Raw genomic sequence first — 57671 nt, 5'->3', positions numbered from 1 at the left:
TTTGGCGGTGTCTCCGCCACTGCCACTGCCGACCATTTGACCATCGGGGGTAAAGACAACGGAATCCACCCACTCGGCGTCTCCTCCCAGGGTGCGGAGTTCTTCCCCGGTTTCTAAACTCCAGACTTTCAGGGTGCGATCGCCGCTGCCGCTGATTAACCGGCGTCCATCAGGCGCGATCGCCAGAGAACTGACCCACTCGCCATGTCCTCTAAGGGTTTTTAAAGCTGAATTTTCAGGGATTTTCCCCGTTTCTACATTCCACAGTTGCACCGTATCATCGGCACTGGCACTGATCAGCAACCGTCCTTCCAGACTGAAAGTGACCGCATTAACTCCCGCCGTATGGCCGGTGAGGGTTGCGATCGCCCTCGGGTCACTCACACTCCAGAGTTTAATCGTGCCATCTTCACTCCCACTGGCAATCTGTTGTCCATCAGGACTCAAAGCAACGGAATACACCCAGTCCCGATGTCCGGTAAAGGTTTGTAATTCTTCCCCGGTGTCAATATTCCATAATTTAACCGTGCTGTCTCCGCCACTAACCAACTGTTTACCATCGGAACTAAATGCGACAGAATATACCCAGTCGTAATGACCCTCTAGGGTTCTAACTTCTTCCCCCCTCTCCACATTCCACACTTTAATCGTATTATCTTTGGAACCCGAAACCAGCAGTTGGCTATCGGGACTAAAGGTGACTGAAGTGACCCACCGGGAATGGCCGGTGAGGGTCTGTTTGAGGGAGGCTATTTTGGGAGAGTTTTCCTCATGAATCGTCCAGAGTTTGAGGGTGGCATCCCCACTGCCACTGGCAAGCAAGCGACCATCGGGACTAAAAGCAACGGAATCCACCCAGTCGGAATGTCCACTGAGAATGCCGAGTTCTTCTCCGGTTTCCAGATTCCAGAGTTTAATAGTATTGTCATTGCTACCACTGGCTACTAAGCGGCCATTGGGACTAATTGCCACGGAATAAATCCGGCTAGAATGTCCCCCCATCGTGCGAATGCACTTAAAAAAGCGATAGGGGTTATAGTCTTGTAAGACTTTGCGAACCTCTAGTTCTGGCCGATTCCGCAGCAGCAAATACGCCGCACGCTGCACGGGTTCTGATTCGTCCTTTAATGCCTTGATGACCTGCTCTAATCCCGAGGGTCCCTGCGTTGCAGCCGTGGTGAGGGTATCGATTCTTGCTTCGATATCTGCGATCGCCGCCTGAGCATGGACTGGCTGAGTTGGATGATTTGCCATTGCTTTTTTTTACTCCGTGCCGCTCTATGAGCCGTTTCTCTGCATACAACAGACCCAGCGCCTGTCTCGCTATCGCGATTTTCCCCTACCCCTTGAAGGGACAAACGCTGTTACTTTTCTTTTACTCTACCCCTGGAGAGGACCCTTTTTCATCAGTCTAAACCGGAACAGATTGAGGCTATCTGTCCCAGGAAAGCACTCAAGGGGTCAGAACTTTACCCGATCGCCGAAATTCCCTTTCCTCACCGAAATGGGTATTCTTCAGCAGCAAAAGCGATGGGAGGGAGTGAAGTTTTCCTAGGGATTGAGGCATTTCGACCTCATCCCCAGATTTGATGGGGTCCGTGAAGTTTTCCCTCCTTCCCTGGATACCCCCTTTTCTCGCCCCTCTTCTGGGTTAGGTTTTATCAAGATTTTATCCGATTTCTCGAATCAGGGAAACCATTGTTTATAAAGTTTTAACGAATTTCCGGACCCCTAAAAACGAGTTTTTATAAAGTTTTAACAAATTTAAGGGATTAAAAAGAAAAATTGTCAATTTTTGCGGTTTGCGTAAATTTTTTATGACTTTGTAATAGTCTGGCTTTCTTTCCCTTGGTCTTCGGGGCTGAAGTCTTCTCTTTATATCCCAGAAAATTTAGCTTATTCTGGTATTATCCCTCCCCCAGTTTCGGTCAGTTTGTCCCGAATTCTCATGACGGTCTGGGAGAATTTAAGACGGGATAAATCGTCCCTGATTAACCTCATGAATGGGCAGCAGTCAAGGGGTTTCACCCCAACTTTAAGGCTTGACCCATCCTCGGGGAGCAAGTTCGAGACTGGATTTGAGCAGGCGATCGCCTGGGAATTTCCGAAAAATTCGGTAGTGGGCAATCTTATGGCGATCGCCCACTCAGAACCGATGTTTTTCCCACTGGGGGATTCGAGTTGCGAGGTTAGAAGATGTTCTCCATGCAACCGCTCGATGTCTTGGGTTGATCACCCGGGAGCGCAAAGTTGCCAGTCACCTCTAGGGTAACTGACTCTCCACTTCGACTCCCCTTTACTCTCCCAAATCTCTCAAAAATCCGTGATTCAACCGGACTTCCTTCTCTTGATTAACCCCACTTCATCGGGGGATAAACTCCCTCATGACTGAGGTTTAAATCCCAGAGAATTCCGTTAGTTTTCTTCCCCTTCTGTGTTTTCGCTGTTTTCGTCACGGTTGCCATTCATATTAGAATTACGGTTCTTGAAAAAGCGACCGGAATTAGTCGGTTTGCGGAATTGGCGAGCATAAGCTTTGTTCCGTTGTGCTTTTTCTTTTTTAGGATTGCGACGTTTTGCCATTATTATGGACCTCATGGATAAACAACAAAAATGACTTTTGGCTCTAGGGTAGCTCTCGGGTCCGATCGCCGCGAGGTACAGGGTGACCCCCCGGCGATCGCCCTAGGGATTGCACAGTTGTCAATTGCACAATCACGAGTTAGAACAAACAGGGCAAGGGGACTGAATTCCTGAAAGCAGGGGTCAGGGTTAGCACTCCCACCCGATATCCGAGCAGTTTCGTACCGAGGGTGAACCCCAGCTCACCCCTTTCGGATGGGAATAGGCTCAATCCCATCCATTCGGGTTGAGATGAGAACCTTTCTCCCGAAAGAAAACAAGCGATCGCCCATCATCCCGTAAGTCTCTTTTGGATGGGGCAGTGGACGCCCGCTACTGTAAGGATGAATCCGATCCACTATTCTATGCTAGGGAACGCACAATTTCTCGAATTGCTCTCGGCAAAGACTGCAAGCTGAGTTCTATGGAATCTCAATCTCAGGCATGACCGAAAAAAGCGTAGCACTGAATCCATGATAACAGTAAAGAGGTATCCCTTTCCGGGGGCCTGGGGGGGATGGGGGAGATGGGGGGGATGGGGGAGATGGGGAGGATGGGATGTGAAGTTGGGAAAGTTAGGATTTGTTGGGTGGAAATCTTGTAGACTCATCAACGGTGATGATTCTGACAGGTTGTAGGTTAAAATCAGGACGGGTTGGCAACCTGTTCATCTCGTGGCTCAAGTCACCGGGTTGTTTCTCGTTGATGTTTGCTCATGGAGCAGAGGGAAGGAGTCAGATCAAGCCTAAACAATCAGGCGATCGGGGTAGAAAGATGGAGTCTAGGTGGTGGTCGTTGAATCCAGGATGATTTGATTTATGAAGCGCTTATGGCATTTTACTCAAGCCGTACTCGGGATTGTGTTTCGACATCCCGTCCTCGGAATTAGCATTATCCCGCTGTTAGACAACGGTCAAATCGTGTTGGTGCGCCGTCGGGATAATGGCAAGTGGGGTCTACCCGGAGGCATGGTGGACTGGGGAGAAGATATTCCCAATACTTTAAAACGGGAACTCACGGAAGAAACGGGCTTAGAAGTAACGGAAGTCGGTCGTTTAGTCGGAATTTATTCCGCCCCCGATCGCGATCCCCGGATTCATTCGATCTGCGTGGTCGTTGCGGCACAGGTCCAAGGGGAAATGAAAATCTATGATACCGCCGAAATTCTGGAAGTCAAAGCATTTGACCGGGATTCTCTCCCTTTAGGGCAATTGTCCCATGACCACGATCGCCAATTACAGGACTTTCTCAATGGTGTGACTGCGGTCGCTTAATTGGGTCGGGGAGCATGGTACCCTGATTTGGGCGGGGAGGAGTGACCTCGGGTTTCCTTCTTGATAACTGCGCTCCTCAACTCCTCCATCTTCATAAACCCTTATCTCGATACGGATGCGTTTCAAGGACTCAGGATGACTCTACCGCTCCGCAATTCCCGAATCAAACTGTCCCAAGGGCAACTGTTCTGGCGCGAAGTCGGCCAGGAGGGACTCACTCTAGTATTTTTGCATGGTTCGTGGAGTGATAGCGCTCAATGGGTGTCGGTGATTGAGCGCCTGCGGGCCAATTATCACTGTTTTGCTTTAGATTTACTCGGGTTTGGTGAGTCGGAACAGCCGAATATTCACTACTCGATCGCCCTCCAGGTGGAGTGTCTACACGAATTTTTGGAAACCGTCAACCCTGGCCCTGTTTATTTGGTGGGGGATTCTCTCGGTGCTTGGGTGGCGGCAAGTTACGCCCTGAAATATCCCGAGGTTGTGCCAGGATTGGTGTTGCTGACTCCGGAAGGGGTCCAGGTGGAAGGCTTGAAAAACCGCTGGTTTAGGACTCGCCTTTGGATTCAGGCATTGCCTTTGATTCGTAAGTTACAATCGGTCCTCTTTCCCCTCGCCCGAATTTTGCGCTTGCACCAAGTGATGCATCAAGCGTTGTTAAATGCCGATCGCTTACAAAAATTTGGGGTAGCTTGTCAGATTTTGTTCCAACGTCGGCAGAGTGAAATTGAAGGGGAGTTGTTGCAGGACCGTTTGAGTTGGCTGAAAATTCCGGCTTTGATTTTAATCGGCGATCGCGATACTCCCACGGCAGTTGCCTTAGCGGAAACCTACCATCGGGCGATCGCTGATGCGGATTTACGCCGCATTCCCGAGGGTCACTCTAATTTACCCGAGGAACTCCCGGATCTCGTCGCCCAACAGATTCGAGATTTTATTTCTAATAGAGAGGCGCAAACCGAGGCTGAGGTGTAATTAATCCCCTCAACTTTACCGCGATCGCTGGTGTTTGATGCAGCAAATGCCGGAAAAAATTAGATCCGGCATGGCGATCGCCCGTTTTGCCAGGTCCGGTGCACGCTCTTGGAAATATCTCAGGAGGAGTTCCCCCCCTCCTCCGGTGATCACCACCGCAGAGGTGGGAAAGCGTTCTTTCCAGTCGCTTATAAAGTCTCGCACTCCGGATCCAATCCCATAGACTACCCCAGAGGCGATCGCCTCTACGGTGGTTAAGGCCCAGCGTGGGGGTAACGTCCCGGGAAAGGTGACCGCAGGTAATGCGGCGGTGTTTTCCGTTAACGATTGGAGTTGTAACCCAAACCCGGGGAGAATGGCCCCTCCGACTAATCGGCCTTCGGGATCCGCCCCGGTCAAGGTGAGGGCGGTTCCGGCATCCACGACCAAAACGGGCCAACCGCATTCGTTGGCGGCCCCCACTAAGGCCAAGGCGCGATCGATTCCCAGGGTGGGATACAGTCCTAACAGGGGCAATTCATCTAAAGTAATTCGGTTGAATCTCGGGTAAGACTGCCAAAGCGCTAACTGGTGCGGAACGACCGAGGCGATCCATAGCGACGGGTTCGGGGCGATCGCCTCACGCCCCAGGGGACCGGGATACTCCAGACCTTCATGCCACAACTCACCCCGATTCCAGGCATTGATGAGCTTTTCTGCCGCAGAGGCGTCTAAATGGGGGGTGTGCCACACCTGTTTGCACATTTCGCCCTGAAACCAGGCCCAGTGTAGTCTTGAATTGCCGATGCTTAAGGCCAGCCAGTTGCACTGCTCACTTCCCAATTCGGTTGCACTGTTGCTCATGTTAGGCTGGCCCTGCATTCCCGAACTTTTTACGCCCAATCAAAGTCGCTTATAATCAAATAGAGATAAATCGATTGAAGCTTTTAGAATTTTCTGACATATTATAGCAAAAATTTTTAATTTATTTCATCAACAATTATAAAAATACCTTAAATTTTTATAAAAATTTGTTAAGATAACAGGATAGCTGCATCTGCTTCCTCAATTTCTGTTGGCCCCTCCGATAAAAAATTATGTATATAAAACAACAAGCCCCCTACTGTAAATGGCCGAAGCCTGATTTATCCCTCTCTCCAGCCAGTCGGCCTGTCCATGAGGCAACTGAGACCTACAAAGAAAGTATGGAGGTACAAAATTTACATCCCCGGGAACTCCAGAGGGAAGTAGAGCGATCGCGATTGCTCAATGAGATTAATAATCAGGTTCGTAGTACCCTGGATTTAGATGAAGTGCTCCAAGCCGCCTGTAATTTGTTAGGGGAAACCTTCAAGTGTAGTCGCGTCAGCATTTTAGTCAACGAATCGGAAGCGGGAGAGTGGTTAATCACCCGGGGAGAGTATAAAACGGATGATTACACCAGCCAACTGGGGACCCGAGTACCCTTGGTGGATAATCCCCACTTGTATCAGTTGATGTCTCAGGAGGAACCTCTAGCAGTGACGCAGTTTTTAGAGTTTCCCGGTTTGGGGAAAGAAACGCTGCAACTGGTGCAGGAACTAAAAATTAAGTCCATGCTGGCGATCGCCACCTCCTACCAAGGGAAAGTCAATGGCATTATTGGATTGCATCAGTGCGATCGCGAACGGGAGTGGTCGCAATGGGAACAGGATTTGTTAGAAGGGGTTGCCTCTCAACTGGCGATCGCCATTAACCAAGCCCAATTGTACAGTGCCACCCGCGCTGCCGCACAACGGGAATCTTTACTGCGCCTGATTACGAACCAAATTCGCAGTACATTAGACCTGAATACCGTTTTAAAAACCGCAGTCCGGGGAGTCCGGGAACTTTTGAATACTGACCGGGTGGTGATTTATCGCTTCCTAGAAAACTGGGCTGGGGAAATCGTGGTTGAAGACCTTAAGGTGCCTTGGCCCTCGATTTTTGGCGGAATTGTGGCGGATAATTGTTTTAAAAGTGACCATGCCGAACTCTATAAACAAGGGCGAGTTCGGGCAATCAATGATATTCATAAGGCGGGATTAAATACCTGCCATGTGGACTTTTTGGCCCAATTGCAAGTCAAAGCCAATTTAATCGTTCCAATTGCCATGCCCGATCATCTCTGGGGGTTGTTGATTGCTCATGAATGTCATTCAACTCGCCTTTGGACCCAAGAAGAAATCGATCTCCTCGAACAATTGGGTCATCAGATGACCATTGCGATCTCACAAGCAGAATTATACCAAAAAGTTCAAGATTCAGCAGCGCAATATCAAGCGCAAGCGGAACAATTAGAACTAACCTTAAAAGAACTCAAAGCCACCCAACAACAACTGATTCAGAGCGAAAAATTGTCCAGTTTGGGACAGTTAGTGGCGGGAGTTGCCCACGAAATTAACAATGCCAATAATTTTGTTCATGCCAATTTATTTTATGTTCAGGAATATGTTGAAGCTTTGAAAAAAGCAATCGATATTTACGAAGCGGCGGCCTCCGAAATTCCTCCAGAAATTGAAGAATTGAATGAAGAGGTGGATTTGGACTATATCCGGTCTGATTCCCCAAACCTGATTGGTTCCATGCAGCAAGGAAGCGATCGCATTCGCAAAATTGTCCAAAACTTGCGGAATTTTTCCCGATTAGATGAAGCAGGGGCTAAACCTGTGAATCTCAGTGAAGGGCTGGAAAGCAGTTTATCGATGTTGCAACACCGATTTTCCCCGGAGTTGAAAATTCATAAACATTATCATGCTTCTGGGCGAGTAGAATGTCATCCAGCCCAGATTAATCAAGTGTTTTTTAACTTGATTGACAATGCTTTAGATGCGATCGCCTCCAATTCAGATACCGAGGGAGAACTGACCCTCACCATTTGCGAACCGTATCCCCATTGGGTGAGTATTTCCATTAAAGATAATGGTCCGGGAATTTCTCCAAAGATTCAAGACCAAATTTTTAATCCCTTTTTCACCACAAAACCTGTGGGAAAAGGCACTGGGTTAGGTCTATCTCTGTGTTATCAAATTATCGTAAAAGGTCATAACGGCAAGATTCGCTGCATCAGCGAAGGGCAAGGGACAGAGTTTATTATAGAACTCCCCCTCAAAATGGGGGAAGAGAAATAAAACTATTCCCCGCCTCTATCCCGCAAGTTGGCAATAGACTTGTTGCAAAATACTGGAGAGATCCCCCTTAACAACGCCCATCGGCTTTTTAAAATTTTGCAACAAGTGTAATTTTCCTAGAGCAAGGATTCCCTCGCCTTTGCGCTAGGACATTAATCCTTAATGATAACACAGAGATTCCCAGGAGGGAATCCTTGATTGGTAAGGCTTATGATTACCATATATTTTTCCATGAAAACTAATGGTTAAAATATGTAACAATATTAAGGAGCAAGTAAACCCTAACATCGACAAGAAAAGGAGGCAACTCAATGGTAGCCGTCACCGACAGAGTACAACCAAGACTGACGATCGCAACGGGGGAAATCGCCACCGAAACCACAGCAATTCGCTGTTTGGATTGGGACCGCGATCGCTTCGATATCGAATTTGGCCTGCAAAACGGGACCACTTATAATTCCTTCCTGATTCGAGGGAGTCAGACTGCCTTGGTGGATACCTCCCATGCCAAATTCCGCGAGTCCTATTTGCAGACCCTGTGCCAGGAAATCGACCCGACTCAAATCGATTATCTGATCATCAGTCATACCGAACCGGATCATAGCGGATTAGTTAAAGATGTTTTAGCACTCGCCCCAGAGATTACGATTGTTGGGGCCAAAGTTGCCATTCAGTTTTTAGAAAACTTAGTTCATCAACCCTTTAAACGTTTAATTGTCAAAAATGGGGATACCCTAGATTTAGGGAACGGTCACGTCCTAGAATTTGTAAATGCCCCGAATTTACACTGGCCGGATACCATCTTTACCTACGACGCTAAAACGCAGATTTTATTTACCTGCGATGCGTTTGGAATGCACTATTGTTCCGATAAAACCTTCGATGAAAACTTAAGCGAAATTGAAGCGGATTATCACTTTTATTATGAATGTTTGATGGCCCCGAATGCGCGATCGGTTCTAAGTGCGATGAAGCGGATGCCGGAAGTGGAAAAAATTAGCACGATCGCCACCGGCCACGGACCGTTACTGCGGTATAATGTGGGAGAACTCACGGGACGATACAAACAGTGGAGTCAGGAACAAGCCAAGGCGGAAACCACTGTTGCCGTGTTTTATTTTTCCGATTACGGCTATAGCGATCGCCTCTCCCAAGCCGTGGCCCACGGGATTACCAAAACCGGCGTCAACGTGGAAATGATGGATTTGCGATCGGCAGAACCGCAGGAAGTGCGAGAACTGGTGAGTATCGCCTCGGGAATCGCCCTCGGTGCACCGCCATTAACGGGACCCGGTGCAGAGAATGCAGAAGCCGCGATCGGGACCATTTTAGTGGCCGCCAATAACAAACAGGCGATCGGACTGTTTGAATCCGGTGGAGGTAATGACCAATCCATCTATCCCCTCGCCGTTAAATTCAAAGAACTCGGACTCAAACAAGCATTTCCCAATATTATCGTCAAGGAAAACCCCACAGAAGCTACCTATCAACTGTGCGATGAAGCCGGAACTGACATGGGACAATTACTGACCCTGAAACAGGCTATCAAACAGATGAAATCCTTAGATAGCGAACTCGATAAAGCCTTGGGACGGATTAGCGGTGGATTGTATATCATCACCGCCCAGAAAGGCGATGTGAGTAGTGCGATGTTAGCCTCCTGGGTCACGCAAGCCAGTTTTGAACCCCTGGGGATTACCATCGCCGTTGCTAAAGACCGGGCGATCGAAGCCCTGATGCACGTCGGCGATACCTTTGTGCTCAATGTCCTCGATGAAGACAACTATCAAGGACTGATGCGACACTTCCTCAAACGCTTCCCCCCGGGGGCCGATCGCTTTGCCGGAATCAAAACCCAAAGTGCAAATAACGGCAGTCCGATTCTGAGTGAAGCCCTTGCCTATTTGGAATGCCAAGTCATGAGTCGCATGGAATGCCCCGATCACTGGATCGTGTATAGCCAAGTAGACAATGGTCGAGTCTCCAATCCTGATGCCTTACCAGCGATCCACCATCGTAAAGTTGGCAATCATTATTAGACCGATGCCATTGCTCATTTTTCCTAGGGCATCGGTACAGTAAAGGTTAGAAACCAGGTTTCTTATCCTAATCTGTTGCTAATCACCAACATTTGGGTAGAGAAAGCTGGTTTTTTGTCCTAGCTTATCTCATACTGTATCGGCGTCCTAGAAAAAATGCGCAAGGAAAACAAATTGATTCCTCATATCTGCACAAGGGTTAGATAATGAGGAATGACTGTAATTGTTTTAAGTAAACTGTCTTAGCGCATTCCTCACTCATGATAGAAACAACGACTAAACAACGTGATGTACAGGTGGTCCTGATTGCAGAAGAGACCCGCGTTATGCGATCGCGCACTTGGGACCGCTTAAAATTTGAAGTGGAATATTCCCTTGCCAAAGGAACCACCGCCAACTCGTTTTTAATTCAAGGGGATAAAATTGCCCTGATTGACCCCCCCGGGGAATCCTTTACTAAAAATTATTTAGAGTCGCTACAGGCACGAATTGACCTTTCCCAGATTGATTATGTCATCCTGGGCCATTTTAATGCCAATCGCGGAGAGACGATTAAAACCCTGTGGAATCTTGCGCCACAACTGCAATTTGTTTGTACTAATCCGGGGGCGATCGCCTTACGCCAATTCTTAGAAACCGAAGACTTAAATATTTTGGTAGTCCGGGGCGAAGATACCTTGGATTTAGGTCAGGGACATCAGTTACAATTCATTGCTACTCCAACTCCTAAATGGCCCGATGAACTGTTAACCTACGACCCCAAAACCAAAATTCTATTTACCGATAAATTCTTTGGGGCTCATGTTTGTGGAGACCAAATTTTTGATGAAGGATGGGTAATTTATAGTGAAGACCGCCGGTTTTATTATGACTGCTTACACGCACCCCAGGCGAAACAGGTGCTGTCGGGGTTGGATAAAATCGCTGAATTACCCGAGGTGAAATTGTATGCCACAGGTCATGGACCGTTAGTTTTGTATGGCAAGAAAGAACTAACAGAATTATATCGGTCCTGGAGTAATATGCAGAAGTCTCAGGATTTGACTGTGGCTTTAGTTTATGCTTCAGCGTATGGGAATACAGCAATCGTGGGACAGGCGATCGCCAAAGGGTTGACGAAAGCAGGAATAGCCGTAGAATTTCTGAATTGTGAACAAGCTGAACCGTCGGAAATTCAGGCGGCTGTCGAAAAATGTGATGGATTTATTATTGGGTCTCCCACCCTGGGAGGTCATGCACCGACCCAAATTCAAACCGCTTTAGGAATTATTTTGAAAACAGCCTCTACCAGTAAATTGGCCGGTGTATTTGGGTCATTTGGATGGAGTGGAGAAGCGATCGACCTGTTAGAAAGTAAGTTAACCGATGCCGGATATCAGTTTGGCTTTGACCCGATTCGGGTGAAGTTTAAACCCACGGATGTGACTTTACAAGCTTGTGAAGAAGCCGCCATTGATTTTGCTCAAAATTTGAAGCGATCGCAGAAAAGACGGACTGCAAAATCTTCCTTGACCACAGGTACCGGCAGCGATCGCACCGCCCAAGCCGTCGGTCGAATTGTCGGGTCTTTGTGCGTCGTTTCTGCCAAACGAGGGGATGTAATTAGCGGGATGTTAGCCTCATGGGTTTCCCAAGGTTCCTTTAATCCCCCTGGTTTAACTGTTGCCGTTGCCAAAGACCGCGCCTTGGAATCTCTCACCCATACCGGGGATAAATTTGTGCTAAACATTTTAGCCGAAGGAAAACAATTACGCAAGCATTTTATGAAGCGATTTTCCCCGGGAGAAGACCGATTTGCGGGGTTAGAAACGGAAGAAACTGCGAACGGTTGTCCCATTTTAAAAGATGGGCTCGCTTATCTGGAATGTGTGGTACAAAACCGCATGGAATGTGGAGATCATTGGGTGGTTTATGCCACGGTGGAAAATGGAAAAGTGCTGGATACTGAAGGAGTAACAGCGGTTCATTATCGGAAAACCGGGAGTTTTTATTAAACTCCTCTCCCAGATACCGGGAAGGGCTTTCGGGATCCGAACTTGGACTTGAGGGAGTCCGCCTTACAAAAAAAGGTTTTTGACATTCAAGGGGATTGAACTCACCTCCGGTCCCCTCCCCTTGGCAAGGGGAGGGTTTAGGGTGGGGTCCTCTTGATGGGGCACAAGCCACGTCTGGAAGAATTAATTGGTGGAGGGTGTTGGCGGTGACGGGGCTTGTGCCACGTCACGAACAAAGAGGTTTCCCTAGCCTAAATACAGGGGCGATCGCCACCTCAGAAGAACCCCACCCTAACCCTCCCCTTGGCAAGGGGAGGGGACCGGAAATTCACTTAAGGGTAAAAAACCTCTGAAGACGCAGAATGGATCCAGCGTTCTCCCTCTTCTGGTAGATTTTTATCTCGGAGTTGGATCGGGTCCGACTTTTGATATAAAATCCTATCGTAATGTGGCGATCGCCTACCGGCGAACTTTCGCCTAAGCTGACCCACAGAGGCATCACCCCAGATACCGGAATTAGGTTGCTGGTGAAGTGCTGTTGACGCCTGCCGACAGAAAGCGCGCGATCGCGCAACCCATAAGAACACTTCGAGAGAGGATAACACCATGACTTACGAACTGCCCCCTTTGCCGTTTGACTACACCGCCCTTGAACCCCATGTGTCTAAGAGCACCCTGGAGTTCCATCACGACAAACACCATGCCGCCTACGTCAACAACTACAACAACATGGTGAAAGGCACCGACATGGAGAGCAAATCCATTGAAGAGGTGATCAAAGCCACCTACAATGACGCCTCTAAAGCTGGAATCTTCAATAATGCCGCCCAAGCATGGAACCACACCTTCTACTGGAACTGCATCAAACCCAGTGGCGGGGGTCAACCCAGTGGAGAACTCGCCGACAAGATTGCGGCTGACTTTGGCAGTTTCGATAAATTCAAAGAAGAATTCAAAGCAGCAGCCTCAACTCAGTTTGGTAGCGGTTGGGCTTGGTTAGTGTTGGATAAAGGCACCCTGAAAGTGACCAAAACCAGCAATGCTGAAAATCCCTTGGCAATGGGAATGACTCCCCTATTGACCATTGATGTTTGGGAACACGCCTATTACCTGGACTACCAAAACAAACGTCCTGATTACATTGAAACCTTCATCAGCAGCTTAATCAACTGGGATTTTGTCGCTGAACAAATGAAAAACGCTTAATCCCCGGTTTAATAAAATTGAGTCACTCCGTAAGGGCGATCGCCCTTACTCAGGGTTCATCCTAGGCAGTCACGAGGCGATCGTGACTGTTTTTTATCGTAGATTTCCCCATTCCGTGGCATCATGACCTCATCCTTGGCACAATATATCTACCCATCCAAACCACACTCGGTTTAAGCCGATCTTGAACACCCGCGATCGCCCGCCATTTTTCCAGGATTTTCAGACCCTCCCAATGCGGTCGAAGTCAGGGTCGGGATATAGAGTGTATTTACCGATGAACTCCCTTTATTGTTCCATCAGGTCAGAATTATGACAACGACGAAGAAACCCCAGGAAACGACACCGGAAATTAACTTAAAAGATCAACAATATTACTTCAACCGAGAATTAAGTTGGGTTGAATTTAATTACCGAGTTTTACAAGAAGCCTTTGACCCTCGGACTCCGTTGTTAGAACGGCTGAAATTTTTAGCAATTTTCAGTGCTAATTTAGATGAATATTTCATGGTGCGAATTGCGGGACTGAAACAGCAGGTGGAAGCCGGAGTTTCTTCGCGCACTCCCGATGGACGCACCCCCCAACAACAATTGGATGCAGTGGGCGATCGCCTCCATCCAATGGTTGCCGAACAACATCGGCATTTTGAAAAACTCCTGCGACCCCAACTGATTGCCTACGGTATCCAGATCCTTGATTATATGGATCTCAACCAAGAACAGCGGACCTACCTCCAACAATATTTTGAACAAGAAATTTTCCCGGTTCTCACCCCCTTAGCCGTTGATCCGGGCCATCCCTTTCCCTACATTTCTAACCGCAGTTTGAATCTAGCGGTTGTCATCAAAGATCCAGAAACCGATGAAGAATTTTTTGCCCGGGTGAAAGTCCCCAAAGTTTTACCCCGATTTGTGCCGATTCCAGAAGCACCCCGAGACTCTAGCAAAAGTCATGGAGAAGGGCCGGAAAAAACCTGGACATTCACCCCTTTAGAACAGGTGATTGCCCATAATTTAGAGTTTTTATTTCCGGGGATGAATATTTTAGAATATCATCCCTTTCGCGTGACGCGTAACGCCGATATTGCCCTAGAAGAAGATGAAGCGGATGATTTACTCTTGGCGATCGAGCAAGAAATTCGGAAGCGACGAGTCGGCGGTTCCGTAGTGCGAATGGAAGTGCAATCAGATATCCCCTCAGCCGTGCGTGAAATGCTGCGGGAGGAATTGGGTTTAGTTCATCGGGAAGTGTATGAAGTGGAGGGATTGCTGGGGTTAGTAGACTTAATGGGGTTAATGGATTTACCCCTTCCCGAACTTAAATATCCGGTGTGGAATCCAGTGACTCCCGCCTCCTTCCGTCGCCTCGGAGAACTGCCTTCAGAACCAAATCTGGAGGATATCGAAGAAACCGAAGATCTATTTGCATTGATTCGATCGCGGGATTTGCTCCTCCATCATCCCTATCATTCCTTTAGTGCAACAGTCCAGCGATTTATTACCCAAGCGGCATACGATCCAGCGGTATTAGCGATTAAAATGACCCTCTACCGCACCTCTGGAGATTCGCCCATTGTCAATGCCTTAATTGCAGCGGCAGAAAATGGTAAACAGGTGGCGGCATTGGTGGAACTAAAAGCGCGTTTTGATGAAGAAAATAATATTTCCTGGGCGAGGAAATTAGAAAAAGTAGGCGTTCATGTCGTCTATGGGTTAGTCGGACTCAAAACCCATACGAAAGTAGGGATGGTGGTGCGTCGGGAAGCCGATGGCATCCGCCGCTATGCTCATATTGGGACGGGGAATTACAATCCCAAAACGGCCCGAATTTATACGGATTTGGGGTTAATTACCTGCCGGGAAGATGTGGGGGCGGATTTAACGGATTTGTTTAATTATTTGACGGGCTATTCCCGCCAGCGGTCCTATCGCAGTCTGTTAGTTGCGCCGGTGAACATGAGGGAACGGATGACCGCTTTAGTGCAGCGGGAAATTGACAATGCCAAGCAGGGAAAAGCGGGGCGAATTGTGTTAAAAATGAATGCCTTGGTAGACCCGAAAATGATTATCAAGCTTTATGAAGCTTCAAGGGCGGGGGTGCAAATTGATTTAATTGTGCGGGGGATTTGCTGTTTGCGTCCAGGGGTCCCAAATGTCAGTGAAAATATCCGGGTGTTGAGTATTGTGGGGCGGTTTTTAGAGCATTCCCGGATTTTTTATTTCTATAACGATGGAGCTGAAGAGGTGTACATTGGGAGTGCAGATTGGATGCCTCGAAATCTGAATCGGCGGGTGGAGGCAACGACTCCAGTGCAAGACCCAGATTTGGCAAAAGACCTCCAAGAAATTCTGGGGATTATGTTAGCAGATAATCGCCAAGCGTGGGAGTTACAGCCGGATGGGAGTTATGTGCAACGGCGGGGAAAGAATGAGGCGATCGCCCAAAGTTCTCAGAATATTTTGATGGAAATGGCCCTGCAACAAGGGTGAAAAAATGGGGGGACGGGGCGCAAAAACTGCGCCCCTTGACCGCAGCGGTTAGGCCCAGTTTGGGGTTCAACCGGCTTTAGGTGATCGGACGATCGCTAAAGGTGCGGTTGAATTCATCCAGCAAATCGTCCAGTTCTTCGATCGCCTGATTCACATCAATTCTGAGGGTTCCTAAGTTGGGTTGTTCCAAGAGACGCACGAGGGTTTCCCGTTTGTCTGCGATCGCACTCACCCGTTCTCTGAGTTTCTGTTCGTCCATTCTGCCTTACCTTTGTTTTCGCTAATATAACTCTAAACAGTTTTGTTGATGCCGATCCCTTTGAGATGCAGCAGCTTTCCATATTATAAAATCAGCCATTTGTCAAGTTTCTATAGAGCCGCCGAGGACTGGCTACAATAGAGGGAAGATCAACTGGTTTTTTTTATCTCATTTGTAGCAATGAGCAACCCTTTTAGGGCAAAACCCGGGTAACAGCCGGACCGATTAAAGATCCTACCAATAGCCGAGATCAGCGATCGCATAGCTTCCAGACGCGATCGCAGTTTTTCCCAGTTTATCCCCGAATTCAGACGGGTCCGGAGTTCTGGAACCCGACCCATTTTAACAAAGATTCATCCCGGTTAACCACCATCACGCTGAAAACAACCAGCCCGATCGTTGTAGTGCGATCGCGAACAGGGGACAATAGAACTTTCCATTCCTGTGCGATCGTTCATTCACTCACTATCATGTTAGCTAAACTTTCTTTGGGAAACCTGGGTTTATCCCTAGGCGGTCTAATCACCCTGATTGGCTTCTACGCTTACTTTAACGACTACGCCACCTTAAATCTGGCTGGATTCTTTTATGGCATTCCCCTGTTACTCGGTGGATTGGCCCTGAAAGCAGCCGAACTCAAGCCGGTCCCCTTCACTCACCCCACCTCAGCCGATATCTTAGAATTGCGAGAAAAACAGGCCACTCAAATTCAAAATCAAATTCGCAAAGATGTCACTCGCTATCGCTATGGTCAAGATGCTCATTTGGATGATTCCCTAGAACGGTTTGGTCTGAATCCCTCCGATGAAGCCCGACCCGTTCTCGTAGGACTTCGAGAAGAGAATATCGAGGGGTGCTATGCTTTAATTTTAGAATTTGATTCCCCCCAATTTCCCTTGGAAATTTGGCAGCAAAAGCAAGAAAAAATTGAAAAGTTTTTTGGCCCCGGAATTTCCGTTCAATTCAAGAAAACGGAAAAAAATCGCCTGGATGTCGCTTTAATTGCTCAGAATTGAGCCTTAATTTAATACCTGACTCAATCCACCAGACAGACGGGGAAACCCCCGTCTTTTCTCCATGAAAATAAACTTTAAATTCTATAAAGTCTGTTAAACCCGGGTGATTTGATTTATTTTTCGAGTCGGACTACATACCATTGAAAATAGTTTCCCGGTCCTAAATCAAATTCACAGCTTGTTTCCAAAAGATGTTGAGCTTGAGTGTCGATAGTGGGAAATTTTTGCAAATCCCGAGGCAAATTATCCTGGCGATCGCCTAAAATTACTTTGAGCTTGGAGAGCAATTCATCAGCGGTCAGTAATTGTTCCGGTTGATTGCATTCGAGGACGACAAAATGAGTTTCGTCTTGATACATTAAGGAGTTAGGCATCGTTTTATTGAGATAACTTGTTTGGATAATTTTGACTGATTCGGGGTCAAGATGCAACTTCAGGGGCGCGACCAGGGGGAGGATTGGTCAGGCCCTCTGAGAAAAGTCTCAAAAGCCTCTTCCTTGGAGGAATAATAAACCATTCTAACCCACCCTTCCCGAACGGGACGGCGATCGCCACAGCAGCGGAGGGACTGGCAATCCCGCGATCGGTTCACTTCCAAACGCGAATCCCCAAAGTATCTGCACCCGCTGCTGCAATATTAAGCTTTAACCAAGAATCCGGCTGGGCGGGCTTAAAACTTTTATAATTTCGCTAAAATTAGAGAACAATTGTATCAGGGTTCTATCGGACATTCTGCCATTTTAACCCAATAAAATGGAGAATAACGCTCACCGGATTTGACCCTTTGCGCCCGATTTAACACAACAAAAACAGGTCAGCTTGAGGGAAAGCCGTTTACTCAATAAAAACTCAAAGACAAGGGAACCCGAAACAGAAATGGAGCGCGAGACAATGGAAAAGGGGGATAAATGCAGAACCAAGTTTTAGGATTGTTCACAAACCGAGCGATCGCCAATCTGTTGGGGGAGAGGTTACTCTCATTTATCCCTCACGGGCATTGTTACTTGTGGAAGCCCGGGCTCGTGGGGCTTCATGTTACTTCCGACGCCCTGATTGCCCTTTCCTATTTTGCCATTCCCCTCACCCTGTTATATTTTATCCGCCACCGAAAAGACCTGCCCTTTAGTGGGATTGTTGTTTTATTTGGGGCATTTATTATTTCCTGTGGGACCAGCCACTTAATGGAAATCTGGACCCTCTGGCATCCGGACTATTGGTTATCCGGGGGAATCAAAGCAATTACCGCAGGAGTCTCCCTCGCCACGGCGATTTTACTGGTCCGCCTCATTCCCAAAGCCTTGGCATTGCCCTCCCCAGCGCAGTTAGAACGAGCCAACGAGCAACTCCAGACCGAAATCACAGAACGGCAGCAGGTGGAAACGGCATTGCGGCAAAACGAAGCCCTGTTGAGAACTGTCATTGAGCGATCGCCCCTGGGAATGGCCCTGGTAACTCCATCGGGACGCATCACCCAAACCAATCGGGCACTACAACAAATGCTCGAATGTAGCGCTGAGGAACTGCATACCCTGACCTTAAGCGACTTTAACTTTGAGTCCCAACCGATGCCAGTCCAGGAGAAAATCGCCATCGGACCCGAAAAATTCGCCCCAAGTCGCGACCCAAGTAGCGATGCACAAGAACAGAATTACCGCCGTAAAGATGGGGAAATTCGGACTGCTCAGGTGCTAGTTTCCGAGATTGCAGCATTCGAGGGAGAACCGAGCTTAACCCTGTTGATTATCGAGGATATTACCGATCGCAAACAACAGGAAATCACCCTGCGATCGCTCAATTGGGAACTCGAAAAGCGCGTTGCCGAACGAACCCAACAATGGCAAACCGGCAACGAAGAATTACGAGGAGAAATTAACGAACGCCAACGCATAGAAGTAGCACTGCGCGAGAGTACATCCCACTTACAAACCCTGGTCAAACAAGCGCCCGTGATTCTGTATGCCACCGATCGCAATGGCATCATTACCCTATTGGAAGGAAAAAACCTGCCCTGCTTAGGATTGAAGGAAGAAATCGCAACCGGGGCATCCCTATTCGAGTGGTACGTCGATGAGCCGAATATCCTCAATCAAATCCATCAGGTATTTAAGGGGAAAGAACAAAACTGGATCGGCAATTGGAATGGATTAATTTATGAACATAACTTGACCCCAATTTGGGAGGAAAACGGCACCGTGAGCGGCGTAATTGGGGTCGCGACGGACCGAACCGAACAGGTGCGATCGCAAGAAGCCCTCCGTCAAAGCGAAGAACTCTATCGCACCCTGACCCGTAACTTTCCCCAGGGGCTCGTCTTCCTCCTCGACCGAAATCAAACGTTTTTACTCGCTGAAGGGTCAGGGTTAGAGACTGCCGGTCTTTCTAAAGCAGTCGTAGAAGGCAAAACCCTCAGTGAAGTTTTTTCATTAGAAGCCCTAACCCTTTTAGAACAGAGTATTCAGAAACTCGACGGAAACTCAACCTCAGTTATCCAGGAAATGCCCTGGAATGGGCGGTGGTATCTGACCCACACCGTACCCGTGCGAACCGAAACCAGCCAACTCGATTCCGTAATGGTGGTGGCACAGGATATCACCGATCGCAAAAACGCCGAACAGGAACGCGATCGCTTCTTCACCCTCTCCCTGGATATGCTCTGTATCGCCGGATTCGATGGGTATTTTAAACTCCTCAACCCCGCTTGGGGGAAAATCCTCGGTTACACCGACGAAGAACTATTTTCCCAGCCCTTTATTGAATTCGTCCATCCCGACGATCGCGCCGCCACCCTGGCAGAAACCGAAAAACTGAGCAACTTGAACCTCGACACCCTCGGTTTTGAGAACCGCTATCGCTGTAAAGATGGTTCCTATCGGTGGGTACGCTGGAACACCACCCCCTTTCGCGCACAAGGATTACTCTACTGTGTCGCCCATGACATCACCCAGCGCAAGCAAGCAGAAGAAGCCCTTGCCGAAAGCGCCGCTCAACTGGAGATCGTATTTGAAGGAGCCGGAATTGGCATCGCCCTGGGGACTTTGGAAGAAGGACGGATTTTAAAGAGCAATCCCGCCTTTGAAGAAATGTTGGGCTACTCCGCAGAAGAACTCTCAACCCTAACCTTTTCTGACTTCACCCCTATTGAAGATTTACAGAAAGAACTCCCCCTCTTTCAGGCGGTAGTCGCCGGAGAGCGCCCCAGTTACGAAATCCAGAAGCGCTATATTTGCAAGGATGGATCTCAAATCTGGGTCGATCTAACCGCTTCCATCATTCGGGATGCCAAGGGCAATCCTAAATTTGCCGTTGGCATGGTTCAGGATATTACAGAACGGTTTGAAGCCGCAGAAGCCCTACGTCAAAGCCAGGAAAAATATCGCTCTGTGGTGGATAACATTAAAGAGGTAATTTTCCAGACCGATGCCCAGGGTTACTTCACCTTTCTCAATCCAGCTTGGGAAGAAATTACCGGATTTAATATTGACCAGAGTATCGGTACTTCCTGGTTGAATTACATTTATAAACCTGACGTCCCGGCCTTTTCCCAATATTTAGAAGCACTGATTTCGGGAAAACAGCAGAACTGTGAAGATTCCATGCGATATCGCACCAAAGAGGGAAGCTACCGTTGGATTGAGGTCTTTGCCCGAGGAAGTCGCAATCAAGCGGGAGAGTTAACCGGGATTAGTGGCACCCTCAATGATATTACCTTCCGGAAACAAGCTGAGTGGGAAAAGACCCAATTAATTGCCTCCCTAAAAGAGAGTGAGGCAGCGATTCGGGCCCTGTATTCTGTGACTGCCGATCGCTCTTTGGACTTTGATACCCGACTGTCACGAATGTTAGAAATGGGATGTCGGCGGTTTGGCTTGGAAATTGGCATGGTAGGCCGGTTGGACAACCCGAGGGAGAGCCGAGATGGGATGGATCGCCCTGCCACCATCGAGGCGATCGCCCTGCAATTACCCCCGAATGCCTTAATTCCCTTGACCAAAGGGGATGCTTTGAAATTAGAACTCACCTATTGCTCCGTTGCCATCCGGGAATCTGAACCCGTTTGCATCCCTTCAGCCCGGGAATCAGAATGGCGGGAGCATCCCGCCTATCAAACTCGGGGACTAGAAGCCTATCTCGGAGTCCGACTGATGGTCTCTGGCGAGGTTTATGGGTGTCTGAGCTTTTCCTCACCCCAAGCCCGGACTCAACCCTTTAAATCCGTCGATCAAAATTTGTTGAAACTGATGGCTCAGTGGATCGGCGGTGAAATCGAGCGGAATCAGGCTCAAATGGCTCTGCAACGGCAACTGCATCGCAGTCTACTCCTGGGCCAAATCACCCGGGAAATCCGCCAAAGTTTAGATACTGAAAAGATTTTTCAAACCACTGCCACTCAAATTGGTCAAGCATTTGGGGGGAATCGCTGTTTGATTCATAGTTATATCCCCACGGACCCCCCGAAAATGCCCTTAGTGGCCGAGTATTTAGAACCGGGAATTCAATCCATGATGAGCTTTGAGGTGCCTGTAGTGGGGAATGCTCATGCAGAACAACTGGTGGCTTTCGATACGGTTTTGGTCTCCAATGATGTTTATAAGGACCCCCTGCTCAAAGGCGCAGCGGCGATGTGTCGGCAGATCGGAGTCAAGTCCATGTTATCGGTGCGGACCTCCTATCAGGGAGTACCCAATGGGGTGATTGGGATACATCAGTGCGATCGCTTCCGGCACTGGACTCGGGAGGAAATTGAGTTGTGTGAAGCCGTCGCTGAACAAGTGGGAATTGCCCTGGCTCAAGCTCGACTGCTGGAACAGGAAACCCTCGCCCGTCAGGAAGTAGCCCTCAAAAGCCAAGTGGCGTTGCAAGCGCGAGAAGCCGCAGAAGCAGCAAACCGCGCCAAGAGTGAATTCCTCGCCACCATGAGCCACGAAATCCGCACCCCCATGAATGCCGTGATTGGCATGACGGGGTTACTGTTGGATACGCCCTTAAATCCGGATCAGCGGGAGTTTGTAGAAACGATTCGCACCAGTGGCGACGGCTTGCTGACGATTATTAATGACATCCTTGATTTCTCCAAGATTGAGTCGGGGAAAATGGACCTGGAGGAACATCCCTTTAATCTGCGAACCTGCATTGAGGAATGTCTGGATTTGGTCGCCTCTAAAGCTGCCGAAAAACAGCTAGAACTGGCTTATTTATTGGATGCCCAAACCCCCGAGGGAATCATCGGCGATGTCACCCGCTTGCGGCAAATCTTGGTCAATCTACTCAGTAATGCAGTTAAATTTACCCAAGAAGGGGAGACGATTGTTTCGGTGAAGGCAACCCTGGTGCAGGATGCTCAGTTGGGGAACCGGAGAGAAATGGCAACTCAGGGGGGGATTTATCAACTTCATTTCTCGGTGAAAGATACTGGGGTCGGGATTCCCCCCGATCGCATGGATCGCCTATTTAAGTCATTTTCTCAGGTGGATTCTTCCACCACGCGCAAATATGGGGGGACCGGGTTGGGTTTGGCGATCGCCAAGCGCCTGAGCGAACTCATGGGCGGTACGATGTGGGTCGATAGTGAAATGGGGGTGGGTTCAACGTTCCATTTCACTATTCAGGCAGCAGCTACTTCGGATTTTGCCTCGGTGACTCCAGAAGATGAAGTCCCTCAACTCACGGGTAAGCATCTGCTGATTGTGGATGATAATGCCACCAATCGCCTAATTCTGACCCGGCAAGCCGAATCCTGGGGAATGATTCCCTACGCAGCCGCTTCGGGTCCTGAAGGGTTGGCGCAGTTGCAGGATTCGGATAGCCCGTTTGACCTTGCTATTTTGGATATGCAGATGCCCGATATGGATGGGTTGGCCCTGGCAGAGGCAATTCGTCAACTCCCCAATGGCGATCGCCTACCCTTGATTATGTTGACTTCTCTGGGTTGGCAACCCGTCTCTCGGGAAGCGGCGGGAATCGATTTTGCGGCGTTTTTGAGTAAGCCGATCAAACAATCCCAACTGTTCGATATCTTGATTGGGATTTTCTCCCGGCAATTCCAGGGAAAGGATTCCCGGGTACGTCGCACTCCCAGTTTGCCGCCGGAGTCTACTTCCCTCAAGGGCGATCGCCCTTTGAAGATTCTGTTAGCGGAAGATAATGTAGTTAACCAAAAGGTAGCGTTACGGATTTTAGAACGCATGGGATATCGTGCCGATTTGGCTAGTAACGGATTGGAAGCGATCGCTGCGTTAAATCGTCAAAGCTACGATGTCATCCTCATGGATGTGCAAATGCCTGAATTGGATGGTTTAGAAGCAACTCGTCGGATCTGTCAAGAATGGAGCGAACGTCGGGATGTTTCCCCTACGGGTCGCCCTTGGATTATTGCCATGACGGCTAATGCCATGCAAGGCGATCGGGAAATCTGTCTGCAAGCAGGTATGGATGATTACATTAGTAAACCCATTCGCATAGAAGCCCTCGCCCAAGCACTAGCCGGATGTCATCTCTATTCTGAATCCTCACCCCCAACCCCCCCAACTCCCCCATCCCCCCCAACTCCCATGCCTAATTCTTCCTTTCCTCCCTCAATTCCTGAACCTCCCCTTGATGCCCAAGCGTTGCAAAACTTACGAGAAATGGTGGGTGAAGATGAGCCAGAAGCATTTATTGAAGTGGTTGAGAGTTATTTAAATGACTTACCCGCTTTGTTAGAAACCCTGGAAACTTCTGTGCAGCAACAAGATGCTCGCACCCTCCATCGGGCGGCTCACACTTTAAAATCAACCAGTGCCACCCTAGGCGCAAAACCCTTGGCACAATTGAGTAAACAATTAGAAAAGCTTGGACGAATCAGTTCAGAAGAGGGAACGCTCTTACCTCCAGAGGCATTGACACTGGTGCGATCGATTTACTTGGAGTATGAACGCCTCAAGCCTGCTTTACAAGATGAGTTGAAGCGATGAAAAACTGGGGTTGAGGAACAAGGAACTTTTTAACTGTCCTCTCTTAGGACTGATGCCAGTCCAGGTTCCAAACTCTCAAGGTAGCCCTGGCTTCGGAATATCCATCCTATATCTGTGTACTCCGTAAGTCCTGTATTTATTGAAGGTGATACTAAAGTCCTAGGCTAAAGGTAGGGGAAACCATTAGCATAACAATAGATGCCGATATGGGTGATCGAATTTCTGGCGGATAGAAAGCATGGATACGGTATTTTTTGGTGTGTCTAAATGTCCAGTTTGTGGAACTGAATATGTACAGGGGGAACAGACACTGTGCCCAACCTGTGGGTGGGATGTAACGTTGGATCCCCAGTTAATCTCTGGAGAGTTGCCCGAAGGGAATTCTTCCGGGGAGGTGACCAAACTATTTTGGGCGAAAAATGTCTGGGCGCTCGTTCAGGAACGGGACTCAGCCGTTAAACAGTTAGAGTGGAAGTTAGCCGACATTGAAGGACAGTTATCTAAATTTTGGGAACGCTTAGATCGGGCGGGAAAAGAACGAATCAATGCTCAGGAAAAGGTTGATCGCCTGTTATTTAAGAGTGAGGAAGCTCGCCAACAGCGCGATCGCTTAGAAACGGAAATTAACCATGAGCGTCAAGAACGCCTAGCTGGGTACCAATCCCTAGAGACTCGACTGAATGAAGTATTCTCTCAGTTACAGCAAGGGAATGGCGATCGGCCCGTCATTTCTCAACCCCTTCATCCCCTTCAATCCAGTAGCAATCCTATGATAGAACCCCACGATTTAAAAGAAATGTTGGCAAACCTCCATCAAGAAATTGCTCGGTTGCAGCCCCCCCAAGAAGAGCAAATATTTCAAGAAATTCAAGATTTAAAACAACAATTAAATGATTCAAAAACTGAAAAATTAAAACTCATGAATCAACTGGTTTTTGAACAAAAAAAATCAGCGGGTTTACAAGAAAAAATAAAAGAATTAAATCTGGAAATAGAAGCCAGTAGTCGCCATAATGGGGCGATTGAATTTGAAGCGGATATGGTTAACTTGTTGATCTCTTCCCTGGCAGACCCCTCGGAAGCCGTCCAGCGATGGGCTTATGCATTGCTGAAACGGAGTCATTTGCCCAAAGCAAAAATGGCAATAGAAGATTATCAACCCTATCGGTTTTTTCGCTGCTTGCAAGTCGTAGAACATCAAAAAGCCGTGCGAACTTTGGCGATTGATCCTGATGGAAACTTTTTAGTCAGTGGCAGTAATGATAAAACTGTTAAAATTTGGGAGATCAGTACGGGAAACCTGATTAAAACGGGAATTGGTCACACAGGTTCTGCGATCGCCCTAGCAATTTCCCCCAATGGCGAACTCTTCGCGAGTGGCAGTGGAGACAATACCATCAAACTTTGGGAACTCAAAACCGGCAAACTCCGCTTCACCCTAAGAGGACATACGGGATGGGTAAATGCCTTGGCATTTCATCCCAAAGGAAATATGCTGGTGAGTGGGGGTGCGGATAAAACAATTGCCTTATGGAATTTGGATACCCAGGAATTAATCGGGACGTTTTATGGACATACGAGTACCGTGCGTTCTATCTCGATTAATCCCCAAGGAAATACCCTCGTGAGTGGGGGAAATGATAATATGATTAAAATTAGAAACTTACTCACCGGAGAATTACTCCATACCCTCACCGATCATACTGGATCGGTCTGTTCCGTTGCCATTAGTCCTGATGGTAATCTTTTAGCCAGTGGGAGTAATGATACGACTCTGCGCCTCTGGAATGTGGGAACGGGTAAACTTTTGTACACCCTGGCGGATCATTCTAGTGGGGTGACTTCGGTTTCCATTTCTCAGAATAATATGATGGCAAGTAGTTCCGATGATGGGACGATTAAAATCTGGAATTTAGAACAAGCTAGACCCATTCACACCATTCCTCCGTTGAAAACTACTCACGGAAATGAAGGATATATGTTATGTAGCGTCATCGGTCCCAATGGCGATAAAATTGTCACGGGGTTTGATGGGGGTAAGATTAAAATTTGGGGAATTGGTGACCATTAACTCCTATTCCATCAGGGGTTAGTGTGGAGTAAATCAGTGATGTTGCCCGTCTATTTAAGCCAGTATGTCTAACTGTCCAATTTGTCAAGCTGAATTTAGTAAAGGAGAACGCGATCACTGTGCCAAATGTGGTTGGGATTTGACCCCGTATCCTGCATCGGTTAACCCGGATATTCGACTGATTATTTTATCAAAAGAACGGGCAAAAGTAGCCTGGGCAAAACGTCTCTGGGCTACCCTGCGATCGCAACAGGATGAACTCAGAAGCGCTAGTCATCTGATTCAGCAACTGGAACAAGAAACCCGCGTTCTTCAGTCTCATTTGACCCAGGTTTCCTCTTCCTTTAATCATCATGCTTCTCCCGAATCTCCTCATTCTTCGTCCACTCCAGTCTCCCCGGTGGAAGTGTTAAAAACTCCTGGGATGGAATGTCAAACCACTCTAACCGGCCATTTTCGCGCCGTCAGTGCGATCGCCTTAGATTCAGAAGGTCAACTCCTCGCGAGTGGCAGTTGGGATAAAACCATTAAACTCTGGAACCTCAAAACCGGCCAAGAAATTCTGACCTTAACCGGCCATTCTTACCCCGTTAATTCTATCGCCCTCAGTTATAATGGTTGGACTTTAGCCAGTTGCAGTAATGATAAAACAGTCAAACTTTGGAAAGCCCAAAATGGACAACCTTTATTCACCAAAACTGGACATCAACAATGGGTCAATGCGGTCACCTTTAGTCCCGATGGTACCCTGCTTGCCAGTGGCAGTCTCGATCAAACCATTCGCCTCTGGAATGGCATCACGGGACAAGAATTAGTCACTTTAACCGGACATTTAGCAGCAGTAACTTCCCTAGCAATTAGTCCAAATAATCGCATTTTAGCCAGTGGCAGTTTAGATAAAACGATTAAACTTTGGAATATAGAAACATCCGAAGAATTTCCCCCGTTATTGGGACATTCGGACGGCGTGACTTCTGTAGGGATATTTCCCGATAATTTAACCTTAGCGAGTGGGAGTATAGATAAAACGATTAAACTCTGGGATATGAAAACAGGCACAGAAATTTGCACTCTAAACGGACATAGCGATCGCATTAATAGTATTGCCATCAGTCCCGCCGGAAAAATGCTGGTTTCTGCCAGTTCAGACCATACCCTTAAACTCTGGGACCTCAGAAGCAGGCAGGAAATTCAAACTTTAACGGGACATTCGGATAGTGTCAATGCCGTAGCCATGAGTACCGATGGTAAAATGCTCGTTAGCGGCAGCAGTGATAAAACCATAAAAATCTGGCAAATGCCCGATTCTTGAAATGAAGAAAGCAAGTGATTATAAAACCCGGTTTCTGCTGCCGTTGCAGTAGCTTGAAAAACCGGGTTTATGCTTTTCTCCATTGAGGTGAAAGGGGCACAAGTTATTTAAAAAACCCGGTTTCTGCTACCCTATTTTCAGCCGATTATTTGAGCTTAAATTCATCAAATTTAACCGCCGGTGCACTGGGCTGGCGTGCATCAAAACGGTAGCTGCTGACCATCCCTGTACTCGTCTCGAAAATACTAAACGCAGAGATCTCATTACTGGCAATATAAGGTAACGGTTTCCCCTGGTCATCCAGGAAGGGGGCAAGGGTGGGAATCATTGCGTCTAATCCATTGGGATCGCCGGTGACAGCATAGGTTTCTTGATAATTTTCCGGCACTTGTGGGCGCTTATTTTCCGTATATGCCCCATAACTATTCCCCACATTAGAGGATTCCAAAAAGTGCATTCCACTGGGACTGACAAAGCGGTTCCACAGGTGAGAATGTCCGTAAAAAACTAACTGGACTCCCGCTGATTCCAACAAGGGGACGACATCCCGAGCAATATAATCTTGGGCTGGGGGATATTCATAGCGTACTGTAATCCGCCCAATGCCATCAGATTCTAACCGCTGTAAGGGGTTCGTATAAGGCGGAACTATGTGTTCCCCAATGGAATGGGCAGGATGATGAAACATGACAATTTTATATTTAGCTTTTTTAAATTCTGAACTGGCTAACTCTTGTTCCAGCCATTGATATTGTTCACTACCCTGGGCAATGGGTTCAAAAATATGTTGTCCATATCCCCATTGTTCCGGTTGAGTTAAATGATCCGCCCGTTCTCGATATTTGCCTCGGGTTTTGGGTTCGAGACTGGGAGAACGCCAGATGTTCGTAATATATAAAACAACTAATCGCACATCGCCGAAGGTGGCGGCGTAATAATTGTTGGCCTCAGCATTGGGCAGGTTGAAGATTTCGTTAAAGGTTGTGGTATTAAAGGAATTGTCACTTAACCAGCGATCGCGCAATACCGGCGACTCTTCGGGATTGATTTCTTTAACTTTTTCCTCGTAAAGCCGACGGGCTATCTCCCGGGGAAAGGCATCTAAAAACTGCTCCTCTAAGTCTTTTTCTGGGGAAACACGGCCCATGACTTCATGATTGCCAACGGTGGGAAATAGGGGGGCGTGTTGAATAATTTGACCTCCAGTATAAACATGATCGCCCGACTCGGATTTAAAGTTATACTGAGCGCGACCTTGCAGGACTGGAAAGAAGGCATTTCCCCGATTGTCATCAAACCATTCGGAAGCGCGATCGGCAATATTGATTAAATCACCGGCATGAAATACGGCATCAACGCGCCCAACTGTTTCGACGACTTTTTGTAAATTAGCCGCAGTCATCGGCTTTAACTGAAAATCCGAAGTGAGCAAAATTTTCAAATTGCTACCCGGTTCGGGGTTGGCTGCCAGGGTGAAGCGATCGCCCTTAATTTCCACCTGGTCCTCCCGCACACTCGTCACCTGATAAGGGACCCGCACCCCAGGGGTTAATCCGGTAATCTCCGCTTCATGCCGCCAAATATCTCGGGCTGTCGGTTTCGGATATACCGACGCGTCTTCGGTTTGACTTCCGACGCGCGATCGCTGGTCCTCCTGAGTCCGACTCAGTTTCGTCGTAGTCGCCCCCACAACGTTTTCCCCCTTTTCCCCATATTCGACCCGATGCTGAATCCCAGCAAACTCGGTAAACCACACCACCCGCACAGAATTAGACGTGGGAAATTGCAGAAACGGATCCGTTAAAAGTGGGGGGGAAACTACCATGAGACTTAACCCCGGTGACAGGAAGATCAGACAGAGGGAACAGAAAAAAAGCAGAATCAACAACCAAAGTTTGCGAGGGGTGCCGATCACCCAGGGAAACGAGGACGGTGGGGGAGTCAGTATCATTGGGTTTGAAAGAGGCTAAGAATTTCTATGCATAATAACAAGCAATCTAACCGATCCACCCAGGACAATTAAACGCGCCCATCGCCCCCAGGGTTTTTGGAATTTGACTTACAGTAGACCTATAACAGCCTGGAACTCTGAGTTTTTCCTGAAACTCAAAACCAATTTCTACCCAGTGGACTTTGACAAGCTGCGATCGCCACGAAACAATAAACCACTAGATACTATAAACCCGAGGAAAACATGAGTCAGTTTTTATTCATAACCGATTTAGATCATACTTATGTCGGTGACGATGCAGCTTTGGCAACCCTTCAGGAAGCACTCCATCACCATCGTCAAACTTATGGGACAAAAATTGTCTATTCGACTGGGCGATCGCCTGCACTCTACCAGCAACTCCAACAAGAAAAGCAACTCATCCAACCGGATGCCGTAGTTACCTCTGTTGGTACCGAAATCTATACCAATGGCATGGAAGCGTATGACCCCGAATGGGCGGATATTCTCTCAGACGGGTGGGACCGCGATCGCATTCTCGAAATTGCGGGTCATTTTTCTGACTTAGTGTCCCAACCCGACTCGGAACAGCGCCCTTTTAAAGTCAGTTATTTCCTCTCGGAGGAAATCGCCCCTGATTTACTCCCTCGGCTAGAGTCTGCCTTAAAAGACCGGAAATTAGAGGTGCGGTTGATTTATAGTGGGGGCAAAGATTTGGATATTTTACCCATCAAGGGAAATAAAGGATTAGCTATGCAGTTTATCCGCCACCGCTACGGCATCGAACCCAAACGAACCGTTGCCTGTGGAGACTCGGGGAATGATATCGCCCTGTTTGAAGTGGGGCAAGAACGGGGGATCATCGTGGGAAATGCGCAACCGGAATTGCGAACCTGGTATGAAGAACATCGCCAGGATAGTCTTTATTTTGCCCAGGCATCCTGTGCTGGTGGTATATTAGAAGGCTTAAAACATTTTGAATTCTTGTAAACTCAAGGCTTGAGGGTAGAGGAGCGATCGCCTTTGAACCCCTCCACCCTCAACTCGGACCCTGGAATCACACCGTAACCGCATCACAAGGATACCTAATTGCATGATCGGCTATCTCAAAGGCACTGTGGCAGGGGTTCAAAAAAATACCGGCAATCGGGTTTTCCTAACCTTAGAGGTAAATGGGGTGGGGTATGACTTGCAAATTAGTCCCCGGACGATCCGACAGTTACCAGCGATCGGGGAAACCTTGCAGATGTTTACCCATCTCCAGGTTCGAGAGGATCAGATGGTGCTCTATGGGTTTGGGTCTCATGCTGAACGTGAATTGTTTCGGCAATTAATTGCTGTGAGTGGGATTGGGACCCAGTTAGCGATCGCCCTGTTGGATACCCTAGACTTGAACGAATTGGTCCAGGCGATCGTTACGAGTAATACCGCAATCCTCGCAAAAGCCCCAGGGGTCGGGAAAAAGACAGCGGAACGGATTTCCCTAGAACTGAGAACGAAACTGGCGGAATGGCGCAAGCAATCCGGGGTGAGTGCCACTCCAGCAATGGGAATCAAACCGGCATTGCAAGAGGATGTAGAAATGACCTTACTGGCGATCGGATATACCAGTACCGAAGTCATGGAATCTTTAGCCGCGATCGCCCAAACCGGCCAATTATCTAACGAAGACCCCGTAGAAACCTGGATCCGACAGGCGATCGCCTGGTTAACCTCCCAATAACTCCCCAATCCACCGCATCTCCCCATCTCCCCAATCCACCCCATCTCCCCCATCCTCCCCATCTCCCCCATCTCCCCCATCTCCCCCATCTCCCCCATCTCCCCAAATCTTCCCCTTCCCTCAAACTCATGTTAAGATGGTGAATTGCCGCGTTTATAGTAGTAAAGCCAAAAAGCAATGACCCTGACGCAAGAGCGCAAACACGAACTCATCAACGAATATCAAATCCATGAGACCGACACCGGATCGGCAGATGTGCAAGTTGCCATGTTAACCACTCGGATTAACCAACTCAGTACACACCTGAAAACCAACAAAAAAGACCACTCCTCCAGAAGAGGATTGTTGAAAATGATTGGTCAGCGCAAGCGCTTATTGGCCTATATTTTGAAACAAGACCAAGCCCGGTATCGTGCTTTAATTACCCGCCTCGGGATTCGGGGTTAGACCCAACACAAAAGCCAATGTCACAGGAACCCCAACGAAATCGGTTACCGTTTGAGCCAAAACGGAAAAAACCGGCCAAAAACAACTCAACCCCCAAGGCATCCGAAAGTCCAGAATCTGGAAAACCGAAAGATACCGCTCGTCGTCCGATGTCCAAAGAAGACCGGGCCATTCCCGAAGTGGTCAGCCAACGTATGGTGAGTCGGATGGCAATCTTGTGCGGGGTTCCGACTGCTTTGGGGATGTTTACCTTTATCGCCAGCTATTTTGTGATTAGTGGGGACTTGTTCCCCTTGCCTAATTTCGCCGTTGTCCTAGTGAGCATGGGCTGCTTTGGACTCGGCGTGATCGGGCTAACCTACGGCGTCCTTTCGGCATCCTGGGATGAAGAGATTCCCGGATCCCTGTTAGGTTGGCAGGAGTTTACCACCAATTTTGGCCGGATGAGCGCGGCTAGACGAGAGGCCAAGCAAAAAAGCCAGTAGTCATTTGTCATGGGTCATTTGTCGTCTGAGGGGGACTTGGACAAATGACCTAATGATCCATTTTTCCAGTTGAGGATTATAGGGCGATCGGCGATCGGCTGCTCTTTAGCGAAGTGCTAAACATTGCTAGAAAGAAGCCATCAAATAGGAATAGCCGATCGCCGACGAGAGCAGTTAAATAGTCTGTACAAAAGCAAATAAGCCCCGTAACATACCATGATCATTGTAATGAAGGTCGGCACACCCGAAGCCGAAATTGACCGCCTCAGTGCAGAACTGACCGAAAATTGGGGTCTAAGCCCCGAGAAAATTGTCGGTCGCTATAAAGTCGTGATTGGACTGGTTGGAGACACAGCAGATTTGGATCTGCAACAACTCCAGGAAATGAGTCCGGCGATCGAACAAGTCCTCCGGGTAGAACAACCCTTTAAGCGCGTGAGTCGGGAATTCCGCCACGGCGAAGCTTCAGAAGTCGTGGTCGATACCCCCAATGGACCTGTTCACTTTGGTGAAAGCCACCCCATCGTTGTGGTCGCCGGACCCTGTTCCGTGGAAAACGAGGATATGATCGTTGAGACGGCGCGACGAGTCAAAGCGGCGGGGGCCAAGTTTTTGCGAGGGGGAGCCTTTAAACCCCGCACCTCGCCCTATGCGTTCCAAGGACATGGCGAAAGTGCGTTAGAATTACTCGCCAAAGCGCGGGAAGTCACCGGGTTGGGAATTATTACTGAACTGATGGATGCCTCAGATTTGGAGATGTTAGGCGAAGTCGCCGATATCATTCAAATTGGGGCGCGCAATATGCATAATTTCTCCCTACTCAAGAAAGTCGGTGCGCAGGATAAGCCGGTTTTACTCAAACGGGGAATGTCAGCCACGATTGAAGAGTGGTTGATGGCAGCAGAGTATATTTTGGCCGCAGGCAATCCCCGGGTGATTTTGTGCGAACGGGGAATCCGGACTTTTGACCGGCAGTACACGCGCAATACGTTGGATTTATCAGTGATTCCGGTCTTGAGAAAGCTCACTCACCTGCCGATTATGATTGATCCCAGTCATGGAACGGGTTGGTCAGATCAAGTTCCGTCGATGGCACGGGCGGCGATCGCAGCGGGAACGGATTCACTGATGATTGAAGTCCACCCGACGCCGAATAAAGCCTTATCCGATGGACCGCAATCCCTCACCCCCGATCGCTTTGATCGCCTGATGGGAGAAGAGTTAGCGGTCATTGGCAAAGCCGTTGGTCGCTGGACTGTCCCCGCTGCTGTTTTAGCATAAAGGGCGATTTCAGCTCTCAAAACAAGCCTAGAGTAGGGGCAGTCAATATACCGCTCCTACTCTAGGCTAGGGAACTCCCCCAATTTGTATCAGTCCGAACTACTCTTTATGCTCGTCGAGTGCTTTGAGTTGAGCTAACTGTTCCTCTACCTGACGAATTAACTGGTTGAGCGCCGGTAGTGCATCTAACTTACCTAAAGCGAGATCGGGAATTTTACTAGCGCGATCGCGCAATTCATCCACCTTCCGCTGAAGTTGCAGCGCCAATCGCAAGGCATCCCGACTTAAATCCTCCACCTGCTGCTGCTTGTAAAACTTTAAAGCCGCACCCCGTAACACTTGCAAGGTCGCCCGCTCTCCATCCGTTCCCGGCATGACCCGCAAGCGTAATAATAAATCTTCTTTGTTATAGCGCCGTTCAATTTCCACCTGTTTGGGTTTTTGCAGGGGGATTAACGGCAAGTGTGCCAAGAGCTTGAGTTCATGCATCACCCCCCCAAACAGGGACAATTCCAACCCGTCCATCACCGACTGTACGACCCCATCCTGACTCCAAAGAATTCGCCCATGTTGAGCTTGGCGCTCAAAATAAAGCCGACCGATACCCCCTTCTAAAATTCGCCCCAATAACTCTTGTAAAAGCTCCTTGGGGGGTAAATTGGCAAGTTCATCCAAGGGACTGTGAGGATGGGAGACACTCACTTGTAACACCGGCACCCCTGTACCGGGTAACAGGGGTGCTGAGTGAGGTGCGGGTAAGCTGGTGCGATCGCTAGTAGCGGAATGGGGGAGCGGCGGGAGTAAATCGTTCCTAGAATGCACAGCCACCGAGGAAATATGGGCGGGATTCGGCAAAGGAGGCAGGGGCGGGGCGGGAAGGTGACTTCCCGGGGTTGGAGGCGCAGCCGATGCCTTTTTTTTCCCCGTGTGCATATAGTTTAAGTAAGCACTGAGCATCGATCGGTGAACTTCCGCAGAAATCTTTTCTGATACTAGAGAACACCGCATATACCCCAGAATTCGGCGGACATATTCCAAGGCAGCAGAATCTTCGGGATCGACCATACCCAGGTGGAGACGGCTCCCTTTAATGGACAACGGTAAGACCTCATGATACAGGCAGGCTTCAAAAGGCAACAGGTTGTCAATTAGCTGGAAGATTTGCTCGGAATCCATTTGTGCTGCCCAGTTAGTGACGGTTTTGGTTTGCATTGGTGAAAGAACTCGGTGCTGTGTTATTCAGAGAAAGAAAACCAACAATAGTGACACCAATGACCCAAGGTTGTCAGGGTAGGTCCCACTCCTGACTATCCAAGTTGAAGAAATGCTGGTGGGTTATTCCTATTTTCCGGCTGGATGACCCGACAAGTCAAGTCCGATACAATGCCGGACTGAGCACTTCCAAACAAGGGAGCCAAGAATCGTACCCTGTGTCAAATTTTGAGTACAATTGGCAACTTTTCAACGGATTGAGATGCACCCAGTTCTTACCTAAATTCCAGTGATTCCGCTGTGGTGATTAACCGGGGTCAACAGTCACGCCAGTCGGAGGAATTAGGGATAACGATTTGCGAAAGTTGAACAACGAGGGGAGAAGGCTGTCCCGCCCATTTGGTTTTTCAACTCTAATTCAATGCACCAGAAACCAAGGGACAGCAGTTAGGGTAGGGGGAAGTTGATTTAATATTCTTCTTTTAAAGTACCACTTTTCCCTGAAAAAGTTAACAATTTTTAATCAGCCATCGGGTTCAGAACGGCTATTTCGGAGGGATTGAGCCGCTAGATAAAGCTGGGTCCATTCTCCTATCACTTGAGAAAGTTTGACCCCTTGGTTCTGGGCGATCGCCTCTAAAGATTGTCCCTGTTTGAGTTGGTTGAGAAGCTGTTGATGCTCTGGGGTAAGGGTTGCATAAAATTGTTCCCACTGCGTCGAGGTTAGACCAAAGCCGTGGTCTCGTAAGCTAATTTGTAACCAGTTAGCGACTAACTCCGGTTCAATTTTCAGGGAAAAGACTCGAATGGCATGGTAGCTAACTTTTTCCCGCAAGCGATAGACTTGCTTAACGGGTAAATTGAGACCCTTGGCGATCGCATCTTGGGAGCAACCTTGAAGATATAATCGCAACCAATCCGCTGCCGTTGGATCCACATTTTTTGCCAAATAGTCAGCAAACTCCTGCTGAACCGTTTGTCTTAAAAGTTGTTGTTCTTCCCAGGCAAGTGTATCTTGCGCGTTGGCGATCGCCTGAGCATCCAACAAACTAATTGAACTGTCTGACTCATCCGAACCAATTTCATCAGAAACTAGGCGAATTAATTCCGCCTCTGGCACCTGAGTTAATCCCCCACGCTGGGACCTGCGCAAATAGTTGAAAAACCGATAGGCGAGTAAGGGTTGATTCCGAACTGGACGCAAGCAATATTCTTCAATGGTTGCCAACAACAGCGCATTTCTGACCCGCGAGGTTTGGGTTGATTTACCAATCCAAGCAATTTGCTGCTGCATATAGCGATCGCGTTCGCACAGTTCCTGGACCACTTCCTGGACCACATCCACTACCGTCCGCTGGCGATCGCGACTCAGCGCCACCCAGGTTTTAATCTTATTGCGCAACAACACCAACGAAGACAACCGCCGGACTAAATTCGTATAAGCTCGTTCCGTCGGCACCCCCAAGACCCTCAGCAAAATCCGATAGCGATAGTCCATCGCTGAACGGACGATTTCTAGCTTTTCTGGCGTCAGGACTTCAAACCGATCCAGATCCTCCCCTAACAGCCATTGCACGATACTCTCGTGGGTGCTAACTGGATGATCTGGACAATCCTGGGATAGACGCGATCGCCACTCTTGCGCCAGTTGTTCTGCCAACGTCATGATTACTCCTCACCTCTAACACGCTTCCCACTCTTACCGATTCTAAGCTCATCCTGAAGCCAAGGCGAGGGTCCAAAGCTCTATCCTTTCCCATATCGCCTCCCATCACATCCCCAAATCCATTCCTCATTTTCCAACTTTTTCTCCCCTTCCTCCCCTCAGTGCTAATCAAGGATCCATCTGGCTTACTCCTTTATTGTTGCACTCAGGGCGATTTTTCAACGGATACATCCAACCTATAAAGGTCCTAGGAGGCCCCCTTTGAAATCCCAGAGATAAGAAACCGGGTTTGGGACTCCCATTTGTGACGAATTGGCCTAAATTGCATCAAAAATCCTAGTTTTTAACCCCAAAGCTACCCCCCGATTGGGACACTTTTTCCTCCAGTCCCAAGTTCTCTGGTTGGGGACCAGGCGTCCCCAGGGACTGAAGCCCCAACCCCACTCAAACCCCCATAGGGTCAAGGCATTCATCCTCTTTTCATCGAATCACTGAAATTTGTAGATAATCTTCTTCGTATCACCGGGAACAAAACCCGATTTTTTTCAATCTGCTTATGAGGTGCTGCAATGTAGTTACGGTTGTCAGAACATAGAGTTTCCGCCTACCCTCTACCTTCGCCGCCTCCATTAAAGAATCCGTATTTTTTGTTTTGTGTTGAAAAACCCGTTAGGCCATCATGCTTGATTCTTCAAGTTACATCAGTCCCTATTTTTACAAAGCAAACTCTCTTGCTCTATTGAAATGTAGGGCAAATTCCAATTAAAGTTTTCTACGGTTTAGCAGTTTGAAAAATTGAGACAATTGAATTTTAAATGAAATAATTTAAGCCTAAACACTTCAAGTAAAAACAAAACAATCCAGATTAACTTCTTCAAGGTTTCTCGGATTTTATTTTAATTCATCTTGCAACTTCAAGCAAATTTGGAGTTGCTTTTCCATGAAATTTATTGATAATTAATTTGAAGTGAATCAGCCTTTAGATAGATTAAAACGAGTTTGATAAAGTTAAGAATGAATTCAAGAGTGATTGATTTTACGACGGAAAATCAAGAGCAGGTAACCGCTTTTCCACTCTACCTCTGCGAACCGTGCCGATATCCCGAGTGCGATCGCAACGGATTCCCGAAACCGGGAACACCCGACTAAATCTATCCCTTAAATTGCCACACTGTTGCACCAAACAAGGAGTTTTGCAATGAATCCTGAAGAAACAATGCTAGAAGAAAACACAATGGTAATTGATCCGACTATTGAGGCTGATTCTAGTGACTTGGATGATGAATTTGATGACAGCAATATCTTCACCACCACTGCTGTAACAGATGTCGAATCCGATGATGTAGATATGGACTCGGGTACTCCTGATGATGATGCAGATGACGTAGACGGCGAAATCTCTACCACCGCTGTAACCGATGATGTCCAATCCGATGACTTGGATGTGAATTCCGGTGACTTAGATGATGATCCAGATGACGTAGACGGCGAAATCTCTACCACCGCTGTAACCGATGATGTCCAATCCGATGACTTGGATGTGAATTCCGGTGACTTAGATGATGATGCAGATAACGTAGACGGCGAAATCTCTACGACTACCACAGGCGAAGAGAGTGCCGATGACATCATTGGGGATGATAATGCCGATGATTTGGACATGAATTCCGGTGACTTAGATGATGATGCAGATGACGTAGACGGCGAAATTTCTACGACTACCACAGGCGAAGAGAGTGCCGATGACATCATTGGGGATGATAATGCCGATGATTTGGACATGAATTCCGGTGACTTAGATGATGATGCAGATGACGTAGACGGCGAAATCTCTACGACTACCACAGGCGAAGAGAATGCCGATGATTTGGAAATGAATTCCGGTGACTTGGATGATGATGCAGAGGACGTAGACGGGGAAATCTCTACGACTACCACAGGCGAAGAGAATGCCGATGACATCCTTGGGGATGATAATGCCGATGATTTGGACATGAATTCCGGTGACTTGGATGTGAATTCCGGTGACTTAGATGATGATATGGATGACGATGCAAGCGTCGATCCCCAAATCAAAGAACTGGTTATGGCCTATTGTGATGAAGCTGAGTATTTGGCCCAGAACCAGGATGTTGCCGATGCCGTCAAACAAGGGTTATTTAAGAGTGGATTAGAACACGCCTACATCTTCGGATACAAAGAGAATCGGAACGTCATTGCGGGATTCGATCCGCGATTCTATGAAGAAAATAATTCTGATGTGAAAGAGGCGATCGCCAACGGTGATTTCCAAAGCGCACTACAACACTTCTTACTGTTTGGCATTAAGGAAAATCGCTCTCCCAACCTCGCCTACAACGAACAAGAATATCTGGAAAATAATTCCGATGTCGATGACGCGGTGAAACAAGGTCAATTTAGCAGCGGACTCGCACATTGGCTGCAACATGGGCGCTTTGAAATTCGGACTTTCAGCAATGTTTTCAATGCCCAATTTTACTTACAACAATATGAAGATGTTGCCGAAGCATTAAATACCGGCAAGATTAAAAGCGTCTTCGCGCACTTCTTAAATCATGGTATCTTTGAAGGACGCATTCCCAGCGAATCCTTCAATCTCGAAACCTACTTACAACAATATCCAGAAGTTTCTGAAGGAATCGAAGCGGGTCAATTCCCCAATGCCGTTTTCCACTTCTTCCAGGTGGGATTCTTCAGTGGATTCATGCCGAATCCCCCCATGCCAGAAGCAGAAATGCCGGATGATGATGATGATAATGATGATGATGATCTAGAAACTGACGATACTTCAACTCCTGACGATACGACTACAACTTCCCCCATCGTTTTCAATCCACCAGTCAGCAATGTTTCACCCCCGGAACCTCCCGACTTAGATGGCGATTCCGGTGACTTAGATACAGATTCCGGTGACTTGGATTCCGATGAGGATGATGATTTAGATACGGATTCCGGTGACTTGGATTCCGATGAGGATGATGATTTAGATACAGATTCCGGTGACTTAGATTCCGATGAGGATGATGATTTAGATACAGATTCCGGTGACTTGGATTCCGATGAGGATGATGATTTAGATACAGATTCCGGTGACTTGGATGCCGATGAGGATGCAGGAATCGAAATCCGCAATATAGAAGAGATTGACCGTAGCGCCAGCAATGTACTTGTCTCCGACAGTGAAGAGGGAGGAAACCTACAAGCGACTGCAGTCATTGATATTCTCATCGGTGGTAATGGCAACGATACCCTGACCGGAAATGAACTCCCCGACCTAATCTTTGGCGTTGCTGGCAATAACTTGATTGAAGGAGGCAGCGGAAACGATTCTCTGATTGGGGGTTCAGGAAGTGACTCTATCACGGGTGGAGAGGGTGACGATCTGATCATTGGTGATCTCCAAGTCTTTGATGAATTAAGAAACGAAAATGGCTTTATTTTCATTGATCAACTCAATGATGATGATGCGGATGATGCCACCGATGATGCGGATGATGCGGATGATGCCACCGATGATGTTGGTGATGTCACCGATGATGCGGATGATGCCACCGATGATGTTGATGATGTCACCGATGATGCCGATGATGTCACCGATGATGTTGATGATGTCACCGATGATGCCGATGATGTCACCGATGATGTTGATGATGTCACCGATGATGCTGATGATGTCACCGATGATGCTGATGATGTCACCGATGATGCTGATGATGCCACCGATGATGTCACCGATGGTGCGGATGATGTTACGGACGATGCCACGGATGATGTTACCAATGATATGCTCATGGGTGGAGAAGGCAACGACACCTTGATTGGGGGTCGCGGTAACGATACCTTGATGGGAGATAGTGGCGATGACTTCCTATTTGGAGTTTCAGGCAACAACTCCCTAGAGGGTGGAGAAGGGAATGACACCCTGCTTGGTGGGACCGGCAATGATATCCTGAACGGTGGCAGTGGTAACAATTTCCTAAATGGTGGATCCGGTGACGATACCCTCACGGGTGGATCCGGTGACGATACTCTCCGGGGTGGATCTGGTGCAGATGTCTTCGTCATCAATGGCAGTACCCTCGGTAATGAGACGGAAGCGGGTGATGACGACAATGCCACCCAAAAAGATCTGATTTTGGACTTCAATGGCGAAGACGGAGACGTTATCCAAATTGACGGTGCAACATTTGGGATTACGAATATCTCCGAGTTATTTGTCGAAAATGGTTCAGACGGATTCGGCATTGCTACCACTAACCTAGAAAGTGGAGAAATCCTTTCTACGATTACCTTTAGTGCAAACTATTCGCTAGAGGTCTTATCTCAGGTAGAACTCACGGAAGATAACTTCTTCCTGATTTAAGCTCAGTCCTACGACGGGATCAACAATATCTAGGGATTAATCAAGAGAGGAATTAATCAAGAGAGCGATCGCACCCCTGTTAACGGGGGTGCGATTTCTTTTGCCATCATCCTAATCCCCAGAGTTTGGTTAAACCTGGGGGAAGTCCCTGGTGTGTTGGTTCAGGCGATCGCCTCCCCAAACGAAGCCATCAGATTTTTTGCAATCCTGAATTCGACTGGTCCTCCACAGGTCCCCCACCCAATGACCCCTTGAACAGAGGTCCCATTGTGCAGATTTGCCACTATTTACCATGCCATTCCCCGAATCGCGATCGCAGTTTCCAGGCCGGGAACAAAAGCAGACTCTTTTAAATCTAATCACTACAGGATGCCGGTGAGTCCCGGTCAGAAAACATAGAGTTTCTGTCTATTGACTATATTCACCTCCATCTGTAAATCCATCGGAATTTTTTTAAATTATTTTTCAAACTGTCCCTGATTCTAAATTTTTATCCTGAGTTTGCCTCTCCCCCTATTTTAATGAAACACAGTCCCTGGAACTTTTTTTCTCCGTCCATATTTTAATGATATCACTCACTGGATACGTCAGAAATGGGTATTTTTCATGTTGAAATCTACCTTTGCTCTCTTTGAATTTTAAAGCCTTTTATAAAAACTTACAATTAGCCCTGCTTCAGTCGAAAGACAATTTATTTTGCCTAAACAAAGCAACGGCATTAGAGTCAGAATTTAATGATTTTCTGATTGCTTTTCCATGATTTTTAGGATTTTACAACAACGGGTTTTCAGGGGTTTTAAATGAATTAAGTTTTGACGAAATCTGACAATAATTTCCGTATAATTGCGGAGAGATGCACCAGATTTTTAGGGTAAACTAAATCTAGCAAAATCAAGTAAAAATATTGTAAAGAGCGATTTTAGTCCAAAGCTGAACTCAATTATCTTAATTTGAGACACTGCCCTAAATTACATCTAATAACCCGATTGAGCTTGTAAAAATAATGAAACTTTGTTTGTTACGGAAAATCAGAGATAGTTCTTAATAAAGACGAGAGGCGATCGCCGCTAACTCCCGAACCCGGGAACCCCAAATTTTCTTAAACTGTCCCCCATTGACCTAGAAATCAGTTGAGGGATTGTTACCCGCCTTTAAACCCCAAAAGGCATCAGCTAGTGTTTGCATTAACTTACGGAGATTTGCTATGAATCCTGAAGAGACCATCGTAGAAGAAACCACCGCAGAAACCCCCGAAGAAACTGCAACGGTTACGACCACAAGCACAGAAGAAACCGCCGCACCTAAAACGATCACCGTCGAAGTTAGTAGCTTTACTGGAGATAATGCCAGTGGCAAACTGATTCTTGAAGAAACTGCCGCCGGTATTAACGTCACTGTGCAAGATGTCACCCCGATGGCAGACATCCGAGGGGTATTCTTCAACCTAGCCGATGATTCTTTACTCAGCGGACTGCAAATCTCCGGCAGTAACGTTACCAATTCCGCCTTTGGATCGAGTGCAAGTATTAGTCAGGATGCAACTGTCACCCCAAGATCCTTTGAGGGGAACGTAGAAATTGGCACTTCTGGAATCGGCCAAGACGATATTACGACCACCAGTTTTACCCTTTCCCACGAAACTGAAACCTTGACTTTGGATCAGTTTTTAGGTCAAAGTCTCGGATTACGCCTCACCAGTGTGGGAACGGACAATCGTGAAGGTAGCAGCAAACTCGAAGGGATTGCACCTTCGACATTAACTGAAGTTGTGCCGGAACCCGAGGAAACCCCAGAAGAACCCGTTGCCGAAACCGAAACTGAAACTGAAGTCGAAGAAGTGGCAGAAGAGGAAGTCCCCACCACCGATGAAGGGGATGATGTTGCCGAAGATGGAGAAGTCACCACTGATGAAGGTGAAGAGGTTGCTGAGGATGGAGAAGTCACCACTGATGAAGGTGATGATGTAATCGGCGATGATGGCGAAGATGACCTTGATGATGGCGAAACCGTTGATGATGGCGAAGCCGTTGGTGAGGGTGAAGCCGTTGATGATGGCGAAGAAATGGAAATGGACGATGATGCTGGTGTCGATCCAGAAATCAAAGAACTGGTTACCGCTTATTGTGATGAAGAAGAATATTTAGCGGAAAACCCAGATGTTGAAGAAGCTGTCGAACAAGGTTTATTCAAGAGTGGGTTAGAACACGCCTACCAATTTGGATATAAAGAGGAACGGAAAATCATCGCTGGGTTTGACGCCACTTTCTATGTAGAAACGAATACAGATGTCAAAGAGGCGATCGCCAAGGGTGATTTCCAAAGTGGACTGGAACATTTCCTCAAGTTTGGCTGCAAAGAAAATCGCTCTCCCAACCTGGCTTACAATGAACAAGAATATTTAGCCAGTAATCCAGATGTCAACGAAGCCGTTCAAGCTGGAGAATTCAGCAGCGGACTCACCCACTGGCTGCAACATGGACGCTTTGAAATCCGCACCTTCAGCAGCTTTTTCAGCGGTCAATTTTACCTGGAACAATATAAAGATGTTGCTGATGCTTTAAAAACTGGCAAGATTAAAAGCGTCTTCTCCCACTTCTTAAATCATGGCATCTTTGAAGGTCGCATTCCCAGCGAATCCTTCAATATTGAAAGTTACTTACAACAGTATCAAGAAGTAGCGGAAGGCATCCAAAATGGTCAATTCTCTAGTGCTATTTCCCACTTCTTCCAATTTGGATTCTTGAGCGGATTCCTGCCGAATCCCCCCATGCCAGAACCGGAAGCCGAAATGCCGACGGAGGATGATGACCTAGAAACTGAGGATGGTTCAACCCCAGAAGAAACAACCGACGGTTCACCAATTGTCTTCGATCTGCCGCCAACGCCGCCAACAATTCCCGGACAAGAACCCACCGATGGCGAAGAACCCACGGACGAAGAAGATCCCGCACTGACGGAAGAAACCGAAGCGATCGCCAAAACCGGCGTCTTTAACTCAGACTTCTTCCTCGCTCAACTGCCGGAACAAATCCGCGAACTCATCGGCGAAGGTAAACAATTCAAGAGTGCGATCGAATACTACCTCCTCGAAGGACAATTCGATGCCGAAATCAGCCAGAAGAATTTTAGTCCCTTAGTGGATTTGAAATTCTACTTAGAGCAAAATCCCCAAATCAAAGAACTGATCGAGTCCGGCGAATACGAAAGCGTCCTCGACTACTTCCTGAAAGTTGGACAAGCTCAAGGCGATATTCCTACCCAATTCTTTGACGAAGAATACTTCTTACTGCAATATTCAGAAGTTCAACAACTAATCGTCAGTGGGAAATATACCAGCGTCTTTGAATACTTCATGCAAGAAGGCTTTGAAAAAGGCCAAAATCCTCTTCCTGACTTTGATGCCGAGTTCTACTTAGAACAATTAGAAGAATATGCAGCGGAAAATCCGGACTTCGAGATGCCGGAAATTCCCGCCGGTGCAACCGAAGCGCAAAAATTCCAGATTACCTTTACCCACTTTTTGAGTATCGGCATCGAAATTGGCATCACCGCCAGCGCTACCTTCAAGGAAGAAATTTTCTTACAGCAGCTAACCGAAGAAGAAAAAGCTCTCATTGGCGAAGGCAAACAATATCCCACCGCCTTTGCCTATTACATCAAAGTCGGCAAAGAAGAAGGACTGCTGTCCTCCGCCGACAACATCACCATTCCCGAATGCACCGACTTACTCGGTGATTTAGACCCCAGCCAGTATAATGCCACTAATGCCATTATCGGCACCGAAGACAATGACGTGCTTCAGGGGATTAAAAAGAAAGACGTCCTCATTGGAGATGCTGGCGACGATATCCTGATTGCAGGCAAAGGAAAATCGCTGCTGTTTGGCGGTGAAGGCAATGACCTACTCTTCGGTAGCAAGAACCATGATACCCTCGTCGGTGGCGATGGCGATGACACCCTAATCGGCAACAAAAACAAAAACTTGCTGATCGGTGGCGAAGGTGATGATCTGCTCATTGGTAGCGACAAAAAAGATACCCTCTGTGGCAGCGAAGGTAACGATACCCTAATTGCAGGCGGCAAAGGTAAGAGCTTGCTCATCGGTGGCAGTGGCGATGACTACCTCTATACTAGCGGTGGCAAATCCGATACCCTCGCCGGTGGTGAAGGCACTGATACCTTTATCCTCGATGTGAGTGGACAAAAACCGAAACACCGCACGACCATTCTCGACTTCAATGCCGAAGAAGGCGACAAAATCGAAGTCGTCGGAGGCACTCTAACTGCGGAACAGCTTTTAAGTGCCGCACAAGTCAGCGAAGTAGAACAAACCGCTGAAGATGGAAGCGTAACTACCAAGTTCCTGACTGTTCTGAAACTGGAAGGAAAAGGTGCAGTTAACGTCTGGTCTACCTCCGCACTCACCGCGAGCGATATTTCGATTACTACCGCTCCCAGCATCAGTATTGAAGGCGTGGAAATCAGCGATGTGGGCACAGTCGAGGTGACCAGCATTGAAAAAGTCACCAAAGTTACCAAACTCTTTAACGAAGAGTTCTATCTGGCGACTTATACTAATGTCGCTAACCTGATTGCCTCTGGTGAATACAGCAGTGCCTTAGACCACTTCCTAGAAGTTGGCGAAACCGCAGGAAACAGCCCAAGTCCCTTCTTTAACGAAGCCTTCTATCTGGAGCAGTACCCAGAAGTCGCCGCACTCATTGAGTCGGGTGAATACACCAGTGCTTTCGCTCACTTTGTAGAAGTTGGACTCACTGAGGGTCTAGTGGGTAGTGCGCTGTTTGAAGAAGATTTCTATCTGGAGAACTATCCAGAAGTCGCGAAACTCGTTGAATCTGGGGAATACAGCAGTGCCTTTGCCTACTTCGTCGAGGTGGGATTCTTTGAAGGACAAGTATCCTGCGAGTTCTTTGACGAAGAGTTCTATCTCACTCAGCCCGGTGTCGCTCAGGCGATCGCCTCCGGTGAATATAGCAGCGCCTTCGCTCACTTCTCTGAAGTCGGACTCTCCAGCGGTTTAATTGCTACCTCTGAATTCAACGTCGAATTCTATCTCTCCCTACTCGATGAAGAAACTCAAGCACTTATCGGTGAAGGGAAAGAATACACCAGTGCTTTTGAACATTACATCGAAGTGGGTCAATTTGAAGGACTCATCACCCTTGCACCGGATACGACCCTAGAGTCTCTCCCCAGTTGTGAGGACCTCGAAATCGAAATTCCCAGTGTGGATACGATCAACGTCAACGGCAAGAACGTTTTAGTTGCCGACGGTGATGGCGGTGTGACCCTCACAGCGGAAAAACGCATCGACGTTCTCATCGGAGGTGAAGGCAACGATTCCCTCATCGGTGGTAACCGCAAAGACATGATCTTCGGTATCGCTGGGGATAACTTCATCGAAGGGAACAACCAACACGACACCTTGATTGGCGGTACAGGCAACGACTCCATCTTGGGTGGCAACGGAAATGACCTCCTGATTGCTGACCTGGAAGTGTTTGAAGCAATGATGAACGGGGAAGACTTGATGCCACCCGTCTCTGAAAGTGAAGTCCCTGAAGGTGAAGTCCCTGAAGGTGAAGTTACCGAAGGTGATGCAACACTTGCTGAAGGTGAAGTCACTGAAGGTGATGCAGCACTTGCCGATGATGCAACACTTGCCGAAGGTGAAGTCACTGAAGGTGATGCAGCACTTGCCGATGATGCAACACTTGCCGACGATACAACAGTTGCTGAAGGTGATGCAGCACTTGCCGACGATACAACAGTTGTCGAAGGTGAAGTCACTGAAGAAGATGCCGCACTTGCCGACGATTCAACAGTTGTTGATGGTGAAGTTACGGAAGGTGAGGTAGCAATTACTGAAAGTGAAGAAGATGCTGTTACCGAAGAAGATGTAGTTGTCGAGGATGACCTCGAAGGTGACAATGCTGACGATATGCTGATGGGTGGCAATAACTCCCTACAAGGCGGCAACGGCAAAGATACCTTGATTGGCGGTAAGGGTGACGATAGCTTAATGGGTGACAATGGCAACGACTTCCTCTGTGGTGTTGCCGGGGATAACTACCTAGAAGGTGGCAATGGCAAAGACACCCTGATCGGTGGGGTCGGTAATGATCTTCTCATGGGTGGCAACGGTAAAGACTTCCTCAGTGGCGGCGAAGGTGATGATACCCTCTACGGTGGGTCTGGTAAAGATACCCTGATCGGTGGTGTCGGTGCCGATGTCTTCATCTTAGATGGCGATGCTCTCCTGGATGATATGGAAGAGGGCGAAGACACCGAGAAAACTGCCCGCAAGAAAGGCAAAAAGCAAGACGTGATTTTGGACTTCAATGCGGAAGAAGGTGACGTCATCAAGTTGGCGGGTGCTGCCTTCGGGATTACAAATCTCTCTGATTTGTTTGATGCCGCCAACACTACGGACGATTTAGGGATTTCTTCTTCCACGATGGAATCCGGACAGATTATTTCTACGATTACCTTTAGTGCGGAATACTCCCTAACGGTGTTCTCTCAAGTTGAGATTACCCAAGAGAGCTTACTGCTGATGTAAGGTCACTCCGAACTGGAAACAGCAGAATCCAGTAATCGATAAATAAGGCAAATAAGGCGATCGCACCCCTGTTACAGCGGGTGCGATTTCTTTTTGTACCCCCTAAGTCTCTCCACCCTGCTTCCGTTAAAATTTGAGGATAAAATCCCACCGCCAACCCCGACAATATGCGCGAAAATCTACTCAAACGGAAACTCCAACAAGGTGAAACCGTTCTCGGTCCTTTTATCAACTGTCCCTATCCCGCTTTTATCGAAATTTGTGGTCATGCCGGATTTGACTTTGCCGTAATCGACCTAGAACATGGCCCTTTACATATCCTCGCTGCCGAAGACCTCTGCCGCGCAGCGGATTCGGTGGGACTGGCCCCCATCGTTCGGGTTTCTAAAAACGATGCTTCTCAAATTCAACGCGCTCTTGATATTGGGAGCGCTGGGGTCCAGGTCCCCCAAATAGAAACCCAAGGGGATGCGGCGACGGTGATTCAGAGCGCCAAATATAACCCCATCGGGACCCGAGGTCTGTCCTTTGGCACCCGCGCTGGTGCTTACACTTCTGCTGGGACGAATATTACCGATCGCCTCAATGCTGAATCCCTGGTAATCGTTCATGTCGAAGGTCAAACCGGCATCCAAAACTTAGCCGAAATTGTCACTGTTCCCCACATTGACGTGATTTTTCTCGGTCCTTATGACCTCTCCCAATCCCTGGGAATTCCCGGTCAAGTGGAGGACCCCCGCGTTATCGACTTGATGAAACGTGCTGTCACCACCATTCGCGATGCAGGCAAGGCAGTCGGAAGCTTTACAACTACTCCGGAAAGTGCGAAACAATGGATTGATGTCGGAGTGCAGTATATTGGGTTAGGCATGGATGTTAGCATATTTTTCAAAGCTTGTCAGTCTTTAGTCCAAGCGGTCCGAGGTTAACGTCACTTTCTTTAAAGAATCTGAAATTTATCGGGACTGGTGCAGTCCTGTTGCACGATGGACTGATGGCCTGATCTGCGATCGGGTCTGTCGTTTTTCTTTTCGTTCTCTACCCTAATATCAGGAGTATAATCTATCATGGTATATGACGTTCCGGGCCGCGCCGACCCCATCATCAGTCGTGATCTTGTCGAACAGTGGAATCAAACGATTCAATCGGCTTACGATCGCCTAGGTAACTGGAAAAATCGCTTTTTCACCCTCGACCCCAGCTCTCTCAAAAATCCCGTCCGCGCCCCGATTAAATGGTTTGGAGACCCTGCTGAACCGGCATTCTGTCTGGATGAACCCACCGCTAAACAATTGTGCGATTGGGGCGTTCGAGGGCGGCATATTCTGCACAATGAATACTGTGAATATCGAATCATTGAGAAGCCGGATGCAACGGGAAAAATGCGCCCGAAACGAGTCGAAGTCACTACTGAACTGCGAGAATACTGGGCTTGTATTGCTAAATTCGACCCCGTTGCGGTGCGGGCAATGGTGGAGAATGTGCTGGGATTTCTCCCCAGTTGGGAATCACTTTACGGGGTGAGCAACCCCTCTCTACTCACTCCACGTCAGCGAGAAATTGCCTTTTCTCGACTGGTTGCGGGTCATGGGAATAACGCAGAGTTAGTCGCGGCGGGGGTTCCAGAGCAACCGACTGGGGCATTAAATCAAGACAATGCGCTGTTTATGACTCATCCGATTAATGGCCTGGATGATTTATTATACATAGTGATGTTTGGAGCCGCGCCCTACGTTGTTCGCACTGAAACTGGGCTAAAATCTGCCATTCGAGAACAAATTTTCCGGCAATACAATGTAGAAGGGTTGGCCTGTCGTCATGCAGACCCAGCCGCCGCAATGGGGGCGCAGGGAGCCGCGATGAATGGTCAGACGGTGGCATTTGACAATCCTTTGGGAATGTATATTTTATCCTTTAATCATCCGGTCTTCAGATATCAAGACGAAGCTGTTCCCCAGGAGTGGATTCGCTTCAGTCGAGGGGAAAAAGATATGTATCAACGCCTGGAATTTGGCCCGAGTGATACCGATGAAGCATTTTTAGATGATATTGTGGTGGAAGTTGGGTCAGATATTAAACCCTTAACGGGTGGTTTTCAAGTGTTACAACAGATTGAAATTGGCCCGATTATTGTGGTAGGAGAACCGACTCCAGTGGCAGAAGATGAGTATGTCATTCTCCGGACAAGTTCAGAACCAATTCGTTGTCGAGACGCTGGGGTTTGCGATCGCATTTATCAGTTAAAACAACAGTATGATACCCAATCCCAAATCGGTCGCATCGGTCCTCGGCAAATGGGCGTTCTTTCTTAACTCTTACTTTTACCAAGATTGACCATGAGTGCATCACTTCAAGAAGGTATCTATCACGCGCCAGGAGTTCGACCGGATCAATGTTTTGGCATCATGTTTCTTCGCGCTGCCAGGGGGTTAACTGCGCCGGAAATTGGCAAGGCATTTCAAACCCTGTACTCCATGTATCAAAACCTCAAAGAAGGCAAAGTTAGGGATTTACCGGATTCTCCGGTTCCCAGTGGGGATTTAACCGTTTTGGTGGGATATGGACCGAATGTTTTTAAACTGGCGGATGGGGGTCGATCGCTCCCCCTGGATTTAGGGGCAAAAAATCAGTTTCGTTCGGCTCGTCCTACGGGTGGTGGTCCGTTACTTTTGGGTTCGGGGTTATCTTATGCCGATGATGTGCAATTTAATCCCGCAACGGAAGAAATTGCTTTACAATTTATTGCTAAAACTGAACTAGCAGTGAATCGGGCGGTGGTAGAAACCTGGAAAGTATTACAGGATTTGACTGACCCACAAACGGGAGAATCTCCGTTATTAATCACCCGATTTTATACGGGTTTTCAGCGGGATGATGAGCGCAGTTGGATTGATTTTCATGATGGAATTTCTAACATGAAAAGTTCAGAACGGATTCAGGCGATCGCCATTAAAGAAGACCAAACCTCAGAGGAGGATAAATGGACAGTCGGCGGAACTTATCTCGCCTTTTTGCGGTTGCCGGTGGATTTAACGGTTTGGCGCAAACTCAGTCGCCAGCAACAAGAACTCATCATCGGACGAGATAAACTCTCGGGATGTCCCCTAGAAACAATTGATAATGATGGCAATCCAGTTGTCCAAACGGGTTGTCCCTTTGCGGGAACCCGAGAAGTCACATCCCCGGAAAATACAGCGTATCGCGAGTTACCTCGGGTGCCCTTGGAGTCGCCTTTAAATGCGAGTCACAGTCATCGCGCCAATCAAAATAAGGCGGAAGATGTGGGGTCGCGTAATTCCCTGCGGGTGTTCCGGCAAGGGTATGAATTTTTGGAGGCGATCGATAGCACTCCTGGGTTTCGCGCTGGTTTAAACTTTGTGAGTTTTCAGGATACTCCCGAGCGACTCTTACGGATGTTGACACAACCGACTTGGTTAGGCGGGGTGAATTTTGGCGGTGGGGACAAGGAGCAATTGCCAGGAATGGAACGGTTTATTACTGTGCGTGCAGGAGGTGTATTTTTAGTTCCCCCTGTGGTAGAAGGAGAGGCATTTCCCGGCGCGAAAATTTTTGGACTCTGATACTCTATTCTTGACCCGTCGAGGATGGAGTCTGCACGGGTATTCCAGAATCTCCGCTCAAATCTCACCCTAGGGGAATGGGTAGCGGGAGCAATCAGGCTAAAATTACAGAATAAATCGCAAGTAGGGGTTGAGTGGATGGGTGTTCAAACGGAATTGGAAGGCGATCGCATTGAGCGATTTCGAGAATTGCAAAGTCAATTGCGCGATCGCTGGCAAAGCATCGATGAGTTTGATCGCGGGGATAATGATATTTTAGTGGTTCCTTCCCTGTCTCTCGATCGCCGGGAACTGTTGAAAATTCACGGGGTACATCACTATGAGGAACGGAATCTCTATTCTCTGATTCGGTTGCGAAACCCTCGCACTCGCCTAATTTATGTCACATCCCAACCCCTACATCCCACGATTGTGGAATATTATCTACAATTATTGCCCGGAATTCCCTTTTCTCACGCTCGCGATCGCCTCTTGCTGTTTTCCACCTATGATGCCTCTCCGAAACCTTTAACCGAAAAGATTTTAGAACGTCCTCGTCTAATTGAGCGCATCCGCCAGGTTTTGCGGCGAGATAAATCTTACATGATTTGTTTTAATTCTACCGCCAGTGAACGGGACCTTTCGGTTCAGTTAGATATTCCTTTATTGGCATTAAATCCCGAGTTATTAGAATGGGGAACCAAAAGCGGTTCTCGCCAAATCTTCGGCGAATGTAATATTCCCCATCCTCCGGGGAGTTTATCGCTTTGGACGGTTCAAGAGTTGGCAGTTGCTACGGCAGACTTATTAGCGAAAGAACCGAATTTAAAGCGGATTGCTATCAAACTGAATGAGGGATTTTCTGGGAAAGGAAATGCAATTTTAGAGGCGCAATCCCTGTATGAAATTGCACCAGAAAAGCGGGTGGGGACAATTTGCGATCGCTTTGAAACTATGAACTTTCAAGCGGAGGGAGAAACCTGGACTAATTTTTCCAGTCGTATTCCCGAATTAGGCGCAATTGTGGAAGCGTATATCGAAGGAGAAAACAAGCGATCGCCCAGTGTGCAAGGCAGAATTCTCCCCAATGGTGAGGTAGAAATCCTCTCCACTCATGACCAAATTCTTGGCGGTAGCGATCAGCAAATTTTCCTCGGTTGTCAGTTTCCCGCTGATGAAGGATATCGACTGCAAGCGCAGGAACTGGGAATGCGCGTGGGGCGAAATTTAGCCGCTAAAGGCGCATTAGAACGGTTTAGCGTAGACTTTTTGGCAATTCCGCGTCAGGAGAGCAATCATACAGTCTGGGATTTGTATGCGATCGAAATTAACCTCCGCAAAGGTGGCACAACTCATCCTTTCATGGAACTCAAGCTGTTAACCAATGGTCGGTATAATTTATCTACTGGATTATTTTATAGCCAAACCGGACGCCCTAAATATTACTTTGCCACCGATAATCTCCAAAAAGACCGTTATCGAGGATTGTTACCTAATGATTTAATGGATATTATCGCCTATCATCAACTGCATTTTGATAGCTGTACTGAAACCGGAACCTTGTTTCATTTAATGGGATGTCTTTCGGAATTTGGCAAACTGGGATTAACTAGCATTGGCAATTCTCCTGAACAAGCTGAAGCGATTTACAATCAGGTGGTGAAAATCCTCAATAAAGAAACTGGAGGAAGTGGCAGCGATGACAAGGGGATGTCTGCAATTACTCCGGCGATCGCCTCTTCTGGAAATTTACACTAAACCATCACAGGGTTATGAAAATTAGAACCATCACTACCGGGATTTCCTTAGCATCTCCTACGGATAGCGCCCTCATTCAACAAGCGGCGCAATTTAACTTCCAAGCGCAACAGGAATTAGAAAATCAAGGCTATAAAGTCCAAACCACCCGCATTTCTACCCAATCCTTTGAGCAGTATTTACCCGGATACACCCTGTTTGAAATTCTTGATAATTTACAGAGACTAGAAGAGATTTGTCAAGCCTTAAATTTAGATTTTTTTAATATCGGATATGCAAAAACTCCCGAACTCATTTCAGTCATTCCGGCTATTCTCAAAAGAACAGAAAAGATTTTTTGTTCGAGTACCATAGGCAATCTCCAAGAAGGCATTAATTTGGAAAGTCTTCAAGCTTCCGCGCAAACCATTCACCGCATTTCTACCGAAACTGTAAATGGATTTGGAAATTTTCGCTTTTGCGCTACGGCAAATTGTCCCCCGGGAATTCCTTTTTTTCCGGCATCCTACCATCAAGGTGAGTCAGCTTTTTCCATTGGATTAGAATGTGCCGATTTACTGACCGAAGCGTTTACTAAATCTCGGACTCTAATCGAAGCAGAAACCAATTTAACTGAACTTTATACAGAACATTTCATCAAACTAGAGAAAATAGCCTCGAAACTCGCCCATGAATTTCAAATTTCCTATCAGGGAATAGACGCATCCCTCGCCCCCTCCCTGGACAAAACCAATAGTATCGCCTATGCTTATGAAAAATTAGGATTAGGTAAATTTGGATATTCTGGAACCCTTGCGATTTCCGCCCTAATCACTCGGGTGATTAAAAAAATCCCTGTGAAATTATGTGGATATTCGGGCTTAATGTTGCCCGTTTGTGAAGATGTGGGACTGGCAAAACGCGCCAGTGAAGGAACTTACAATTTAACGGATTTATTGTTGTATTCTTCGGTTTGTGGTTGTGGATTAGATACCGTTCCCCTACCGGGAAATATCTCCGTTGAACAGATTGAGGCAATTTTACTTGATGTTGCCAGTTTAGCGATAAAATTAGATAAACCCCTGTCAGCGCGATTATTTCCAATTCCTGGGAAACAAGCGGGAGAAATGACAGCGTTTAACTCTCCCTATTTGGTAGACTGCAAAATTTTCAACCCTCAACCCAGCAGGAACCCATCCCGATGAAGTCTAAAGCGCATTAATGTAGAGGCGATTCGCGAATCGCCCCTACATTATCGTTTGTTTACGCTTCAAAATCAACCAGTAAACTGGGGGAAGTGAGAACAAATACATCCCGAGTTCCTACCCCTGCTTCTAGGGGTTTAATCGGGGTGGTGAAGTGGAAGAAATCGCGATCGTTGACGAGTAATAATTCACCGGGATAGAGTACCTTAGTAAACACGGGTTTTTCCCGACGTGCCATATACAGATGAGTGCCTCCCCCTTGGATATTCTGGCGATCGCAAGAGAAAATTGCCACAAAATCCGCACCATCTTGATGAATCCCTTCCGGCGCAGGGTTTCCATAGTTTTTCGGGGAACAGGTAGTGCGGATTTGATGCACCCCGATTTCCACCCCTGGTTTTAACTTGCAGTAATGACTCACTTCTTGCACCAGTTTCTTAAACTCATATAGTGCAATTAGTCCCTCATCCAATTCCGCAAACTGCCGCTTGACACCCCCCACCACCGGATTGTAATCTTTACTCTGGTACAAGTATCCATGAGGCAGGTGAATTAACTCATTTTCCCTCAGTTTAAACCGCGACAAGCGGCGTAATCTGTAGTTGCCTTTGATATAAGGGTCTAGGGGTAAATTGTTAAAGAATGGCTTAAATACATCCAGCACAATCGAGTCAATCTTTTCTAAAGCAAAACTAATACCATAACTTGTTTCCGGAGATTCCCGTAGTGTTTGCATCGTAGTAACCCTCGGTTTGCGTTGATCCCCGATAAAGAATCCGCTTTTCTTCTCTATCTACTTCTAGTATAGACAAGTTTTATAAAAATGGGACTAACTTTTGGACAATTTGTGCAAAGTTATGATAAAGCTGAGTGAGGGAAATGAGTATAAATTCTTGGCAATTCTGGGCCGAATTTCTGGGACTGTCAACCCAGATGTAGCGGCTAACGGGAGTCCTGAGAGGTAGAATAACCGAGGGGGATGGGTGATGCTGGATTCCAGGGTTAGTGTGCTTGGGAGTGAATCGCGTACAATGGTTGTGGCGTGATTGAGAGTTGCACCAATGGCAGCGATTAGGATAACGATTGATGGCGAAGACTCCGAATCGGCAGCGCAGGAATTACTCACACTTCCGGGACTATCCGGGAAAGTGTTGGAGGAAAGGGACGCGAAAAAAACTGACTTGCTGACAACAGTCGCCTCTATTATTACTATTGTGGGCGGAACCGTCACCATTGCCGAACAGATTCGCCAGTGGTATCAAGAAGCAAAGCAAAAACGTCCCGGCAATTTTGATGTACTCCTGGAAGGGGAAGAGGGAAAGCGAGTCCTCTTGGAAGATGCGACAGTCGAGGAAATTGTCCAGATTCTCCAATCCCTCCGTTAATCCCAGGGGAAGGCATTAACCCCATCTTTTCTATTCCCTTGCAGCAATCTCAATCCAGGTTTCCCCCATCATGCAAACCCTTCGCATTCAGCTTAAAGACGTTCAACCCGATTGTGTCGAGTTGCGCTATTGGGTGGAACCGCAAAAAACTTATGAATCGCAGGTGCTAAATATAGCACAAATCGCCGATTTAGTCAAGGAAGCCAAGCGCAATTATTACCTCGGACGCCCCAGATTAAAGGAAATGGGTCAGAAATTGTTTTGCTGGTTGGATGGGGACGGGCGGTGGTTGAGTCGCGCTATTGCAGAGTGTCATCAAGGGGGATTAATTTTAGCCATTGCCACCCCTGAAAAATTGGCGCATTTGCCTTGGGAATTACTCCATGACGGCACGAGTTTTTTAGTGGAGGGGGTGAACCCGGTGGTGGTGCCAGTGCGCTGGATTGAAGGGAAGACCCCGCCACCTCCAACCCTGGAAGCGCGACCCTTGCAGGTGTTATTTATGGCAACCTCCCCGGAAGCGGTGGAACCTGTGCTCGACTTTGAGGCAGAGGAAGCGAGAATTTTGGCGCAGACGCAGGAAAGGGCAGTGCAGGTGCGCGTCGAGGAAAGCGGATGCGTGGCAGAGTTGGGCAAGTTATGGGCGCGATATCCCCAACCCTTCGATATTTTTCACCTCACGGGACATGGGGACATTCAGCGACAGGAACCCTATCATCCATATTTCATCACTGAGACGGAAACCGGCGATCGCCATGATGCTTTTGCGCCGGAACTTGCTGAGGTGTTTCGCCATCGCTGGCCCCAGTTAATCTTTCTATCGGGATGTCGCACGGGACAGGCAGGGAATGAGGGCGCGGTACTGTCAATGGCCGAAACCCTGATTCACCAAGGGGCGCGGGCGGTATTGGGTTGGGGTTTGCCTGTGCTAGAAACCACGGCGACTGCTGCTGCCGCCCATTTATATCAGAAGTTAGCGGAGGGATATTCCCTCAGTCAAGGGTTAGGCAGTACCTACCACTACTTGTTAAAAGAAAAACTGGAAGATTGGCATTTGCTGCGGTTGTATGTGCGCGGTGACTGTCCCGGTGCCTTGGTGGAACCCCTAGGGGATTATCATTGGCAACCGCCACAACTGCCCCAGGAACAGTTCCTCGACCCCCACACCTACGAGGTGCGAGTGGCGACTCGGGAGGAATTTGTGGGACGTCGGCGCTACCTCCAGCGCTATTTAGGGGCGCTGAAAGGGGGTAAGTGTCTCGGTGTCGTGATTCATGGCATTGGGGGTGTGGGAAAAAGTACGGTAGCGGCGCGCTTGCTGGAACGGATGCCCGAGTATGAACCTATCTTTATCTATCGGGAGTTGGATGAGACGCAGTTAATTAATAAACTGTCTCGGCAATGTACCAATCAGACAGGGTTGGAAATTTTGCAAGGGAATCTCCCTTTGCGGCAGCGCCTGACCGAATTTTTGAAAGTAAGTTGCAATTCCCAGAAGCAGCAGTTGATGTTTGTATTGGATGATTTCGAGGAAAACATGGAACTGAGGGCAGATGGGAAACCCGTGTTAAAACCGCAAGTGGTGGAGGTGGTGGAGGGTTTGCTGGATGCGATCGCCCAGTCCCGGGGTCCTCATCGCGTTATCATTACCTGTCGCTACGATTTAACCCTCCCTGACCCCACCCTGAATCGCCGCCTGTATCGGGAATCGTTGGCAGCATTGCGCGGCGCAGATTTACGCAAAAAGTGCCAGCGTCTTGCATCCTTTCAAGCAGATTCTGAGGTAGATCCTAAGTTGCAAGAAGAGGCGAAAAACGCCGCAGATGGCAACCCGCGCTTGTTGGAATGGTTGAATCAAATCTTGCTAACGGGATCAGTGGCAATTTCTGAAATTACCACCAAAATGCAGGAAAAAGAAACCAAATTCCGCGCCCCTATTTTAGCCCAAGAATTGCTGAATCAGCAGCAACTAGACTTGCGGGAAATGCTGCGCTTGGGGTTAGTGTTTCAGATACCAGTCCCTAGGGCTGCATTCACAGAAATTTGCAGCAAAATTCGCAACCTAGAGACCCACATTACTCGCGCCATTTCCCTGGGATTGCTAGAATCCATCCAATCCACTCCCGCAGATGGCGAGTTGCTACGAGTGCCTCGCCTGCTGCCCCTGCCAGTACCAGAAGAAGATGAACCCTTGCACCGTCAAGCCACAGAGATACTCTATCCAATCTGGTGGGAAGAATCAGAAAATTTAACCGAGGAACAACTGATAGAAATTCATCGATTAGCTTTGGTTGGAAAAGCGGGAGAGGTTGCCGCAAAAATTGGCAACACCTTAACCAGTAGATGGAACAATCAAAGCCGATTTAAAGAAGCGGTGAAAATGTGCAAAGACACCTTAGAGGTTGTTGAAGATTATCGGATATTTCATAACCTTGGTCGTTCTGAACAACAACTCGGGGAAGTAAAAAAGGCTACAGCACACTATCAACAGGCTTTAGACCTTTGTCCTTTAGAGGATGAACGAGAAAAAGCCTCTATTGTTCATAATTTAGCAACCCTCAAAGCCAACCAAGGAGAAATCGACGAGGCGATCGCCCTTTACACCGCATCGATGGAACTCAAGGAACGCATCGGCAACCTGCAAGGGAAAGCGGCGACATTGCACCAACTGGCTGGTATCAAAGCCAACCAAGGAGAAATCGACGAGGCGATCGCC

Annotated in this window: 36 protein-coding genes (1 of these 36 cut by a window edge); 26 read left to right on the top strand and 10 right to left on the bottom strand. The window is 47.8% G+C overall.

Going from position 1 to position 57671, the window contains the following annotated elements; translation table 11 throughout:
- Together NG796_RS13785 and NG796_RS13780 are read right to left on the bottom strand one after the other, a co-directional pair.
- Window positions 1-1254, bottom strand: the 5' portion of a protein-coding gene (locus NG796_RS13785) for a WD40 repeat domain-containing protein (RefSeq protein ID WP_261207411.1). It extends 900 nt beyond the left edge of the window; the window shows 1254 of its 2154 coding nt (coding positions 1-1254); its start codon is at window positions 1252-1254; the stop codon falls past the left edge of the window.
- A gap of 1161 nt (window positions 1255-2415) precedes the next feature.
- Window positions 2416-2583, bottom strand: a complete 168-nt coding sequence (locus tag NG796_RS13780; RefSeq protein ID WP_015151665.1) for a hypothetical protein — start codon at window positions 2581-2583, stop codon at window positions 2416-2418.
- 857 nt (window positions 2584-3440) lie between these two features.
- Between NG796_RS13780 and NG796_RS13775 the strand changes: the two genes are divergently transcribed.
- Window positions 3441-3896 (top strand): NUDIX hydrolase, encoded by a 456-nt coding sequence (locus NG796_RS13775; RefSeq protein WP_261207410.1) that lies wholly within the window; start codon window positions 3441-3443, stop codon window positions 3894-3896.
- A gap of 135 nt (window positions 3897-4031) precedes the next feature.
- Window positions 4032-4871: an alpha/beta fold hydrolase gene (locus NG796_RS13770; protein WP_261207409.1), complete on the top strand. Its 840-nt coding sequence runs from the start codon at window positions 4032-4034 to the stop codon at window positions 4869-4871.
- Window positions 4872-4886: 15 nt separating this feature from the next.
- Here NG796_RS13770 and NG796_RS13765 read toward each other — a convergent pair whose 3' ends face one another.
- Entirely contained in the window at window positions 4887-5714 is an 828-nt protein-coding gene (locus tag NG796_RS13765) for a pantothenate kinase (RefSeq protein WP_261207408.1), read from the bottom strand.
- Between the two features lie 233 nt (window positions 5715-5947).
- Here NG796_RS13765 and NG796_RS13760 point away from each other — a divergent pair, with 233 nt between their 5' ends.
- The 3 genes from NG796_RS13760 to NG796_RS13750 all read left to right on the top strand — a co-directional run bounded on the left by NG796_RS13760 (window position 5948) and on the right by NG796_RS13750 (window position 12032).
- Window positions 5948-7999: a GAF domain-containing protein gene (locus NG796_RS13760; RefSeq protein ID WP_261207407.1), complete on the top strand. Its 2052-nt coding sequence runs from the start codon at window positions 5948-5950 to the stop codon at window positions 7997-7999.
- A 311-nt stretch (window positions 8000-8310) separates the two neighbouring features.
- Window positions 8311-10038 (top strand): diflavin flavoprotein, encoded by a 1728-nt coding sequence (locus NG796_RS13755; protein WP_261207406.1) that lies wholly within the window; start codon window positions 8311-8313, stop codon window positions 10036-10038.
- 260 nt (window positions 10039-10298) lie between these two features.
- Window positions 10299-12032 carry a diflavin flavoprotein gene (locus tag NG796_RS13750; RefSeq protein WP_261207405.1) on the top strand — a complete coding sequence of 578 codons (1734 nt, stop codon included), beginning with the start codon at window positions 10299-10301 and terminating at the stop codon, window positions 12030-12032.
- Window positions 12033-12364: 332 nt separating this feature from the next.
- Here NG796_RS13750 and NG796_RS13745 read toward each other — a convergent pair whose 3' ends face one another.
- Complete coding sequence (locus tag NG796_RS13745) at window positions 12365-12640, bottom strand: hypothetical protein (protein ID WP_261207404.1); 276 nt, start codon at window positions 12638-12640, stop codon at window positions 12365-12367.
- Here NG796_RS13745 and NG796_RS13740 point away from each other — a divergent pair.
- Entirely contained in the window at window positions 12639-13238 is a 600-nt protein-coding gene (locus NG796_RS13740) for a superoxide dismutase (protein WP_261207402.1), read from the top strand. The genes NG796_RS13745 and NG796_RS13740 overlap by 2 nt on opposite strands.
- Before the next feature lie 312 nt (window positions 13239-13550).
- Entirely contained in the window at window positions 13551-15728 is a 2178-nt protein-coding gene (gene ppk1, locus NG796_RS13735; protein WP_261207400.1) for a polyphosphate kinase 1, read from the top strand.
- Window positions 15729-15804: 76 nt separating this feature from the next.
- Here ppk1 and NG796_RS13730 read toward each other — a convergent pair whose 3' ends face one another.
- Window positions 15805-15987, bottom strand: a complete 183-nt coding sequence (locus tag NG796_RS13730; RefSeq protein ID WP_261207399.1) for a hypothetical protein — start codon at window positions 15985-15987, stop codon at window positions 15805-15807.
- A 470-nt stretch (window positions 15988-16457) separates the two neighbouring features.
- Between NG796_RS13730 and NG796_RS13725 the strand changes: the two genes are divergently transcribed.
- Window positions 16458-17003 carry a DUF2854 domain-containing protein gene (locus NG796_RS13725; RefSeq protein ID WP_261207398.1) on the top strand — a complete coding sequence of 182 codons (546 nt, stop codon included), beginning with the start codon at window positions 16458-16460 and terminating at the stop codon, window positions 17001-17003.
- 113 nt (window positions 17004-17116) lie between these two features.
- Here the strand turns inward: NG796_RS13725 and NG796_RS13720 are convergent, their stop codons facing one another.
- Complete coding sequence (locus tag NG796_RS13720; protein ID WP_261207397.1) at window positions 17117-17377, bottom strand: chlororespiratory reduction protein 7; 261 nt, start codon at window positions 17375-17377, stop codon at window positions 17117-17119.
- A gap of 534 nt (window positions 17378-17911) precedes the next feature.
- Between NG796_RS13720 and NG796_RS13715 the strand changes: the two genes are divergently transcribed.
- From NG796_RS13715 to NG796_RS13705, 3 genes are all read left to right on the top strand, one after another.
- A complete protein-coding gene (locus tag NG796_RS13715; protein WP_261207396.1) occupies window positions 17912-23953 on the top strand; it encodes a PAS domain S-box protein in 6042 nt (2013 codons plus the stop codon).
- Window positions 23954-24191: 238 nt separating this feature from the next.
- Complete coding sequence (locus NG796_RS13710; RefSeq protein ID WP_261207395.1) at window positions 24192-26024, top strand: WD40 repeat domain-containing protein; 1833 nt, start codon at window positions 24192-24194, stop codon at window positions 26022-26024.
- 64 nt (window positions 26025-26088) lie between these two features.
- Window positions 26089-27336, top strand: a complete 1248-nt coding sequence (locus NG796_RS13705) for a WD40 repeat domain-containing protein (RefSeq protein ID WP_261207394.1) — start codon at window positions 26089-26091, stop codon at window positions 27334-27336.
- Window positions 27337-27481: 145 nt separating this feature from the next.
- Here NG796_RS13705 and NG796_RS13700 read toward each other — a convergent pair whose 3' ends face one another.
- On the bottom strand, window positions 27482-29287 hold the full coding sequence (locus tag NG796_RS13700) for a metallophosphoesterase (RefSeq protein WP_411268811.1): 1806 nt from the start codon (window positions 29285-29287) through the stop codon (window positions 27482-27484).
- Window positions 29288-29530: 243 nt separating this feature from the next.
- Between NG796_RS13700 and NG796_RS13695 the strand changes: the two genes are divergently transcribed.
- The 5 genes from NG796_RS13695 (at window position 29531) to aroF (ending at window position 33223) form a co-directional block, all read left to right on the top strand.
- Window positions 29531-30277, top strand: a complete 747-nt coding sequence (locus NG796_RS13695) for a sucrose-phosphate phosphatase (RefSeq protein ID WP_261207392.1) — start codon at window positions 29531-29533, stop codon at window positions 30275-30277.
- A 103-nt stretch (window positions 30278-30380) separates the two neighbouring features.
- Window positions 30381-31010, top strand: a complete 630-nt coding sequence (ruvA, locus tag NG796_RS13690; RefSeq protein WP_261207391.1) for a Holliday junction branch migration protein RuvA — start codon at window positions 30381-30383, stop codon at window positions 31008-31010.
- A 177-nt stretch (window positions 31011-31187) separates the two neighbouring features.
- On the top strand, window positions 31188-31457 hold the full coding sequence (gene rpsO, locus NG796_RS13685) for a 30S ribosomal protein S15 (protein WP_261207389.1): 270 nt from the start codon (window positions 31188-31190) through the stop codon (window positions 31455-31457).
- Between the two features lie 17 nt (window positions 31458-31474).
- Window positions 31475-31942, top strand: coding sequence for a PAM68 family protein (locus NG796_RS13680; RefSeq protein WP_261207388.1), 468 nt, complete (start codon window positions 31475-31477; stop codon window positions 31940-31942).
- A 216-nt stretch (window positions 31943-32158) separates the two neighbouring features.
- Complete coding sequence (aroF, locus tag NG796_RS13675; protein ID WP_261207387.1) at window positions 32159-33223, top strand: 3-deoxy-7-phosphoheptulonate synthase; 1065 nt, start codon at window positions 32159-32161, stop codon at window positions 33221-33223.
- A 99-nt stretch (window positions 33224-33322) separates the two neighbouring features.
- Here aroF and NG796_RS13670 read toward each other — a convergent pair whose 3' ends face one another.
- Window positions 33323-34435: a hypothetical protein gene (locus NG796_RS13670; protein ID WP_261207386.1), complete on the bottom strand. Its 1113-nt coding sequence runs from the start codon at window positions 34433-34435 to the stop codon at window positions 33323-33325.
- Between the two features lie 523 nt (window positions 34436-34958).
- The gene (locus NG796_RS13665; RefSeq protein ID WP_261207385.1) at window positions 34959-36101 is read right to left on the bottom strand and encodes a HetZ-related protein 2; all 1143 of its coding nucleotides are present in this window, start codon (window positions 36099-36101) and stop codon (window positions 34959-34961) included.
- Between the two features lie 1014 nt (window positions 36102-37115).
- Between NG796_RS13665 and NG796_RS13660 the strand changes: the two genes are divergently transcribed.
- The 8 genes from NG796_RS13660 (at window position 37116) to NG796_RS13625 (ending at window position 53570) form a co-directional block, all read left to right on the top strand.
- Window positions 37116-37250 (top strand): hypothetical protein, encoded by a 135-nt coding sequence (locus tag NG796_RS13660; RefSeq protein WP_261207384.1) that lies wholly within the window; start codon window positions 37116-37118, stop codon window positions 37248-37250.
- A 49-nt stretch (window positions 37251-37299) separates the two neighbouring features.
- On the top strand, window positions 37300-40485 hold the full coding sequence (locus NG796_RS13655) for a calcium-binding protein (RefSeq protein WP_261207383.1): 3186 nt from the start codon (window positions 37300-37302) through the stop codon (window positions 40483-40485).
- A gap of 1204 nt (window positions 40486-41689) precedes the next feature.
- Window positions 41690-47068 carry a calcium-binding protein gene (locus NG796_RS13650; RefSeq protein WP_261207382.1) on the top strand — a complete coding sequence of 1793 codons (5379 nt, stop codon included), beginning with the start codon at window positions 41690-41692 and terminating at the stop codon, window positions 47066-47068.
- A gap of 167 nt (window positions 47069-47235) precedes the next feature.
- The gene (locus tag NG796_RS13645; RefSeq protein ID WP_261207381.1) at window positions 47236-47997 is read left to right on the top strand and encodes an HpcH/HpaI aldolase family protein; all 762 of its coding nucleotides are present in this window, start codon (window positions 47236-47238) and stop codon (window positions 47995-47997) included.
- A 138-nt stretch (window positions 47998-48135) separates the two neighbouring features.
- Window positions 48136-49380 carry a hypothetical protein gene (locus NG796_RS13640; RefSeq protein WP_261207380.1) on the top strand — a complete coding sequence of 415 codons (1245 nt, stop codon included), beginning with the start codon at window positions 48136-48138 and terminating at the stop codon, window positions 49378-49380.
- A 24-nt stretch (window positions 49381-49404) separates the two neighbouring features.
- Window positions 49405-50649, top strand: a complete 1245-nt coding sequence (locus NG796_RS13635) for a Dyp-type peroxidase (protein ID WP_261207379.1) — start codon at window positions 49405-49407, stop codon at window positions 50647-50649.
- Between the two features lie 138 nt (window positions 50650-50787).
- Window positions 50788-52386, top strand: a complete 1599-nt coding sequence (locus NG796_RS13630) for a peptide ligase PGM1-related protein (protein ID WP_261207377.1) — start codon at window positions 50788-50790, stop codon at window positions 52384-52386.
- 14 nt (window positions 52387-52400) lie between these two features.
- Complete coding sequence (locus tag NG796_RS13625; RefSeq protein ID WP_261207375.1) at window positions 52401-53570, top strand: DUF711 family protein; 1170 nt, start codon at window positions 52401-52403, stop codon at window positions 53568-53570.
- Window positions 53571-53628: 58 nt separating this feature from the next.
- Here NG796_RS13625 and NG796_RS13620 read toward each other — a convergent pair whose 3' ends face one another.
- On the bottom strand, window positions 53629-54306 hold the full coding sequence (locus tag NG796_RS13620; RefSeq protein WP_261207374.1) for a 2OG-Fe dioxygenase family protein: 678 nt from the start codon (window positions 54304-54306) through the stop codon (window positions 53629-53631).
- A gap of 325 nt (window positions 54307-54631) precedes the next feature.
- On the opposite strand from NG796_RS13620, the gene NG796_RS13615 reads away from it, so the two are divergent.
- A complete protein-coding gene (locus tag NG796_RS13615; RefSeq protein ID WP_261207373.1) occupies window positions 54632-54955 on the top strand; it encodes a hypothetical protein in 324 nt (107 codons plus the stop codon).
- A 70-nt stretch (window positions 54956-55025) separates the two neighbouring features.
- Window positions 55026-57671: CHAT domain-containing protein (locus NG796_RS13610; protein ID WP_261207372.1), on the top strand; the 2646-nt coding region annotated here is incomplete at its 3' end.

It is taken from the genome of Laspinema sp. D2d (assembly GCF_025370755.1).
GTDB lineage: Bacteria > Cyanobacteriota > Cyanobacteriia > Cyanobacteriales > Laspinemataceae > Laspinema.
Note: the sequence above shows the minus strand (reverse complement) of the source record. Positions and strands in the feature narration are given on the sequence as shown.

Excerpts from the sequence above, each read along its gene's own strand:
- NG796_RS13780 (WP_015151665.1), bottom strand. The coding sequence starts at position 2,583 with ATGGCAAAACGTCGCAATCCTAAAAAAGAAAAAGCACAACGGAACAAA.
- NG796_RS13755 (WP_261207406.1), top strand. The coding sequence starts at position 8,311 with ATGGTAGCCGTCACCGACAGAGTACAACCAAGACTGACGATCGCAACG.
- NG796_RS13750 (WP_261207405.1), top strand. The coding sequence starts at position 10,299 with ATGATAGAAACAACGACTAAACAACGTGATGTACAGGTGGTCCTGATT.
- NG796_RS13680 (WP_261207388.1), top strand. The coding sequence starts at position 31,475 with ATGTCACAGGAACCCCAACGAAATCGGTTACCGTTTGAGCCAAAACGG.
- NG796_RS13645 (WP_261207381.1), top strand. The coding sequence starts at position 47,236 with ATGCGCGAAAATCTACTCAAACGGAAACTCCAACAAGGTGAAACCGTT.
- NG796_RS13695 (WP_261207392.1), top strand. The coding sequence starts at position 29,531 with ATGAGTCAGTTTTTATTCATAACCGATTTAGATCATACTTATGTCGGT.
- NG796_RS13620 (WP_261207374.1), bottom strand. The coding sequence starts at position 54,306 with ATGCAAACACTACGGGAATCTCCGGAAACAAGTTATGGTATTAGTTTT.
- rpsO (WP_261207389.1), top strand. The coding sequence starts at position 31,188 with ATGACCCTGACGCAAGAGCGCAAACACGAACTCATCAACGAATATCAA.
- NG796_RS13650 (WP_261207382.1), top strand. The coding sequence starts at position 41,690 with ATGAATCCTGAAGAGACCATCGTAGAAGAAACCACCGCAGAAACCCCC.
- NG796_RS13770 (WP_261207409.1), top strand. The coding sequence starts at position 4,032 with ATGACTCTACCGCTCCGCAATTCCCGAATCAAACTGTCCCAAGGGCAA.
- NG796_RS13700 (WP_411268811.1), bottom strand. The coding sequence starts at position 29,287 with ATGATACTGACTCCCCCACCGTCCTCGTTTCCCTGGGTGATCGGCACC.
- NG796_RS13725 (WP_261207398.1), top strand. The coding sequence starts at position 16,458 with ATGTTAGCTAAACTTTCTTTGGGAAACCTGGGTTTATCCCTAGGCGGT.
- NG796_RS13640 (WP_261207380.1), top strand. The coding sequence starts at position 48,136 with ATGGTATATGACGTTCCGGGCCGCGCCGACCCCATCATCAGTCGTGAT.
- aroF (WP_261207387.1), top strand. The coding sequence starts at position 32,159 with ATGATCATTGTAATGAAGGTCGGCACACCCGAAGCCGAAATTGACCGC.
- NG796_RS13635 (WP_261207379.1), top strand. The coding sequence starts at position 49,405 with ATGAGTGCATCACTTCAAGAAGGTATCTATCACGCGCCAGGAGTTCGA.
- NG796_RS13710 (WP_261207395.1), top strand. The coding sequence starts at position 24,192 with ATGGATACGGTATTTTTTGGTGTGTCTAAATGTCCAGTTTGTGGAACT.
- NG796_RS13665 (WP_261207385.1), bottom strand. The coding sequence starts at position 36,101 with ATGACGTTGGCAGAACAACTGGCGCAAGAGTGGCGATCGCGTCTATCC.
- ruvA (WP_261207391.1), top strand. The coding sequence starts at position 30,381 with ATGATCGGCTATCTCAAAGGCACTGTGGCAGGGGTTCAAAAAAATACC.
- NG796_RS13760 (WP_261207407.1), top strand. The coding sequence starts at position 5,948 with ATGTATATAAAACAACAAGCCCCCTACTGTAAATGGCCGAAGCCTGAT.
- NG796_RS13740 (WP_261207402.1), top strand. The coding sequence starts at position 12,639 with ATGACTTACGAACTGCCCCCTTTGCCGTTTGACTACACCGCCCTTGAA.
- NG796_RS13765 (WP_261207408.1), bottom strand. The coding sequence starts at position 5,714 with ATGAGCAACAGTGCAACCGAATTGGGAAGTGAGCAGTGCAACTGGCTG.
- NG796_RS13655 (WP_261207383.1), top strand. The coding sequence starts at position 37,300 with ATGAATCCTGAAGAAACAATGCTAGAAGAAAACACAATGGTAATTGAT.
- NG796_RS13745 (WP_261207404.1), bottom strand. The coding sequence starts at position 12,640 with ATGGTGTTATCCTCTCTCGAAGTGTTCTTATGGGTTGCGCGATCGCGC.
- ppk1 (WP_261207400.1), top strand. The coding sequence starts at position 13,551 with ATGACAACGACGAAGAAACCCCAGGAAACGACACCGGAAATTAACTTA.
- NG796_RS13660 (WP_261207384.1), top strand. The coding sequence starts at position 37,116 with ATGAATTCAAGAGTGATTGATTTTACGACGGAAAATCAAGAGCAGGTA.
- NG796_RS13775 (WP_261207410.1), top strand. The coding sequence starts at position 3,441 with ATGAAGCGCTTATGGCATTTTACTCAAGCCGTACTCGGGATTGTGTTT.
- NG796_RS13705 (WP_261207394.1), top strand. The coding sequence starts at position 26,089 with ATGTCTAACTGTCCAATTTGTCAAGCTGAATTTAGTAAAGGAGAACGC.
- NG796_RS13720 (WP_261207397.1), bottom strand. The coding sequence starts at position 17,377 with ATGCCTAACTCCTTAATGTATCAAGACGAAACTCATTTTGTCGTCCTC.
- NG796_RS13615 (WP_261207373.1), top strand. The coding sequence starts at position 54,632 with ATGGCAGCGATTAGGATAACGATTGATGGCGAAGACTCCGAATCGGCA.
- NG796_RS13715 (WP_261207396.1), top strand. The coding sequence starts at position 17,912 with ATGCAGAACCAAGTTTTAGGATTGTTCACAAACCGAGCGATCGCCAAT.
- NG796_RS13625 (WP_261207375.1), top strand. The coding sequence starts at position 52,401 with ATGAAAATTAGAACCATCACTACCGGGATTTCCTTAGCATCTCCTACG.
- NG796_RS13630 (WP_261207377.1), top strand. The coding sequence starts at position 50,788 with ATGGGTGTTCAAACGGAATTGGAAGGCGATCGCATTGAGCGATTTCGA.
- NG796_RS13670 (WP_261207386.1), bottom strand. The coding sequence starts at position 34,435 with ATGCAAACCAAAACCGTCACTAACTGGGCAGCACAAATGGATTCCGAG.
- NG796_RS13730 (WP_261207399.1), bottom strand. The coding sequence starts at position 15,987 with ATGGACGAACAGAAACTCAGAGAACGGGTGAGTGCGATCGCAGACAAA.